Genomic DNA, 57,061 nt, shown 5'->3' with positions numbered 1-57,061 from the left:
CGGATCTGACCAGGACATCGACGCCGCGCGCGGTGAGTCTGACCAGCTTGCGCCTGCCGTCGGCGGGGTCGTCGGCCCGCTCCACGTATCCGAGGCTCTCCAGCTTGTCGACCGTCTTCCCGGCCGCCTGCTTGGAGACCCCCAGCCGCCGGCCGATCTCGCTGGCGCTCGCCCCGTCGCGGCCGACCGCCTGGAGGGCGAAGCCGTAGGCGGGGCGCATGTCCTGATGGCCCTGGGCGACCAGGTCGCGGTGGAGCGCGTCGATGACCGACCGGAAGCCCGCGAACAGCAGCAGCGGCAGCTCGAAGCCCGCCTCTCCCCCGCTGCCTCGCTCCTCACCCATTGCGCAACTCGACAACCTGGTTTACCTTTTCGTCAATCATGTTGTCGAGTTTACGCGAGGAGTTCCGCCATGTCCGCTCCGCACTTCCCCGAGCACACCCTCGACTCGGCGCCGCCCGCCGGCCGCCGCACCATGGAGGCCATGGCCGGGAGGCGGGGCGGCCGTGTGCCGTCCGCCGTGGCTCGGCTGGCCACCTCGCCGGAGACGCTCAACGGCTTCCTCGCGGCGAGCGCCGCCTTCGAGTCGAGCACCCTCGACCCGCTGTCCCGCGAGGTCGTGATCATGGCCATGGCCACCCGCAACGCATGCCACGTCTGCGTGGAGATGCACACGGAGAGACTGGTCTCGCTCGGCGCCGCACCGGAGCTCGTCACCGCGCTGCGGGCCCCCGGGGAGCAGCCCCTCCCGGACGAACGGCTGGAAGGAGTACGCCGGTTCACGCTCGTGGCCCTGGAGACATCGGGCGCGGTCGGGGACGACTCCCTGCGGGAATTCGCCGCCCTGGGCTACACCGCGCGCAATGCCCTGGAGGTCGTTCTCGGCATCGGCGCCTACACCGTCTCGACGCTGGCCAACCGGATGACGGGAGCGCCCGTGGGCACCGTGCCGGTGTGATCCGCCTCCATGGATTCTTCGGCGGTCTGAACAGGCGGGGCCCCTGGTCCGTATGGGACGTCACGCTTCTGACTCGAAGCACCGAAGCGGAGGAGTTCCCATGGGACGCACATCGCGCAGGAAACGTTCGACCACGGCCAACCGGGCGATCGCCGCCGCGGCCGCGCTGATTCTGGGAGGAGGTGGGCTGGTCGCCGTCAACGTCTACGCGAGTGCCGGCGAGGGCGGGTCCGGATCGCCTCCCTGGCAGGGCCGGAACGCGGCCCGCCAGATGTCCACCATCGACTGCCCGGACGCGGGGATCGCGCTTGAAGACGTGCCGGACCGGGCGCGGCCGGAGGTCGACCGCGAACTGGCCGCCATGGATACGCAGATCACCGACGCGTACCGGCAGTTCGCGGACCGCAGGGAGCGGATCGCCAGGGATCCGGCCCTCGCCGAGAACGCGGTGCTCGGCCCGCTGCGGAGCAAGCGGACGGCCAGCCTCGACCGGATCGGCATCGCCGTCGAACGGGTTGCGGGTGACCGGCCGGGGGACCTGGAAGGACTCGCGGGGTGCAGCATGCGCGCCGACGACGAGGACGGACAGGGCGGCGGGCAGGACGGGGACGGCTACGGGGGTGACGGCGGCCAGGATCCCACCGAAGGCGCCGACGCCGGCCAGGACGGCGGCCGGGAAGGGGACGGTCAGGGGGACGGCGACGGTCAGGGGGACGGCGGCCAGGGCCAGGAGGGCAACGGTCCCGAGGCGTCCGACTTCGTCGACATCGAGTCCGTCCAGCCGAACGTGGAGCGGCCCCGCAACCGTCGGGGCGCCTCCCGGGGCACCTTCACCACGGACTGCGGCCGCAACGAGAACGGCAAGTTCAACCCGGACAACGTCATCGCCGCTCCCGGCGTGAGCAACGGCGCCCACCACATGCACGACTACGTCGGCAACCAGGCGACCGACGCCTTCTCCAGCGACGACGATCTGGCCGGCGGCGAGTCGACCTGCCGCAATCAGGGCGACAGGTCGACGTACTACTGGCCCGTCCTGCGCCAGCAGAACGGGCAGGACGAGAACGACGTGGCGGCGGACGGCGGCGGCAAGGACCAGAACACCGGGGAGATCCAGACCCCTTCCCAGGTCACACTGAAGTTCGTCGGCTCCCCTGCCGGGAAGGTCACGGCGATGCCGCGCTTCCTGCGGATCATCACCGGGGACGCGAAGGCCTTCACCAACGGGGATGCCAACGCCAACGCGTCCTGGAGCTGCACCGGTTTCGAGGACAGGCAGCTCGCGGACAAGTACCCGATCTGCCCGGAGGGCAGCCAGGTGGTGCGGTCCTTCGCCTTCCAGAGCTGCTGGGACGGACGGAACACCGACAGCGCCAATCACCGCACCCATGTGGCGTTCGCCCAGGACGACGGCCGGTGCCCGGCCGGATTCAGGGCGATTCCGCAGCTCGTGCAGCGCATCGTCTACGACGTACCGCCGGGCCCCGGCTTCGCCGTCGACTCGTTCCCGGAGCAGCTGCACAAGCCGGTCACCGATCACGGTGACTTCATCAACGTCTTCGACGAGGCGCTGATGAAGAAGGTGGTGAGCTGCGTCAACGGTGGGCGCAAGTGCCGCTGACCCAGCGGCGCCGGCAGCTGCGCCTGCCCCTGTGAACCTGCGCGGTCAGCTCCCGTGGTGACCGGAGTGCCCTGTCTCGTTCCCCCCACCACCACTGTTCCCCGAGTGGTGCGACGAGGCGGCCTCCACCGTCCCCCCGAGCCGGCCGCGCAGTGCCGCGACCACGTCCGCGTCACCCACCGCGACCCACTTCCGGCCGACCAGGTACGAACCGCCGTAGTCGTTGGCCTCGTTGATCCACTCCCGCTGGCCGCGGTCGGTGGCGAAAGTCGCCAGCACGTAACGCCCGTCGCCGGTAGTGCAGTTGGCCTGACGGATCTCCTCGGCGTCGGTCTGCAGATTCGGCTCGCAGTCCACCTTCGACGCGAGCTGTTCCAGCGTCCCGCTCGCGGTCAGGGGCCCGGTGGGCTCCTTGTCGCCTTCCGCTCCCCCGTCGCACGCGGTGAGCACGCCGCACGCGGTGAGCAGGGCGAACCCCGTCAGCACGGCCCCCGATGCCCGGCGGGCCCGACCTCGTCGCCACTCACACCGTTCCACCATGCGGTCATCGTGCCCCGGCACCCACGGCTCGCGCCGGGAAACCGCGCAACCCGCTCCGGAGCGCGCGCCGGAGTGACCATCGCACCATTCGCTCGTTCAGCTGAACATGCCCCCACGACGAGCAGTACCGTCCGCCGGCCGCCCGTACGCGCAGTGGCCCGGGGAACGGGTCGAGGCCGCACCGGCCGAGCACTACGCCCGGCTGGTGCGGATCGCGTATCTCGTGCTGGCGCCCTCGCTCGGCCGCAACCGGCGGGTGCTGTCGGCCCACTGGATGGCTCAGCGGGCCCTTGCGGGCAGGCAGGGCGCGGACCCGGGCCGCGCCTACGCGCACGTACGCCTGCGGGTGGTGCGTTCCGCGCTGGAGGCGGGGCTGCCGCTCCTGCGGTTCGCCCGGCCCCGGCGTGCGCAGTTCCCGCCGGTGGTGCCGCAGGTGTGGGGGCTGCGGCTGTTCCCGCACTCCTGCGGGGCCGGCGAGCTGGCCCTGGAGCAGGAGCTGGCGTCGGTGTCGGGGCCCTGCCGGGCCGCCCATGTGCTGCGGGGGCTGGAAGAGCTCGACGACGCCGAGGTCTGCCGGGTCCTCGACGCGGCGGGTGTCGCCGACCCCAGGGCCGCGCTGCTGGAGGCCGGCTCCCTCACGGCGCCCCACACCCTGCTGGCCTCCCCGGAGTTCGACCCGTGTTCCCTGCAGGTCAGGCCGACCGACCCGGCCCGTCGCGGGCGGCGCACGCGCACGGTCCTGGCCGGCGTCGGCGCCCTGCTGGTCTGCGGGACATTGCTGCTGATGCCGGGGGACGGCCTGGGCGGCCCGAGCGCGTCCTCCGCGCCGCTCTACGCGCGCCACCGGACGGCTCAGCAGGCCCTGGACCCTGCCGCCCTGCACCGGGTGCCCGGGGGGCTCTGGCGAGGCTCGGCACGGCGGGACTTCACGGTCTGGCCGACGCGCGGCGACCGGACCGGGGACACCCGTCTGCTGGGACGCGCCCTCGCCGCGTGGGCCCGCCCCGGCCCCGCCGTGGTCTCCTCGGCGACGCCCGGTACGCCGGACGGTCCGCCGATGGGGCCACCGCAGCTGCTGTACGCGGGCGAGGTCGGGGAGGCGGCGGTGGTGCTGTTCCACGACGGCCTGCGTGTCGTTCGGTACGCCGAGCCGCGCAACGCCGATCCGTCCCGGGGTGCCGCGCTGGACTTCGCGAGGGTCGACGGCGCGGACGCGGTGGCGGCCAGTGCGCTGGTGGTGGAGCGCCGGGCGGGCCGGATCCGCTATCTGACCGCGCCGTGGGTGCGGGAGGCCGGCGTGCGGGACCTGCTCGCACCGCACGCCGTTGCCCGGCCGTTGTCCCGTGACCGCCACGGGGTGACGGACCCGCTGGCGGGGCCGGGGACGGAGGAGGGGGGCCGGGCGGACTGCCGTTCCTGGCGGGCCCTGGAGGTGCGGGACGGCGCCGCCGCACGGCTGATGACGGATCTCGGTGAGCTCACTCCCGTGCGCCTCACGTCCGGCACACCCTCCGCTCCCCACGACGTCACCGGCCGGGCGGAGCGGGAGAGCTGGGCGCGCACCGCCTGTCTGCTGCCGGCGGTGCGGTCCACCGGCGTCCGCTCGGTGAATTCGTGGCCGTACGCGAAGCAGCGGCTGCCGGAGGGCGGGGGCGACGCGCTGTGGTTCTGCACGAGGGCCGACACCTGGCGGGGTTCGGGCAGCAGAGTCCTGGCGCAGTTCCAGGCGCCGCCGGAGCTGTCGGGGGGCGCCGGTGCGCCGGGAGCGGTCGCGGCCCGCGCGGAGGACTCGCCGGACTGCGGGATACGCAGGCCCCGCGTGCTGGCGGGCGTGCTGTGGAAGTCGGACGGCGGGCGATGGTACGTACTGGCGGCGGGTTCAGAGCAGTTCGCGTCCCTGACCGCGACGGGCGGGGCGACGGGCCGGGTGGACGGACGGCTGCTGGCGCTGCCGACCAGCAAGGGCGACCGGCCCAGGCTGGACGGGCTGCTGGCGGACGGCAGCCGGGTGGACTCCCTGCGCTGAGCCGTGGGAAGGCCGGGGCCCTCGGCAACTGCCCGGTGGGAGTGCGGAGGAGGCCCGCCCGCCGCGCCCCGTTAGGCTGTTCGGCATGACGACCGGGGTGCGGCGCAGGATGGGCGTCGACGAGCGCAGGGCCCAGTTGATCGGTGTCGCGCTGGAGTTGTTCAGCCATCGTTCGCCGGACGAGGTGTCGATCGACGAGATCGCGGCGGCGGCCGGTATCTCGCGCCCGCTCGTCTACCACTACTTCCCGGGGAAGCGGAGCCTCTACGAGGCGGCCCTGAAGCGGGCCGCCGACGAGCTGGCCGGCCGCTTCCTGGAGGCGCACGAAGGGCCCCTGGGAGCACGGCTGACCCGGGTGATGCGCAGGTTCTTCGACTTCGTCGAGGAGCACGGTCCGGGCTTCGCCGCGCTGATGCGGGGCGGCCCCCAGAGCGGCTCGTCCACGGCCGACGCCCTGGTCGACGGGGTGCGTCAGGCCGCCTACGAGCAGATCGTCGCGCACCTCGGCGTCCCGTCCCCGCCCGCCCGGCTGGAGCTCGTCGTGCGGTCCTGGGTCTCGCTGGCCGAGTCGACGGCGCTGCTCTGGCTGGACGGGAGGCGCATCCCGCGCGCCGAGCTGGAGCTGCAGCTGGTGCACGACTTCGCGGCGCTCACCGCGGTGAGCGCCGCCTACGACCAGGAGGTGGCCGGCATCGCGCTGCGGATCTTCGCGCAGGAACCGGCGGACGGCCCGTTCGGCGACCTGCTGGCCAGGCTCTCCGCCCTGGCGCCCGCCGCACCGGCCGTTCCGCCGCAGCGCCTGTCTCAGCCCTTGCGGTAGGACGGGTCGAGGTCCCTGACCTCGGCGGAGGCGTGGACGGCGAGGCCGTCGACGGGCTTCAGGTGGCCGGCCAGAAGCTCCAGCACGGCTTCGGTGAGCTGCGCCTTGATCTCGGGGGTACGGCCCGGCAGCATCGCGATCGAGACGTTCACGATCGAGTCGCCCGTCGCGGCGTCACCGACGACGGAGTCCTCGGCCCGCCGGAAGCGGGTCTTGCAGGCGGGGATCTTGGTGGACACGGTCTCGGCGACGAGCGGGTGCAGGGCCAGCGCGAAGCCGCGGCGGTCGAAGCTGTCGTCGAGCTCGGCGGAGTAGTCGACGGTGATCTGCGGCATCAAGCGCTCCTGGTTGCGGGTCGGTGTGGTACGCATACGTGTACGACGTGCATGGACGTGTACGACGTCAGCTTCCCGTGATCGCACCGCCCGCACAAGGGAGTCCCGCCGAGCGGACCGGCCGGCCCCCCGCTCCGGCCCCGAGGAGGGCGCGGAGCCGGGGACCGGCCGTCGGGGAGAGGGACGTCAGCGCGCGGAGAACACGGCGACCGTGCGACCCGGCACGGTGAAGCTGCCCGACCTCCCTTCGTACGAGGACTTCCTGACCACGGCGTCCGCGCCCGATGCCTGGACGGGGTGCAGGGCGTACGCCTTTCCGGCCAGGCCGGGGACGACCTGGCTCTGCGTGTCCGGGGTGGCGTTCATGACGACGACCAGGCCGCCCAGGCGCATCGTGATCACCCCGGGGGTCTCGTCCTTGCCGGAGAGCGGGAAGGACAGGGCCTCCTGGACCTGCCCGGTGGTGGCCAGGCCGAAGTCCTTCTCACCGGTCCGGATGGTCAGCAGGTCCTGGTACGCGGCGGACGCGCCCGTGATCTCGGCGCACCCGGGGGTGAGTTCGGCGGAGGTCAGCAGCGGCCTTCCGTAGGACCACTTGTCCTTGTTGTCGGCGGCGGGCGGCAGCCCCCGGCCGAAGCCGTTGCCCTTGCGGCAGTCCCAGTGCAGGGCGTTGAACCAGTCGCCGCTGTCGTAGGAGTTGCGGTCCAGCGACTTGGAGCGCAGCAGGTCGGTGCCGGCCTGGGAGAGCGCCGGCCCCTGCGAGAGCACGGCGGTCGCCATCGCCACGACCTGCATACGGGCCCTCTCGGCGGCGGTGGTGTCCGCCGGGAGCTTGAAGGCGAGGGCGTCGTAGAGGGTCTCGTTGTCGTGGGCGTCTGCGTAGGCGAGCGCGTCGCCGGGTGCCGCCGCGTATCCGGCGGGGGCCCCGTTGTAGTCGACGGCCGAGCCCTTGACCGTGCGGCCCTGGCTGTCGGTGAAGGTGTAGTCGGCGAGGTTGCCGGTGAGGCCGACCTTGATCAGGTCCTGGTAGTGGAGCAGCCGGGCCTTCTGTTCGGCCGCGGTGCCGTTGGCGGGCGAGGGGTTGGGGTCGGTGTAGAGGCCGGAGGCGAAGCCCTGGACGCCGGGGTCCGTATCGAAGGGGCCGCCGCCGCGCACGGCGTCGCGGGCCCGGTCGGAGAAGGTGGCGATGCCGGTGCCGGCCATGTTCTTCTGGGTGGCCTGGACGAAACGGGCGTCGTCGGCGATCTCACCGAAGTTCCAGCCCTCGCCGTACAGGATGATCTTCTTCCCGTCGACGCCGTCCCTGGCAACGGTCAACTCGTCGAGCGCCTTGCGGACCGCCAGGATGTTCGCCTTGGGGTGGTGGCCCATGAGGTCGAAGCGGAAGCCGTCGACCTTGTACTCCTTGGCCCAGGTGACGACCGAGTCGACGACGAGCTTGCCCATCATGGTGTTCTCGGTCGCGGTGTTGGCGCAGCAGGTCGAGGTGGCGACGGTGCCGTCCTCGAGGAGCCGCTGGTAGTAGCCGGGCACGATCCTGTCGAGGACGGACCTGTCGTCCTGGCCGGAGGCGACGGTGTGGTTGTAGACGACGTCCATGACGGTCCGCAGACCGGCGTCGCCCAAACCCTGGACCATCTGCCGGAACTCGGTGGTGCGCTTCGTGCCGTCGGGGTCGGAGGCGTAGGAGCCCTCGGGGACCGTGTAGTGCAGCGGGTCGTAGCCCCAGTTGAAGGCGTCCTTCGCGGCGGCCAACGCGGTGCAGGCCTGCTGCTCCTCGGAGTCGGGGGCGTAGACGGACAGGTCGCAGGCGGGCTTCTGCTGGTCCTTCTTCTTCTCGGGGATCGTCCCGATGTCGAAGACGGGCAGCAGGTGCACGTAGCTGGTACCGGAGTCCGCGAGCTCCTTGAGGTGCTTCATCCCGTCGGAGCGGGTGTCGGTGAAGGCGAGGTACTCGCCGGGGTGCTCGGAGGTCGGGTCCGTGACCGAGAAGTCACGGACGTGCAGCTCCTGGATCTGTGCGTCCCTCAGCGGGACGGCGGTGGGCTTCTTCAGTGTGGACCAGCCGCGCGGGGCGAGCTTGGGGTCGTCGAGGTCGACGACGAGGCTGCGGGCGGAGTCGGCGGTCAGGGCGGTGGAGTAGGGGTCGGTGACCTTGTTGGTGACCATCTTCCGGACGGTGGGCGCCCAGACGTTCACGGCGTACCTGTAGGGCTTGCCGTTCCAGCTCCTCTTCCCGGTGACGGACCAGACGCCGGTGCGGTCGTCGCGGCGCATCGGGACGGTCCTGCCGTCGAGTTCGAGCGCGACGGTGCGGGCGGTGGGTGCCCAGACGGAGAGCGTGGGGCTGCCCTTGCGGAAGACCGGGCCGAGCGCGGCACCGCTCGCGGCCTTGCCGTACAGCTCGTCCAGGACACCGGCGGTCTGTACCCCGGTGGCGGCGAGCAGGGCGCCGTTCGCGGCACGCTGGGTGGCGATCAGCTGGCCGCGCAGGGACTCGCGGACCCTGTCCCGGTCGCGGGTGTCGACGGTGAAGGCCGGGTACTCCTTGAGGTGGGGGTACTTCGTCTTCTGCGCGTCGGTGAGTTGCGTGGCGCCGAGCCGGAGCCACTGCCCCTCGTCGGAGAGCGCGCCGTCGACGACGGAGATGCCGCCGTCCTTCGCGTACACGAGCTGCTGGCTGGTGGCGTCGGTGGCCTTGACCTTCCAGACGACGGTGTCCCCGTCGATCCACTGCGCCTCGGCCTTCGTGAGGTCGGGCGTGGGCACCCCGCCGGCCTGCGGCAGCAGGTAGCCCGGCTTCCCGCCGAGCATCCAGACCTCGTGCCCGTACGAGGCGATGTCGAGGGACTGGTCGCTGGGCAGATCCTTCTCGTCGCCCTTGTGGAGGATGTAGCTGAGCGAGGTGGCGCCGTCGGTGAGCGGCACCTCGAAGGTCACGCCGTAGGCGTCGGTCCTCACGGGCTCCAGGGGCTTGGCCCAGTCCGTGGGCGAGGCCGCACCGGTCCAGGTGTGCAGGCCCCAGCCGTCGTAGTCGCCGTCGGCGCGGTGGTAGTGCAGGACCGCCTTGCCGGTGTCCTGCGGCGTGGTTTCGGGAGCCTCGGTCGCCTGCTCGTCCTTGCCCTGCTCGATCCAGACCTGGCCGGTCCTCGTGAGGTCGACGGTGCGCTCGGGGCCGTCGGCAGTGCCGTCCTTCTCGACCGTGTACGGAACGGAGGAGGTGCCCTCGGCGAGGTCGATCCAGGCGAAGGCGCCGTAGGCGTCCCGGCCGATGAAGTCGGCGGTCGCGTCACCGGACTTCAGCTGCCAGCCCTCGTAGTCGCCGTCCGCGCGCCTGTAGTGGACGACGGCCTGGTCGCGGTCGACGGCGACGGGCTTCGCGGCGGGCGGCGCCTGGCCCGCGGTGGTGGAGGCGAGGGCGCTCGTGGTGCGCCCGGCGCGGTCGACGACCACGGCCTTGTAGCGCAGTGCCGTCCCGGCCTTCACCGAGCCGTCCAGGTGCTGGGTGACCTTGTACGGGGCGTGGTCGGCGGAGCCGAGGGTGGTCCACTTCCCGTTGCCGGTCTGCGCGGCGAACACGACGCGGTTCAGGCCCCCGCCGTCCACGTCGGCGCTGATCTCGACGGTGCCGGTGGCTCCGGCGGCCGGGGCCTGCAGGGCGATCGAGGGCCTGGAGGCGGGGGCGCCGAGCGGCTTGTCGGCGCGGAGCACGATGCTGGAGAGCGCGGGAACGGTCACCTTGACGGACTTGTCCGCACCGCTGCGTACGGCGCCGGCACCTCCGTACAGCGTCCGGAAGTTCATTGCGGCGGACTCGGTGGGGATCTCGACGGTCTTCGCCTCGGCGGAGTTGTTGGTGGCGACGAGGTACTCGTACGGCTTCTTCGCGTCGGTGCGCGAGAAGGCGTAGACCGAGTCCTTGGCATAGCGCTCGGTCTGCGTGCCGTCGCGCAGGGCCCGGTGCTCCCGGGTGAGCTTCGACAGCTCGGCTGTCGCCCGGTAGAGCGGGTGGGACGTGTCGTACGCGTCGGAGGCGTGCGTGCGGTCGGTGCCGATCTGGTCGTCGTCGAGGTAGTCCGCGGTCTTCGAGGCGAAGAGCGTCTGACGGGCGTCCTTGTCACCACCCGCCCCGGTGTAGCCCTGCTCGTCGCCGTAGTAGACCACCGGGTTGCCGCGGCCGAGGAACATCAGCTCGTCGGCGAGGCGGGCGCGCTTCACGAGTTCGGCGTCGGAGGCCGTCGGGTTGTCCTGCTTCAGGAAGGTGCCGATCCGGCCCATGTCGTGGTTGCCGAGGAAGGTCACCTGCTCGTAGGCGTTGGCCTTGTCGGTGGTGTAGCGGTAGTCGTCACCGTAGACGGCGGCGAGCTTCGAGGCCGGGGCGCCCTGGGAGGCGTACTGCCGGGCGGCTTCCTGGAAGGGGAAGTCGAGGGTGGCGTCGAGCCTGCCCCGCGTGACGTAGGGCGAGGTGATCGCCGTGTCGGCCGAGTAGACCTCGCCGAACATGAAGAAGTCGTCCCTGCCGTGCTTCGCCGCGTATCCGTCGAGCGCGGTCGCCCACTGGGTCCAGAAGTCCAGGTCGACGTGTTTGACGGTGTCGATGCGGAAGCCGTCGATGTCGAAGTCGCGGACCCACTTCTCGTAGATCTTCTCCATGCCGGAGACGACCTCGGGGCGTTCGGTCCACAGGTCGTCGAGGCCGGAGAAGTCGCCGTACTCGGTGGACTCGCCGGCATAGGTCGAGTCGCCCCGGTTGTGGTACATCGTGGTGTCGTTGAGCCAGGACGGGACCTTCTTGCCGGTGTTCTCGGGTGTGTACGGGAAGGAGTCGGCGTCCACCTCCGTCCTGCTCATGCCCGCCGCGTCGTAGAAGGGGCGGCCGTCCTCGTCGAGGTACGGGAAGGCGCCCTTGGGCTTGTAGCCGTACTTCTTCTCGGCGTAGTCGACGGTGTCGGCGGTGTGGTTGGTGATGACGTCGAAGAAGACCTTCATGCCCTTGCCGTGGGCCTTGTCGATCAGCTTCGTCAGGTCGGCGTTGGACCCGAAGTGGGGGTCGACCTGGGTGAAGTCGGTGATCCAGTAGCCGTGGTAGCCGGCCGAGGCATGGTCGCCGGTGCCCTGCACGGGGCGGTTCCTGAAGATCGGGGCGAGCCAGATCGCGGTGGTACCGAGGCCCTTGATGTAGTCGAGCCGCTGGGTGAGGCCCTTGAGGTCTCCGCCCTGGTAGAACCCCTTGTCCGTGGGGTCGTAGCCGGTCTCCAGCCGGGAGCCGGTCAGCCCGCCCCGGTTGTTGGAGGTGTCGCCGTCGGCGAAGCGGTCGGGCAGCACGAAGTAGAACTGCTCGCGCGTCAGGTCGTGCCTGGCCGGCTCCTTGGCGAGGGCCGCGTCCGAGGGCGGCGCGGGGGGTCTGGGCGCGGCGGACGCGGTGGCCGCCGGGACGACGGGCAGCAGCGCCGCGCACAGTGCGGCGACAGCCCCCCGCCGGAGGGTGGTTCGGGACACGGGAGGGTACTCCTCGGCTTTCGGGGATCGGGCGGGGTGGAGCGGTGCGGGCCGGGGACGCTCACCCTCGCGTCCCCGGCCCGCAGCGTGTGTGTGATCAGCTGCGCCAGACGTCGGCGGTCAGCGTGACCTTTCCGGAGGACGGCACGGTGGCGGCGCGGTTCGCGCCGCTCTCCCAGGTGACGTTGCCGCTCGCGTCCTTGCGGAGGTACTTGTACTCGAACGCCGTGCCGGCGGGCAGGCTGACGTCGAGCTTCCAGACGGGGTACGTCGCCGGGTCGAGCTTCAGCGCGCTCCCGGGGGCCCAGTTGCCGAGGGCGGCCTGGTTGCCGGTGACGTAGATGTTCTGGCCGAGCTGGGTGGTGGCGTTGACGCCGAAGGAGGCGCCGGACTGACCGGTGCCGGGGTCCGGGGTCGTGCCGCCGGTGCAAGTGCGGGCGCCCACGTGCAGGGCGAGAGCGGTGTCGGCACCGAGGGTGGCGGTGAACTGTCCGGAACCGTTGACGGTGACGCCGTTGCCGGTCTGGACGTCGCAGTAGTCGCCTGCGGGCAGCGACGTCTGGAAGGTCCGGGTCAGCGAGGAGCCCTGGTGGTTGATGGCGACGTAGGCCTTGGAGCCCCGGCCGAAGGCGATCCGGTCGCCGCCGTTGTCCCACCAGTTCGAGACGGCCTGACCTCGGGCGGCGTTGCGGAAGCCGACCATGGAGGAGATCTCGCGCCAGGCGTGCTGGCACTTCCATCCGTCGCTGTAGCAGGCGTTCACCTGGCCGCCGTTGGGCGGTCCGGCATCCTTGTCGGACCACTCGTAGCCCGAGTGGACGTCCGGGGAGCCGTAGGGGTAGGCCAGCATGAAGACGCTCGCGAGGGTGTAGTCGGCGCCGTTCTTGTAGTTCAGCGTCTCGCCGTTGCGCTCCGTGTCGTGGTTGTCGACGAAGACCGCCGACTTGCCGGACTCCATGAAGCCCCAGCCCTCGCCGAAGTTCTTGAGGTTGGCGAGGCTCTCGTCGAGGAAGGTCTGCTTGAGGCTTCGCGCGTAACGGAATTCCTGGACGTCGCCGGTGCCGAGGTACTCGGAGGGCGAGACGGCCTCGCCGGCGCCGTAGATGGCCTCCTGCTTCCAGTAGACGCCGGAGTTGCCGAGCCGGGACTTGATGTTGGCGAGGTCGCCGGCCGGCATGTGCTTGGCCGCGTCGATCCGGAAGCCGTCGACACCGAGGGAGAGCAGGTCGTTGAGGTAGCCGGCGATCTTGCCGCGTACGTACTCCTCGCCGGTGTCGAGGTCGGCGAGGCCGACCAGCTCGCAGTTCTGGACGTTGGCGCGGTCGCCGTAGTTGTTGATCTGCGACTGGCAGTCGTTCATGTCGTTGACCGAGTAGAGGCCCGGGTAGTCGTACTTGGTGTACGAGGAGCCGCCGGTGCCGGTGCCGGATCCCGCCGACATGTGGTTGATGACCGAGTCGGCGATGACCTTGACGCCGGCGCTGTGACAGGTGCCGACCATGTTCGCGAAGGCCGCACGGTCACCGAGACGGCCGGCGATCTTGTAGCTCACGGGCTGGTACGAGGTCCACCACTGGCCTCCCTGGATGTGCTCCTGGGGCGGCGAGACCTGGACGAAGCCGTAACCGGCGGGGCCGAGGCTGTCCGTACAGGCATTGGCCACGGACGCGAACTTCCACTCGAACATCACGGCGGTGACGTCCTTCTCGCCGGGCGGTGCGGCCTGGGCGGTCCCGGCGGCGCCGAGCCCCGCGGGGACGGCGAGGACAGCGGCGCCCAAGGTGAGGGCGAGCGCGCCGGACAACGGTCTGCGGGCCATGACGTTCCTCCTGCGGGGGGGGAAGTGCGGGGATGGCGGAGCAGCCTCACCGGGCAACGCGCCGTGCCGTCAAGGCTCCTGAAGGTTCTTGCAGCAAGAATGCAAAACCTGGGGTGCAGCAGACCGTACGAGTCGCACCTGCCCCGGTCAACCCTCTGGACACGACGCGATCACACCCGGCTCACATCGACGAAATCTCGGAGATTTCTTCCTGCAAGGACTTACGCAAAATATTGCGGTCCTGTTAAGTTCGTCCCGACTCCGGCCCGGTCGGCCGGGGGGCCGGTACACGGACCCCACGCGCCCGGCCGGCCGGGCCGGTCACGCCGAGGAGAGGCCCCGAGGTCGCTTCCCCGCCGGCCCATCCCGGGCCGACTTCGGGGCCTCTCCTGCGCGTTGCCCGCTAGAATCACCGTCCCATGAGCACCGGACGGCCACTGCGCACCCGCGAACGGGTGATCGTCGGCCTGGGCATCGCCTTCGCCCTGCTCGTCACCCTCGGCGGCGGACTGGGCCTGGCGGCGGAGGGATTCGAGGGCCGCACCGCACTACGGGAGGGCCCCGTGGGGACGCTGGCCCCTACCGATCGGCAGTGCGGCAAGGAGTCCTGCGACTGGATCGGCACGTTCACCAGCACCGACGGCACGGTCACTGCGCGGGACATCGAGCTGCGGGACGAGATCAAGGTCCGCCGCGACGATCCCATGCCAGGCGCGATCGACGGCGTACGGCTCGCGGAGGACGCCGGAACCGCCTACACCTCCGACTACGGCTGGCGCGCACCGGTCGCGAAGGGCGCGGCCCTCGGCGTCGTGGGGCTGGCGGTCGCGACCGGGCTCGGCCTGATGCTGCGCCGCCGACGGGGCGCCGGCGAGTCCCTTTGAGCCCGGAGAGAACGGCGGCCCGGTGTCGGGCCGCCTGCACGGTATGAGGCCGCGTCAGGCCGCCGGTCCCCTTCACGCACATCACGGGGTCACACACCCCTTCGGCCGGCGCCGTGCGGGGGTGCCGGATCAGTGGCGTCCCCCGCACGGCGTGGACCTCGTCGGTGAAGATCAGGTGGCCCACTTGCTGCAGTTGCCGGCGCTCACCCAGCGGTGCGAGCTGATGGCGTTGCTGACCCGGGAGCCGCTGGTGAAGTAGTCGTTCGTGAGGTCGGAGGCGTAACCCTCGTTGCGGGACAGGCAGATGTAGCCCCCGGTCCACCCGGTCCCGGTTCCGTTGTAGAACTTCACTTCGTAGCTGTTGCCCTTGTTGAGGATGGACGTCGCCTTGTTGGTGTCGCCACCCTGGAAGCTACCGCCGCTGTCACCCCAGTTGGAGTCGTCGCCTGCGGCCCTGCCGAGGTATCCGTCGCAGTAGGCGTAGTTGTAGGCGTACATGTAGCCGGAGGCGGCGCCCGAGTAGTTGTCGGAGCAGGTCGAGGCCGCATGTGCGGCGGAGGCGGGGACTGCGGTTCCGAGGGTGGCGAGCGCCAGGACCGTCAGCGCAGCGGGCAGTTTCCTCATGGACAGGACTCCTTGATCGTCGTTCGATGGGAAGGCTCCGTGGCCGATACGCCACGGACGTCTGCGGTGGGGCACGTGCCCGGCTTCAGAGCTTCATGGCCCGGGACAGGGCGGACTTTCTCATCTGCTGGTACGTGGTGAATTCTTCGGCGTAGCGGCGCAGGACTCTTTCTCGATATTCCTTCTCGAGTGAGTGCGCAGTCTTTCCGAGAGATGCCTCCTGGGCGCACTCGGCCTCGGCCACAGCCAATGCGACTTCGGCCGCCTGAGCTCGTGACTCACTCATTCCCTTGATCAGGCCGTCCCGCTGCTCACGTATCGCGTCGGGGCTTTCGAACGGCTTTCCCGACTCCTTCATGCAGCGCGCCCACACCGTCACCGCTGCGGTGAGTCGCTCATCCTGAAGGATCTGCGGAACGTACAGGGGCGTCAGCGAGGTCACGGTCCGGTTGACACGGAACCAGGTCGGGTAGTCGCCGTAGAGCCGCCCCCTCGCTTCGGCGTAACAGCCCGTTCGGGGGGTGCTGACCGTGCCGCCGGACGGCAGTTCGACGGTGAGAGTGTCATCGAAGTCCCCGTCGAGCGCATGTGAGTAGCGGATGCGCTCCTGCTCAGAGAGGGCATTGGCGTAGGTGATGTTGGGGTGGCTGCGGCGCGCCTCCTCGGCTGCGATGTCGAAGGGCCGCCCATAGCCGTACCGGCGTGCCCAGTCGACGTCGTCCACGACATACCCGCCGGCCCTGCGCTCGGCGACGCCCGCCACGGGGCCCGGCCAGTAGCGGAAGCCTTGGTTCTGCATGCACCGCCGGACGAGGACGTCCTCCGCACGGTCGATCTCGACTTCCTCCGCGGGGGTCAGGTCCTTGATCCGGGCGCCAGGCACGGAGGCCACCTTTTCCTTCTGCGGCCGGGCCGTTTCCGTCGGCCCTTCATCTTCGGTTCCGCAGCCGGCTGTCAGGCAAGCGATGAAAGCGACCAAAAACAGGAAGGACACCCTCCTCGACATTCGAAACATCCCCGCCCCCTGAGGTGAACGCATGGCTCCAGGCCCTTCGCTCCGAAGAGTCGGCCGCCTTCCAGGAAGTCGGCTCCGTCAATGCAGGAGATTAGAGGGTGATGGAGACCGGTTCTTTGCCGTGCGTGCGCGGATCTTTGTCAGTTGTGCGGTCAGGTCACCGGCCGCCGCCCCGTCCCTTGCGCGGCCGGAAGGACCGGCCACAGAATCTCTGCGAGGGAGCAGGAACCACACACGGGGGAGGGGCAGCTTGTGGGGGTAACGGATCGCCGCGCCGTCACGTCAGCGCCGGAGCGGGCACACCAGGGGGCCGGTCCGGGGTACGCGGCACTCGACACGTCAGCAGTACCACCGCGGGAGCGGGAGGACACGATCCGGCACGCCCTGTGGCAGTCCTTCTCCCGGGTCGACATCGATCACCACTCCCCCGAGGAGATCGGGGCGCACATGAGAGTCGGCGCCCTGGGGACCCTCAAGGTCTGCACAGCGCGGGCGACTCCGGTGACCTTGCGCCGTTCGGAGCGGCTGGCCCGGGAGGACGAGGAGCCGGCGGTGTTTCTCGGTCTTCAGATGACGGGGACCAACGTCGTCGGACAACACGGTCGCCAGACCGTGGTCGGGCCGGGAAGTCTCGTGATCTTCGAATCGACCGCCCCGTACACGCTGCACTTCGGCAAGGGTGTCGACTATCTCTCCCTGCGTATCCCGCGGGAGGCGCTCGCGATGCCGGAGCGGGTACTGCGTAATGCGTCCGCCACCACGCTGGGCCCCGGAAATCCCACGGCCCGCCTCGCCTTCAGCTACTTCACCCGGCTGGCAGCGAGCGAGGAGTTACGCGACGGGACGTACGCCGAAGCGATCATGGAACCCAGCGTGGAACTCCTGCGTGCCGTCGTGACCTCCCAGCTCGGTAATGCCGGCCCCGGCCGGGCGGGGCCGACGGAGGTGCCGATCAGTCTGCGGATCACCCAGTACATCCGGGTCCACCTGGCTGATCCTGCTCTGTCGGCCGCGCGGATAGCCGCCGCACACGGCATCTCGGTCCGCCACCTCTACACCGTGCTGTCGCGGTCCGGCATCAGCCTGGGAGACTGGATCCGCACACACCGTCTGGACGAGTGCAGGCGGGAGTTGGCCGGCCCGAGGGGCCGGGTACGCACCATCGCGGGGATCGGCCGGAGCTGGGGCTTCGTGGACGCGACCCACTTCAGCAAGGTGTTCAAGCAGGCCTACGGAGTCTCACCCCGGGCCTGGCGGGAACAGCACCACCCCGCCCCTTCACGCAGGAGAGCTGTCCGGACCGTCGTGCCCGGCGACATGTCCTGACCTGACCAGGGCATCAGCGATGTGGTCGAGGGTGGGGTCGTGGGCGTCGCGGATGAGGGCGGCAATGACCGCTCAACCGGCAGCAGTCTCCTCCTCGGAGTTTCCGGCGAAGATCTCTTCGGCGGTGGTGGCATGGACGGCACGCACCAACCACTGGCGTCGAAGCTCGGGGTCTCCGCAGGTGATGATCTTCTCGCGGGTGGCGTGGGTGACATCGATTCCACGTGCGCCGAGGATGATCAGGATGCTCTCGGCGCGGCCTTCGAGACGGCCTTGGGCGCGGCCTTCGAGACGACCTTGGGCGCGGCCTTCTTCCCGGATCTCCTCGGAGAGGGGCGAGACGTAGAAGGAGAGATCGGCCACCGGATTCCTCCACTTGTCGTGCGGGCGAAGCCGTTGCGGGAGTGCAAGCGCACCGCAACAGCCCTACCGGTCGGCGGGCGTCTCCTCGTCAAAGATTTCGTCGGAGGTGGTGACGAACGCTGCGCGCATCAGCCATCGGCGGAGTACTTCCGGGTCACCGCAGGTGGTGACCTTCTCGCGGGTGGCCTGGGTGATATCGATGCCGCGTGCACCCAAGATGACCAGGACGGCCTCGGCGTGCCCCTGCGCGAGACCCTCGGCCCGGCCCTCGACGCGACCTTCGACGCGGCCCTCGACGCGGCCTTCGACGCGGCCCTCGACGCGGCCCTCGTCCCGGATCTCTTCGGAGAGCGGCGAGGTGTAGAAGGAGAGATCCACGGCCACCAGGTTCCTCCACTGTTGGGCGGCAGGGCGGTTGCCCAGGCCTTGTGCGATGAGTTCGACGAGGGGTTCGGCAAGTGCTTCCGGTGTCTCGCGCAGTGCGAGTGACATCGTCTTCAGTATCGCATCGACGTCCGGATTGTCAGCGTGTGTGATCGCCGCGAGCGTGGCGAGCGCGAGGTCCTTCCGGGCCTCGGCCACGTTCGTGATGGCGGGCATGTTGTGAGGCCCTGCCACCAGGGGGCGGGTGGTCACGGTCGGCCACCGGGGTAAGCCGATGGTGATGGGCCGGGCGGCCCATGCGGCGGTCGCGTGGTCCTGGCAGATCACCAGGAGCAGGACGGGGAGCCGGTACTTGTTGTTGAGGTACGTGACGTAGTACGGCCAGCTGGTTGTCTTGCCGGGGTCCTTCTTCCCCTGTGCTTCGACGACGAGAAGGAAGGGGCCGTCGTTCTGCGTCTCGATGCGCAGGAGGGTGTCGACGCGCCGTTCCAGTGGCTCGGTCTCGGTGAGATCGACGGTCACGGACTCCGCGGACGCGAGGGGTGGCAGGTCGACCCCGAGGACCTCGGAGAGCCGGGAGAAGAGGTCCGGGTGTTCCTGGAAGATGCGGTGCATCGCTTCGTGCGGTGCGCTGACCATGGGTTTCCGTTCGGGATCAGGCGACTGTGGGCAGGTCGGTGCGGCAGTCACGGCAGTGGCCGGAGTGACGTGAGCGGAAGGCCCGGTCGCAGCGGTCGCAGTTCTGCAGCGGGATGACGATCGTGCGTGGGCGTACGGCCTCCAGTTCGCGCGCGCCGGGCAGCGGGGGCGGCAGGAGCGCGGTGATCCGGTGCCGCAGGAGCTTGGCGGGGTGTCTCAGCGGTACGGGCAGGTCAGTGGTGAGAGCGTGTCGGAGGGCGTCCGGATGCGTATCGCGTTCGAGCCAGGCAGCGACGCCGGGCGTGAGGGTGCTGATGTCCGCCTCGGACAGGCTGAGTTGGGGTGCGTGGCGGCGCAGGTCGGCGAGGATCGCGGCGGCGGCGCGCTGGAGTTCGGGGGTGAGCGCCTGGGGCTGCGGCAAGGGCGGAGGTGGTGCCGTACGGGCTGTGGGCGCCGGTACGAGGACTGCGGTGGGCTGCGGGACGGGCGTCGGTTGCGGAGGTGGCGGTGACAGTGGCGGCGGGCATTCCCTTGACGGAGGCAGCGGTGCGGGGCGATGGGGGCCTGGCCGTGGCGCGCGCGGGCCGAGGTGGCGGTGGGGTAGCAGTGGCGGCGTCCACGCCCGGCTGGTTGTACGACACCGTGCGCGTGACGATCCGGCCGCCGGCGAGGCGTACGCGGCTCCGGTGCAGGTAACCGGACGCCTCCAACTCCCGCAGGGCGGACGCGATACGGGTCTCGCTCTCCGGGAAGCGTTCGGCGAGGCGCTTGATGCCGATCTTCGCCCCGGCGGGCAGCGACTGGATGTGCACGGCCAGGCCGACCGCGACGAGGGAGAGACCCCGGTGCTGGGCCAGGTGGTTGCCGATGACGGTGAAGCCTGCGGTGTGCCGGACGTTGACGTGGATCACGCCGGAACCAGCGGGCTGGGCGCACGGGGGCGCGGTAATCTGCTGGGTACCCATCAGGAAGCGCTCTTCTTCCTCGGTGGTCAGGCCCTCGATCGGGATGCCAGTCCCGTCGGGGGCCGTCGCATGTCTGCGGTGGTCGTGGCGAGCATATGCCCGACAACACCTGCAAAATCCAGCCCAGTTGCGTTATGTCACCCGGGCGAGTGACGGTCCGCGCATGGAGGGAGGATTGGGTGGGGAAGGGTTTCTTCCCGAGTTCTTTCACAGCATTGAGCGACGTGGGCCACCGCGTCGCGGCTCACCGGGTCGTGGATACCCGCGACCCGGTACCGGCGATCACGGTGCAAGATCGAGTTCGGCCCAGTCCGTCTTGCGCGGGGCGGGTCCGACCTCGACACCCCAGCGGTCCGCGAGCGCCCCGACGATCAGGAGACCTCGCCCCGACTCCGCGTCACCGGCGGGCAGGTCGACCGCTCCGGGCACAGGGGGAAGCCGTTCGGCCCGGGTGTCGGTGACCTCGATGCGGAGAAGCGCCTCCTGATGGATTGCGAGGCCCAGCCGGAAGTCGCGCCCCGGTACACGGCCGTGCACGACGGCATTCGCGGCCAGCTCCGCCACGATGTGCGCGGCCGGCTCGGCGGGCAGCCCCCAGTCCCCCAGGTGCGCCGTCGCGAGCAGGCGGGCGAGCCGGGCGCCCCGGCGGGTGGGAGAGAGCAGCACGGTGAACTGCCGTGTGGGAGCGGAATGTTCGGTTCGGGTGATTTCTTGGGTCACGTCACTCAGCGTGGCCCTTTTTGCTTACCGTGAAGAGGGACAAGCCGGTTACGTACGGTGATTGTCCAGTCCTTGTCCAGCGCTGTCCCGGCTGTCCGGGGTGCCCCGCCGGGGACGACAGAGGTTGATGCAGGAACGGCAGGCGCGTCGGAAGTGGGGCACGGATGAGCGTGGACGAGGCCGGCACGGTGCGCGGGCACGACGGTGCGGACGAGCCCGGCTGGGAGGTCGATCCGGACGACGAGTCGGGCGTCGCCATGGCCGCCACGGTGGGGCGGCAGATCAAGGCCTGGCGGGAGGCGGCAGGCATGCGGGCCGGTGAGTTCGGAGCCGCCATCGGGTACGGGGAGGACCTGGTCTACAAGGTGGAAGGCGGTCGTCGCATCCCCCGGCCGGAGTTCCTGGACAGGGCGGACGAGGTCCTCGGGGCGGGCGGCAAGATCGCGCTGCTGAAACGGGAGTTGGCGGAGGTCCGGTACCCGAAGAAGGTGCGGGAGCTGGCAAAGCTGGAGGCCCAGGCTGTCGAACTCCTGGCCTACGGAGACCACCACTTGCACGGACTGCTTCAGACCGCCGAGTACGCGCGTGCGCTCTTCGAAATGCGACTGCCCGCGTACGAACCGGATGCCATCGAGCAGGCCGTCTGCGCACGGGTGGCCAGGCAGACGATCTTCGAACGAAGCCCATCCCCTGCGCTCAGTTTCGTGCAGGAGGAAGCAACGCTCAGGCGCCCGCTCGGGGGCACAATGGTTCTGCGTCGCCAGCTCGAACACCTGCTGTCGCTCAGCCGATTGCGACAGGTTTCCATCCAGGTCATGCCGATTGCCTGCGAGGAGCACGCCGGAATGCAGGGAGAGACCCAGGTGCTGAAGTTCAAGGACGGAACGGCTCTGGGACGCTCGGAGGGGGCGTTCAACGGAAGAGCGGTGTCCGATCCGAAACAGCTTCGAATCCTTGAGCTGCGGTATGGCATGATCCGGGCCCAGGCTCTCACCCCTCGGGAGTCGCTGGCCTTCATCGAGCAACTTCTTGGAGAGACATGATCAGCGAGCTGCACGCCGGGGGCGTTCACGGACTGAAGTGGTTCAAGAGCAACTACAGCAGCAATAGCAGCGAGGCCGACTGCCTTGAGGTGGCCACCGCGGCTGACGCGATCCACGTCCGCGACTCCAAGGACCTCCCCGGACCGCGCCTCCACTTCAACCCCACTGCGTGGGAAGCCTTCGTGACGTACGCCTCCGGGAGCTGACCCGGCGCACGCCCCCCAAGGTGGCTAATGAGACGCCGCCTGCTCGCGGAGCGCCTCGATCAACGTCGTGACGTGCGGGTGGTCGCGACGCCCGAGCGTAGCGACGCCGATGTGGCGGGTCGGAGCAGGCGGCTCGATCGGGACGGCGTGCAGACCCGGCACAGACGGGACGAGTGCGATGGAAGGGATCAGGGAGATTCCTATGCCCGCGGCGACGAGCGAGCGGGCGAAGAAGTAGTCGGTGGTGGTCCCGCGCACCTCCGGTTCGAAGCCCGCGCGCTCGGCGTAGCGGCGCAGGTACGCCTCGGTCTTCAGGCAGCCGAGCACCCAGGGCTCCGCTGCCAGCTCGGCGATCTCCAGCGTCCGGCGGCCGGCGAGCCGATGTCCCTCCGGCATGACGACGTGCAGGGGGTCCTCCAGGATGGGCGTCCACCGCAGGCCGGAGCCGGGCACCGGCCTGGCGGGCAGCGGACCGTCGAAGTGGTAGGCGAGGGCGAGGTCCACGGCGCCCTGGCGGACGAGGGGCAAGGTGTCCTCGGGCTCGCCCTCCCTGACGTGGAGCACCGTGCTCGGATGGGCCGCCGTGAGCCGGGGGAGAGCGCCGGGCAGCAGGTGCCTGCCGCCGCTGGTGAAGGTGGCGACGGTGAGCTGTACGCGGCCGGTGCTGAGCAGCTCGACCTGCTGCTTCGCCTGTTCGAGCTCGGCCGCGACGGACTCGGCGGCCCCGACCATGATCTGACCGGCCTGGGTGAGGGTCACCCCGCGCGTGCTGCGCGTCACGACCTGGGCACCGAGGCTGCGCTCCAACGCCGCCACGTGCTGGGAGACGGCGGAAGGGGTGAGGCGGAGAGCTCCGGCGGCCCTGCTGAAACTGCCGTGGTCCGCCACCGCCCGCAGGACGCGGAGCCGCTGCACATCGATCAACAGTTTTCCTTACGCCGCCGCCAGTAAGTCAGCACTTCTGCTGATGACGATAGGTCTCCAGGATGGGGGCATGCAAAGGATCTGCGTCATCGGCGGAAGCCGGTACTTCGGAAAGCTCCTGGTCGACCTCCTGCGGGCTGCCGGTCATCAGGTCACGGTCATCAATCGCGGTTCCGCCCGGCCGCCCGCCGGTGTCGAACACCTCATCGCCGACCGGGACGACGAGGCCGCGCTCGTCGCCGCGCTCGGGTCCCGCACCTTCGACGCGGTCGTCGACCAGGTCTGCTACACCCCGGTGCAGGCCGCGATCGCCGCTCGCGCCTTCGCCGGCCGTACCCGGCGCTACGTCATGACGTCCACGATCGAGGTCTACGACCCCGGGACCGCCGCACTGCCGGCCGTGCCGACGGGTACGCCGGTGTCGGAGGAGAACGTGGACCCCCGCACCTGGCAGGTGGCCACGGACCTGCCCTGGCACGACGAGGCGTACCTGGAGGCGCACTACGCCGAGGGCAAGCGCCAGGCGGAGGCCGTCCTCACCCGGGACGGCAGCTTCACATACGCCTCCGTGCGCAGCGCGCATGTGCTCGGCGGCGGCGCGCAGGAGTTCACCGGCCGGCTGGCGCACTACACCGAGCGCATCGGCCGGGGCGAAGAGATCACCGTGCACGCGAAGACGCTGCCGACGGTGTTCATCCACTACGAGGAGCTGGCGGACCTGCTGGTGTGGGCGACCACCGCCACCGACTTCACCGGTCCGGTCAACGCCTGCTCCGACGGCCTGCTCGACGTGCGTGAACTGACCGCGGTCGTCGCCGCGCAGACCGGCCGCACACCCGTCCACCGGACCGTCGCGGCGGGAGGAGCGGCTTCGCCGTTCTCCTTCGACCGCCACTACGCCATGAGCAACACCCGGGCGAAGGAGCTGGGCTTCGCCTTCTCCCACGTCGACGACTGGCTCCCCGGGGCCGTCGCCGAGACCGCCGCAGCCACGGCATGAGGAGCCTGACCGCCATGGAGTACCGCAGCATCGCCGGCACCGCCGTCAGCGCCATCGGCCTGGGTGCCATGCCCCTGTCCATCGAGAACCGCCCGGACGAGGCTCGGGCCGTCGCCACCGTCCACGCCGCCCTCGACGCCGGTGTCACGCTCATCGACACCGCCGACAGCTATCACTGGCACGCCGGCGAGGTGGGCCACAACGAGCTGCTGATCGCCCGGGCCCTGGCCCGCTACGGCGGCGACACCTCCGGTGTGCTGATCGCCACCAAGGGCGGCCGCGGCCGGCCCGGAGACGGCAGCTGGACCGTCACCGCCACCCCGGCCCACCTCAAGCGGGCAGCGGAAGCCTCCGCCAAGCGCCTGGGGGTCGAGGCCATCGGCCTGTACCAGTTGCACAAGCCCGACCCGGCCGTGCCCTGGGCGGAGTCCGTCGGCGCGCTGCGTGACCTGCTCGATGCCGGCACGATCCGCGCCGCCGGCATCTCGAACGTGACCACCGGTCAGATCCGCCAGGCGCACCGGCTCCTCGGCGACGGGCTCGTCTCGGTACAGAACCGGTACTCGCCTGCCGTCCGCGACAGCGAGCCCGAATTACGGCTGAGCACAGAGCTGGGCCTGGCGTTCCTGCCCTGGAGCCCCCTCGGCGGCATCTCCCGCAGCTCCCTCGACGGCCCCTCCGGCCCGACCTCCACCGGGACCGCCTTCCAGCGCGTCGCGGCGGGGCGGGGCGTGAGCCCGCAGCGGATCGCCCTGGCCTGGCTGCTGAGCCGCTCTCCCGCGGTGATCCCGGTGCCGGGCGCCAGTCGGCCGGCATCCGTCCGGGACTCGGCGCGGGCCGCCGAGCTGGAGCTGAGCCCCGTGGAGCTGACCCAGCTCGACGAGGAGGCGCTGCCGGTCTGAAGCCGTCCCGCGGCCGGCATGCGAAACGGGGTCGGTATCCGAAGCGGGGTCGGTATCCGAAAGGGGGCCCGAAACGGGGTCGGTACGCGAAACGGGGCCGGGTCCCCCCTCCGGACCCGGCCCCGCTCACCCCCTCACGCACCCGTTCAGATGCCGCGCACCGCCGCGGTCGACCCGCGTACCACCAGCTCCGGCTGGAACACGTACTCCGTGCGCTGCACCGGGCTTCCCGCGATCTCCTCCAGCAGCGCACCCACCGCCGCGGAGGCCATCGCCTGGACCGGCTGGCGCACCGTCGTGAGGGGCGGGTCGGTGAAGGCGATGAGCTGCGAGTCGTCGAAGCCGACGACCGAGACGTCGCGCGGGACGTCCAGGCCTCTTCCCCGGGCCGCACGGACGACGCCGAGCGCCATCAGGTCGCTCCCGCAGACGATGCCGGTGCAGCCCGCGTCCAGCAGCGCGCCAGCCGCGACCTGGCCGCCCTCGACGCTGAACAGCGTGGAGCAGACGAGCAGTTCGGCTTCCTCGCGGTCCATGTCCAGCAGCGAGACAGCCGCGTCGACGAAGCCGTCGCGCTTGCGCCGGGAGGGCACGTAACGCTGCGGGCCTATCGCCAGGCCGATCCGCCGGTGGCCGAGCTCCGCGAGGTGGCTGACGGCCATGCGTACGGCGGCCTGGTCGTCGGGCGAGACGAACGGGGCGCTGATGCGCTCGTTGTAGCCGTTGATCAGGACGAACGGCACGCCGCGCTCGGTGAGCGCGGCGTAGCGCGCCGGGTCGGCCGAGGTGTCGGCGTGCAGCCCGGACAGGAAGACGATGCCGCCGACGCCGCGCTCGACGAGCTGTTCGACGAGCTCGTCCTCGGTGGCGCCACCGGGCAGCTGGGTGCAGAGCACGGGTGTGTAGCCGTGCCCGGCGAGGACCTGCTCCACGGACTGCGCGAACGCCGGGAAGATCGGGTTGGTGAGCTCGGGAGTCACCAGTCCGATCAGTCCGGCGCTGCGCTGCCGCAGCCGTACGGGACGCTCGTAGCCGAGGATGTCGAGCGCCGCGAGCACCCGCTGGCGTGTGGTGTCCGCGACGCCCGGCTTCCCGTTGAGGACCCGGCTGACGGTGGCCTCGCTGACCACGGCCTGACCGGCGATGTCGGAGAGCCGCAGCGCCGGTCCGGTCCTCGGTGCCGGGACGGTCACACCGTCCACCACACCGTGGTGTCGGCGGGCAGCTCGACGGTGTCGCCGTCGACGGTCACCGGGCCGCCGGCGAGCAGCAGGGCGCCGGGGGCGGCGATCCGGACCGGTGCGCCCGTCGTGTTGACGGTGCAGACGAAGCCGGGGCGGCCGAGGGCCAGGACGCCCTCGGGGGCGTCCAGCCACTGGACGTCGCTGCCGGCGCCGAGGCCGGGGTGCTCGCGCCGGGCGGCGATCGCTGCGCGGTACAGCTCCAGGGTGGAGCCCTCCGCACCGGTCTGCGCCTCGACGGAGAGCGCGCCCCAGCTGGCGGGCTGCGGCAGCCAGCTGCCGCCGTCGCCGAAGCCGTACGAGGAGCCCTCGCGGGTCCACGGGATCGGGACGCGGCAGCCGTCGCGGAAGCCGTCCTGGCCCTCCGCGCGGAAGAACGACGGGTCCTGGCGGGCCTCGTCGGGCAGGTCGGTGACGTCGGGCAGGCCGAGCTCCTCGCCCTGGTAGACGTAGGCGGAGCCGGGCAGGGCCAGCATCAGCAGGGTGGCCGCGCGGGCCCTGCGCAGACCGAGCTCGCGGTCGCCGGGGGTACGGATCTGGGTGCCCAGGCCCGGCGGGTTGGCGAAGCGGGTGGTGTGCCGGGTGACGTCGTGGTTGGAGAGCACCCAGGTGGTCGGGGCGCCCACCGGACGCATGGCGTCGAGCGAGGAGTCGATGACCGTACGCAGCTCGGCGGCGTCCCAGGCGGTCGACAGGTACTGGAAGTTGAAGGCTTGGTGCATCTCGTCGGGGCGCACGTAGTGGGCGGTGCGCTCGACGGTCGGGGTCCACGCCTCGGCGACGAGAATCCGGTCGCCGGGGTACTCGTCGAGGATGGTGCGCCAGCTGCGGTAGATCTCGTGCACACCGTCCTGGTCGAAGAACGGCATGACGTCATTGCCGAGCAGCTTCAGCTGGTCGTGGGAGCCGAGGTCCGGCAGGCCCTCGGCCTTGACGAGGCCGTGGGCGACGTCGACCCGGAAGCCGTCGACGCCCATGTCGAGCCAGAAGCGCAGGATGGAGCGGAACTCGTCGGCGACGGCCGGGTGTTCCCAGTTGAAGTCGGGCTGCTCGGGCGCGAAGAGGTGCAGGTACCACTCGCCGGGGGTGCCGTCCGGGTCGGTGGTCCGGGTCCAGGCGGGGCCGCCGAAGATGGACTCCCAGTCGTTGGGCGGGAGTGCGCCGTCGGTGCCCTTGCCGGGGCGGAAGTGGTAGCGCTCGCGCAGGGCGGATCCGGGGCCCTCGGCGAGGGCCCGCTTGAACCACTCGTGCTGGTCGGAGGAGTGGTTGGGCACCAGGTCGACGATGATGCGCAGACCCAGGCCGTGGGCCTCGCGGATCAGCTGGTCGGCGTCGAGGAGTGTCCCGAACATGGGGTCGATCGCCCGGTAGTCGGCGACGTCGTAGCCGGCGTCGGCCTGCGGGGATGCGTAGAAGGGGCTGAGCCAGACGGCGTCGACGCCGAGGTCCCTGAGGTACGGGAGCCGGGCGGTGACGCCCGCGAGGTCGCCCATGCCGTCGCCGTCGGCGTCGGCGAAGCTCCGCGGATAGACCTGGTAGATCACCGCGTCCTGCCACCAGCCGGTGCGGTGGCCCGGGGCGCCGTCGGACGTGCCGGTGGAGGGGGCAGCGAGGTGCTGGGTCATGTCGTCCCTGGGGTGTCTGGGAGGGAGCGGCGCCGGGACCGGGTCGGGGTTTCCGGCGCCGCCGTGATGGTGCGTGCGGGCGTGCGGGTGAGGTGGGGTCAGCCCTTGACGGCTCCGGCGGACATGCCGGTGACCAGGTGCTTCTGCGCGAAGAGGAAGACCAGCGCGGCGGGGATCGCGATGAGCACGGACGCCGCGGTCATCGGGCCCCACTGGGCGCCGTACTGGTTGACGAACTTCTGCAGTCCGCCGGCGAGCGTGAGGTTCTCGTCGCCGACCATGAAGGCGGAGGCGTAGGCCACCTCGCCCCAGGCGGTGATGAAGGAGTAGAAGGCGGTGACGGCCAGGCCCGGCTTGGCGAGGGGGAGGATGAGCCGCCAGAACGTGCCGAACGGGGTCAGCCCGTCGACCTGGCCCGACTCGTCGATCTCGTGCGGGATGGTGTCGAAGAAGCCCTTCATCATCCAGGCGCAGAACGGCACCGAGATGGTGAGGTAGGTGATGACGAGACCGGCCGGCTGGTTGAGCAGCCCGATGGTCGACATGATGTTGTAGATCGGCACGATGAGGACGGCGACCGGGAACATCTGGGTGATCAGCAGCGTCCACATCAACCCGCGCTTGCCGGGGAAGCGGAAGCGGCTGACGGCGTAGCCGGTGGTGGCGGAGACGAAGACACCGATGACGGTGGAGAGTCCGGCGACGACCACGGAGTTGCCGAACCAGCTCAGGAACTCGGTGTCCTTGATGAGGTTGGTGTAGTTCTCGAACGTCGTCTCTTTGAAGAAGTCCGTCGTCGTCGCGAACTGGGCGGGCTTCAGCGAGGTCAGCAGGACCCAGAGCACCGGGAAGACCGCGATCACCGACGCGATGATCAGGGTGAGGTGCAGGGCCGTGGAGGCGAGCGGCGAGCGGTCGCCGCGCCTGCGGACCTTGGCGGCGCCGTGCCGGGCGGGGGTTGCGGTGGCTGTGGTCACCAGTTGTCTCCCTGCGTGCGGAGCACTCGCCTGTAGACCATGGCGAAGAGCATCAGGAGTACGAGGATCAGCACGCCCCAGGTGGAGGACTGCGCGAAGTCGCGCGGGCTGATCTCGAAGGAGAATTTGTACGCCTGGGTGACCAGGATCTGGGTGGCCTCGCCGGGTCCGCCGCGGGTCAGCAGGAAGATCACCGGGAACATGTTGAAGGTCCAGATGGTGGAGAGCAGGACCACCGTGGTGGAGACCGGGCGCAGTCCGGGGAGCGTGATGTGGCGGAAGCGCTGCCAGGCGGTGGCGCCGTCCATCTCCGCGGCCTCGTACTGCTCGGAGGGGATCGACTGCAGGCCGCCGAGCAGGGCGACCATCATGAACGGGACGCCGAGCCAGACGTTGACGGCGATGACGGAGAACTTGGCCCAGGTGGGGTCGTTCAGCCAGGGTATGCCGTCGATCCCGGCACCGCCGAGGATCTTGTTGAGCAGCCCGCGGTCCTCGTTGTAGAGGAAGCGCCAGGCGAAGACCGAGACGAAGCCGGGGATGGCCCAGGGCAGGATCAGGGCCATGCGGTAGGCGGAGCGTCCGGCGATGCGGCGGTTGAGAATGTTGGCCAGCCCCATGCCCAGGCAGAACGTGATGCCCACGCAGGAGACCGTCCACACCAGCGTCCAGCCGAGCGTGCCGAGGAACTGGGTACCCGTCAGCGCGTCGACGTAGTTGTCGACGCCCACGAACTCGTAGGTGGCGGGGAGTTCGTTGACACCGATGGACCGGGCGACGTTGCGCTCGTTGGCGTCGGTCAGCGAGAGGTAGATGCCGCGGACCAGCGGATACCCGATGATCACGCCGATCACGATCACGACGGGGGCGACCATGGTCCAGGCGTACCAGTGGACCGACATGGCCCGCCGGAGCTTGCTCGGTGGTGCGGATCTACCAGTACCGCGGCTCCGGCCGCGGGCGACGTCGTCGCCCGCGGCCTTCGCCACCGACTGGCTGGTGTGGACAGCCATCAGCCGGCCTGCCTTCCTGGGTTACTTCCAGCCCTCGAGGAGCTTGCGGTAGGAGTCGCCGGTCGCCTTCGCGGCCTTCTCCGGCGTGGTCTGGTCGGTGAGAACCTTGGTGTACTCGGTGACCAGCGGCGCGAAGAGGCTGCCGGTCTCCGGGATCCAGGGGCGCTCGACGGCGGTCTCGACGACGGGCTTGAAGAACTGCACGATCTCGCTGTCCGCGGCCTCCTGCTTGGCGTAGGCCGAGGTACGGGTCGGGAGCAGGTTCAGCTCACCGGCGGTCTGCGCCTGGGTCTCCACCGAGGTCATGTACTCGACGAAGGCGTACGAGGCGTCCAGGTTCTTGGAGCCCGCGTAGACGGCGAGGTTGTGGCCGCCCTGCGGGGCGCCCTGTCCGGCCGTGCCGGCCGGCACCGGGGAGATGCCGAGGTTCGCCTTGTCGGTGAACTCCTTGCCGGTCAGGGTGTCGGCGACGGCCCACGGGCCGTTGATCATCATCGCGACCTTGCCGTCCTTGAACGACGACTGCATGTTCTCCCAGCCGTCGGTGGCGTCGGTCTTGGCGGCACCCGAGTCGACGAGGTCCTTGACCGTCTTGAAGGCCTTGACGCCCTCGGGGTTGTTCACCGTGACGGTCTTCGACTTGGCGTCGACCAGGTCGCCGCCCTCGCCGTAGAGGAAGGAGAGGAACCAGTACGCGTCGTCGCCGCGGAGGTAGAGGCCGGTCTTGCCGGTCTTGTCCTTGATCGTCTTGGAGACGGTCTTCAGGTCGGCGATGTTCTCGGGGACCTCGACACCGGCCTCCTTGAAGATCTTCTTGTTGTAGAAGATGCCCATGGAGTCGATGACCTGCGGAACCGCGTAGGTCTTGTCCTTGTACTTGGTGGACGCGGCGGCCTGCTCCAGGAAGTCGCCCTCGTCCTTCAGCGCCGCGGTGCCGTCCAGCGGCGCGAGGTAGCCGAGGTCGGCGAACTCGGGGGTCCAGGCGACCTCGGAACGGATGACGTCCGGGGCGCCGCCACCGGCCTGCGCGGCGTTCTTGAACTTGTTCTGTGCCTCACCGAAGGGGACGTTGACGTACTTGACGTCGACCTTCGGGTGCTCCTTCTCGAAACCTTCGGCGATCTTCTTGAAGACCTTGTCCTCGCTGCCGACGGTCGAGGTGTCCCACCAGGTCACCGTGCCGGAGAGCTCGCCCGAGCTCTTGCTGCCGCCGGACTCGTCATCGCTTCCGCAGGCGGTCGCCGCGAGCGCCAGGGTCGCGACCAGGGCGGTGGCCGTTATGCCACGTCGCATCTGAACTCCTTCAACTGCCGTACCGCTCCGTCGCGGCGCCGGGTCGACGTGAACGTAACAAGGATGAAAGACGACCGAAAGACCTTGCGGAATTTTTCTGCAAGCGCCGCTGATCGTTACATTGGCGTGTCCTCAAGGTTGCCGTCAAGCCTCTTGACGGAACCCCCCTCGACCCTGTTCACGCCTGACCAGGACCCGTATGCAGGCAGTACGACGATCCGACCGCAGGCACCTGGCGGGATCCGCAAGGTCTTGCAAGATGTTGCTGCACGCAGCCGGGCGGACGGTGGCAGCCGGGGCGGACTGCCCGAATCCCGTGCATGGTGGGCAATCCGACACGCGCCCGGTACAGTCCAGTGCCATGACCGCACGGCTTGCCGATATCGCAACTCAGGCGGGGGTCAGCGAAGCGACGGTCAGCCGCGTACTGAACGGCAAGCCCGGTGTCGCAGCGGCCACCCGTGAATCCGTCCTCGCGGCGCTCGACGTGCTCGGCTACGAACGCCCCGTGCGGCTGCGCCGGCGCAGCGCCGGACTCGTCGGCCTGATCACGCCCGAGCTGGAGAACCCGATCTTCCCCGCGCTCGCCCAGGTCATCGGCCAGGCACTCACCCGGCAGGGGTACACGCCGGTGCTGGCCACGCAGACACCGGGCGGCTCCACCGAGGACGAGCTCACCGAGATGCTCGTCGACCGCGGGGTCTCGGGAATCATCTTCGTGTCCGGCCTGCACGCCGACACCTCGGCCGACATGCAGCGGTACGGACAACTGCGTGCGCAGGGTGTCCCCTTCGTCCTGGTGAACGGTTTCTCCCCCAAGGTGCAGGCCCCTTTCATCTCGCCCGACGACCGCGCGGCGATGCGCCTCGCGGTGACACACCTGGTGGCGCTCGGCCACCAGCGCATCGGCCTGGCGGTCGGGCCGAAGCGCTTCGTCCCGGTGCTCCGCAAGATCGAGGGATTCCACGCCACCATGCAGGAGCGGCTGGATCTCTCCGCGGACGCGGTGGAGGAACTGATCCAGCACTCCCTGTACACGCTGGAGGGCGGCCAGGCCGCCGCCTCGGCGCTGATGGAACGCGGCTGCACCGCCGTGGTCTGCGCGAGCGACATGATGGCGCTCGGCGCGATCCGGGCGGCCCGCCGGCTGTCGATGGACGTGCCGCGCGACGTCTCGGTGGTCGGATACGACGACTCGCCCCTCATAGCGTTCACCGATCCCCCGCTGACCACGATCCGGCAGCCGGTGACGGCGATGGGCCAGGCCGCGGTGCGCACCCTGCTGGAGGAGATCGGCGGCACGCCCGCTCCGCACAGCGAGTTCGTGTTCATGCCCGAACTGGTCGTACGCGGTTCAACCGCTTCGGGCCCGGGCCCCTCCCCCGCGGCCCGTTCCCGTCGGTAGAGCGCAGAATGTGCGACCGGAACCCGACCGGAGGATCATCGGGCGGAGGGGGACGTATCTGGCAGACTCTGCGCCTATGGGTGAATCGCACGTGACCACAGAGGAAGACCGCACGGCGGCCACCCCGTCACCCGTCACGGACGGATCGACGGCGTCCGGTTCGAGGAGAGCGAACGCCTTGTCACGCATGCGCACCCACCGCTTCTCCCTCCGGTCCCTGCGCTCGCCGCGCCGGCCGCGCCTCTGGTTCGAAATCCTGCTGATCGCGGTCAGTTACTGGCTCTACTCGCTGGTGCGCAACGCCGTACCCGAGCAGAAGGCAGCGGCCCTGCGCAACGCCGACTGGATCTGGTCCCTCGAGCACACCGTGGGGCTCGCTTTCGAGGAAACGGTCAACCGGGCCGTCAATTCGGTCACATGGCTGATCGTGTCGATGAACTACTACTACGCGACGCTGCACTTCATCGTGACCATCAGTGTGCTGATCTGGCTGTTCCGCCGTCATCCGGGCCGATACGCGGCCACCCGCCTGGTCCTCTTCGCCACCACGGCGGTGGCCCTGCTCGGCTATTACCTCTTCCCCCTGGCGCCGCCCCGTCTGATGAACGGCGGCGCCTTCGTCGACACGGTGATGCTGCACCAGACGTGGGGGTCGATGGCCTCGGGCAACTTCAAGCACATGTCGAACCAGTACGCGGCGATGCCGTCCATGCACATCGGCTGGTCGCTGTGGTGCGGTCTGACCATCTGCGCCCTGGCCTCCGCCCCGTGGGCGCGGATCCTGGGGGCGCTGTACCCCGTGGCGACGCTGGTCGTGATCGTGGCGACGGCGAACCACTTCTGGCTGGACGCGGTGGGCGGGATGGCCTGCCTGACGTTCGGCGTGGCCGTCTCCTACGCCTGGTACGGGTCGCTGCCGCACCGCCTGCCGAAGCGGGTGCAGCTCCCCGGAGTGAGCCGCCTGCGCGCCCTGCGACGGCCCCCCGCGAAGGCGCCCGCGGTGACGGCCCGGGCGGGCGGCGCGAGCGCGTCCGGCGAGTGAGGGCGCGGGCCTGCAAGAGCTGCAAGGTGAGAGCGGGCCCGTTCCTCACAGTCCCTGTCAGCCCCTGCCGTCCTTACGGCCGCCGTGCCGTCCTTACGGCCGCCTTCACCCGGCCGCCCCGTAGAACCGCTCGTCCACGACCGCCCGGGCCCGCCGGGTGATCCGCCGGTAGTCGTCCAGCATGTCCCCCACGTGCCCCGGTTCGTAGCCCAGATACCGCCCCACGGCCGTCAGCTCACGCGGGTTCGAGGGGAACGTGTCGCCGGGGCGCCCCCGCACCAGCATCACCGCGTTGCGGACCCGTGAGGCGAGCACCCACGCCTCGTCCAGCGTCCGGGCCTCCTCCATGGGGATCAGCCCCGCCGCGGCGGCAGCCGCCAGCGCCTCCCTCGTACGCGGGGTCCGCAGCCCCGGTTCGGCCCAGGCGTGCTGCATCTGTATCAGCTGTACCGTCCACTCGACATCGCTCAGGCCGCCACGCCCCAGCTTGGTGTGGAGCGTCGGGTCGGCCCCGCGCGGCATGCGCTCGGACTCCATGCGTGCCTTGAGCCGCCGGATCTCCCGGACCGCGTCGTCCCCCAGTCCCTCCGCGGGGTAGCGCAGCGGGTCGATCAGCTCGACGAAGGCACGGCCCAGCTCCTCGTCCCCGGCCATCGGCGCGGCGCGCAGCAGCGCCTGGCTCTCCCAGACCAGCGACCAGCGGCGGTAGTACGCCTCGTACGACTTCAGGGTGCGCACCAGGGGCCCGGTCTTGCCCTCCGGCCGCAGGTCGACGTCGACGATCAGGGGCGGATCCGCCGTCGGCAGCTCCAGCAGTCTGCGCATCTCCGTGACGACGGTGTTGGCGGCCCGGGCCGCCTCCTCGTCGCTGACGCCCTCGCGGGGCTCGTGCACGAACAGGACATCGGCGTCGGAGCCGTAGCCCAGCTCGTGCCCGCCGAAGCGGCCCATGCCGATGACGGCGAACCGGGTGGGCAGCGTGGTGCCCCACCGTTCGCGGACGGCGGCGCGCAGCGCCCCGGAGAGCGTCGCGGCGTTGAGGTCGGTGACCGCGGAGCCGACGCGGTCGACGAGGGCTCCGGGGTCGGGTTCCGCCGGGTTCTCCTCGGTGCCGTAGGAGCCGATGAGGTCGGCCGCCGTCGTACGGAACAGCTCTCGCCGCCGCACCCCGCGCGCCACGGCGACCGCCGCCTCGGCGCCCTGGGCCCTGCCGACCGCGGCCAGCACCTCCTGCTCCAGGTGGTCCCGGCTGCGCGGCTTCAGCCCTTCCGGGTCGCCGAGGATGGCGACGGCCTCGGGGGCCCGCATCAGCAGGTCGGGGGCGAGGCGTCCGGCGGACAGGACCCGGGCGAGGTTCTCGGCCGCGGCGCCCTCGTCGCGCAGGAGGCGCAGATACCACGGGGTCTTGCCGAGCGCGTCGGACACCTGGCGGAAGCCGAGGAGCCCGGCGTCCGGATCGGCGGAGTCGGCGAACCAGCCGAGGAGGACCGGCAGGAGTGTGCGCTGGATCGCGGCCTTGCGGGAGACCCCCGACGACAGGGCCTCCAGGTGCCGCAGCGCGGCGGCGGGATCCGCGTAGCCGAGGGCCTCCAGCCGGACGACGGCGGCCTTGGGGCTGAGCCTGCTCTCGCCGGACGCGAGCTGGGCGACGGCGTCCAGGAGAGGCCGGTAGAAGAGCTTCTCATGCAGCCGCCGCACCACGGAGGCATGCCGCCGCCAGGCCCTGTTGAGCTCCGCCACCGGGTCCGTGCGCAGCCCCAGGGACCGGCCGAGCCGGCGCAGGTCGGCCTCCTCCTCGGGCACCAGATGGGTGCGGCGCAGCCGGTAGAGCTGGATGCGGTGCTCCATGGAGCGCAGGAAGCGGTAGGCCTCGTCCAGTTGCGCGGCGTCCGCCCGCCCGACGTACCCGCCATCGGCCAAGGCCCGCAGGGCCTCCAGCGTGGAGCCGGAGTGCAGGGTGCTGTCGCTGCGGCCGTGGACGAGCTGGAGCAGCTGGACGGCGAATTCGACGTCCCGCAGGCCGCCGGGGCCGAGCTTGAGCTCGCGGTCGACGCGGTCGACGGGGATGTTGTCCACGACCCGGCGGCGCATCTTCTGCACGTCGCCGACGAAGTTCTCCCGGTCGGCGGCCTGCCACACCAGCGGGGACAGGGCCTCGACGTACTCCGCACCGAGCGCGGGGTCACCGGCGACCGGCCGCGCCTTGAGCAGTGCCTGGAACTCCCAGGTCTTGGCCCAGCGCTGGTAGTAGGCGAGGTGCGAGGACAGGGTCCGCACCAGCGGCCCGTTGCGGCCCTCGGGGCGGAGATTGGCGTCGACGGGCCAGATGGTGCCCTCGACGGTGGTGTCGGAGCAGATCCTCATCATGTGGGCGGCGAGCCGGGTGGCGGCCTGCATCGCACCGCTCTCCTCGGCCCCGTCGACGGGCTCGCCCACGAAGATCACGTCGACGTCGGAGACGTAGTTCAGCTCGTGCCCGCCGCACTTGCCCATCGCGATGACGGCGAGGCGGCACTGTGCGGCGTCGGAGGGGGCGTCGGCGCGGGCCATGGCGAGCGCCGCCCGCAGGGTGGCCGTCGCCAGGTCGGCCAGTTCCGCGGCGACCTGGGCGACGTCGGTCGTGCCGCACACGTCGCGGGCCGCTATCGACAGCAGCGACCTGCGGTAGGCGACGCGCAGGGAGTCGGGATCGACGGCGTCGCAGAGCATGTGTTCGAATTCGAGAACCCCGGGATGCAGGTCGGTCGCCTCGTAGGTGACCAGTGCCTGCCAGTCGCGCGGATGCCGGGCCAGATGGTCCCCGAGGGCCTCGGAGGCGCCGAGGGCGCCGAGGAGCCGGTCCCGCAGCGGTTTGGCGGTGACGAGCGTGTCCAGCAGGATCTGCCGCTCCTCCACCTCCTCCGCCTCGACCAGCCGCACGAGGCTGTGGAGGGCCAGATCGGGGTCCGCGGTCGCGCCGAGGGCGTCGAAGAGGACGGGATCGGCCCGTACGGAGGAGAGCTCGGGCAGATCCAGCAGCCTCTCGGCAGCGGACGGATCGGTGAAACCGTGCCGCAGCAGTCTCGTGAACGTACTGCTCCTGCGTCCCGGCACCGTCGTCATCCCGTGTCTCCTGCCCGCCGATCGCACATGTCCGCCCCTCGAGCCTAGCCCCGTACCGATGAATCCGGGGCGGGAGCGAAGTCCACCCTGCAGAGACACGAACGAGCACATGACCATGGACACCGCCATACCGCCCGAGGAGACCCGTCATGCCGGCCGAGAGCGCAGCCCCCGCCCCGGAGACCGCCCTGGACCCGCACTACAGCAGCGACGACGCGACCGCCCGCCCCTGGGCGGAGGCGGTCGCCCTGCTGGAGGGCGCCGAGCTGTACTGGCTCTCCACGGTCCGCCCCGACGGCCGCCCGCACGTCACCCCGCTGATCGGCCTCTGGTCGGACGGAGCGCTGCACTTCTGCACGGGGCCTTCGGAACGCAAGGCGCGCAATCCGGCCGCCAACCCGGAGGTCGCGCTGACCACCGGCGCCAACACGCTGAACGAGGGGTTCGACGTCGTGGTCGAGGGCCTGGCGGCCCGGGTGACCCAGGAGCAGCGGCTGATCGCGCTGGCCGAGGCGTGGGAGTCGAAGTACGGCGGCGACTGGCACTTCGGCGTCACGGACGGGATGTTCACCAACGGCGCGGGGGGCCGTGCGGAGGTCTTCGCGGTGGCCCCCCGCACGGTCTTCGGCTTCGCCAAGGGCGATCCGTTCGGCCAGACCCGCTGGCGCTTCGCCTGATCGGGGCCGCGTCCACGGCTACCGGGGCGGCCTGGTCCCGATGACGACGGTGGCGTACAGCTCCTCGGAGACGGCGACGCGCGCGGTCAGTCCGCCGCTCCCCACCACCTCTTCGGCGCGTGCGGCCTGCCGCTCGCTCGTCTCGACGAGCAGACTGCCGCCCGGTAGCAGCCAGTCGGCCGCCTCGGCGGCGACGCGGCGCATCACGTCGAGCCCGTCGCCGCCGCCGTCGAGCGCGACGCGCGGCTCGTGGACGCGCGCCTCTGCGGGCAGCAGCCCGACGTCCCCGGTCGGGACGTACGGCACGTTGGCGAGCAGGACGTCGACCCGTCCGCGCAGGGAGCGGGGCAGGGGCGCGAAGAGGTCGCCCTGGTAGACCGTTCCTCGATCCCCGACGTTGCGCCGGGCGCAGCGCACCGCGGCGGGCTCGACGTCGGCGGCGTGCAGTTCGGCCTCCCGCAGCGACGAGGCCAGCACCGTGCCGAGCGCCCCGGTGCCGCAGCAGAGGTCGACCACGACCGCCCGGTCGGGCGCGAGCGCGGCTGCCTGGCGGACGAGGAACTCGGTACGCCGCCGGGGCACGAAGACCCCGGGGTCCACGGAGATGCGCCGCCCGCAGAACTCGGCCCAGCCGAGCACGTGTTCCAGCGGCAGGCCGGCGACGCGGCGTTCGAGCATGGCGGCGAGTCCGGCGGGGTCCGGCGCTGTGGAGAGGAGGAGTTCCGCCTCGTCCTCGGCGAAGACACAGCCGGCGGCACGGAGCGCGGTGACGAGGGCGGCGGAGGTGAGCGAGGGAGCGAATTCCTGCATGGTGCGGAGCCTTTCGGGAAAACCGATGGGCGCTCCGCGATCGCTCAGGCCCGGTGGGCCACGCGACGGCGAGGGGTGAGCGCCCAGCCTGCTGAAGCGGTAATGGGTCTCACCTCCTGGGTCGGTCCCGGTCTCGGGACGCGTCACACTACCGGAACCGCGCCGGGCGCGGCACCGCCGACGGGGGCGGGACCCGCCGGCGGCACGGTGTGCGGTGGGCGTCGGCCCGTTCCCGCCGCGCCCTGCCCCGGGCCGTCAGCTCGCCGACCACGCGGCGCTGGAGCGGGACCTGGCGGACGCGATAGCCGCACGCCCGGGCCCCGGGAGCGGGGCGGTGCGCCCCGTGGTGCTGGCCGCCGCGTTCCTCTCCTCACTGCGGATCGCGATGCGCATGTGGATGGAGGAGGACCTGGCCCGGTCGCCGGGCGAGGTGATCGACGAGGTCCTCGACGAGATGGGGCGCGGCTTCGGCTGAGCGGCGCCCCTGCCACCCGCCGCACGCACCGGGCACCCCCGCCCACAGGCGACGCGGCCGGGCAGGGACGGCCGTCGGTTCAGACCACGACCCGGTAGTGGGTGGTGAGCCTGCCGTCGTCGTCCAGGACGTGGAAGGCGAGGCTGGTCGCGGTCGGCTGGACGGTCGCCCTCCCAGGGCATACGCAGGGTCCAGGTGACCGCCGGCCCCGCGACGAGCGGCCGTCCGGCGAAGACGGAGGCCGCCGCGGTGTGGGGGTGTCCCGTGAGGACGGCGGCGACCCGCGGGTGAGCCTCGATCACGTCGGCCAGATCAGCGGGGCGTTGGAGCATGCAGGAGTCCGGCAGCGGGTGGTGGAGTGCCACGGGCGGCTGGTGAAAGGCGATCAGTGCCCGGGCCTCGGGCCCGCCACTACGACCGCCACCACCGGACGTCTGACGGGGCGGAGGCCTCGCCCTGAAACAGGCCGGGGCCGTGCGGCTACGATCCCCGCATGGCAGCGAACATGAGGGACGGCACACCACGGCCGGCGGGCCCGGGCGGGCTGTGGGGCGTCTCCTTCGCCGCGTCGACCGTCTTCCTGGCGAGCTGGGCCCTGTGCTGGCTCCGGGCGTACGGCCTCAACGACGACCTCCCCAACGCCTGCGACGACGTGCGCAGGCAGGTCTTCCCGGCGGAGGTGGCCTGCGTGTCCATGGACGGCACGGTCACCGGAGGGACCCCCGGATGGCTGGTGGTCCTCTTCTTCGCCTCGCTCGTGGTGGCCGTCCTGTCGGGAACCATGGCGCTGGCGGTCACCGCCGCCGTACGCGGGAGGTGACTCAGCCGCGCCGGGCGGCGCCCCCGGGCCAGATGACGTCCACCGGCACACCCGCGCACCGGGCCTCCAGGACCAGGTCGGCCGTCCCACCGCCCCGTCCGTACGGCGGAGATCCCTCCCCTACGGCGTTCCCGGCGCCCACGGTGCACGAGTACGGCTGCCCCCATCGCACCTCCGCCCGCGCGGGAACAGCTTCGGGCCGACGGCCCGAACACCGTCGGCCCGAAGCCTCGTCCAAGCACCCCGAAGGCGCTGACCTGCCGTTACAGCACCGGCAGCAGGTTCTTCAGCTCGAAGGCGGAGACCTCGCTGCGGTACTCCTCCCACTCCTGCTTCTTGTTGCGCAGGAAGAAGTCGAAGACGTGCTCGCCCAGCGTCTCGGCGACCAGTTCGCTCTTCTCCATCAGCGCGATCGCCTCGCCCAGGTTCTGCGGCAGCGGCTCGATGCCCATCGCGCGGCGCTCCGAGTCGGAGAGGGCCCAGACGTCGTCGTCGGCGCCGGCCGGGAGTTCGTAGCCCTCCTCGATGCCCTTGAGGCCCGCGGCGAGCAGCACCGCGTACGTCAGGTACGGGTTGGCGCCGGAGTCGATGGAGCGGACCTCGACGCGGGCCGAACCGGTCTTGCCAGGCTTGTACATGGGGACGCGGATCAGCGCGGAGCGGTTGTTGTGGCCCCAGCAGATGTACGAGGGGGCCTCGCCGCCGGCGCCCGCCGAGCGGCTGGAGCCGCCCCAGATGCGCTTGTAGGAGTTGACCCACTGGTTCGTCACGGCGGAGATCTCCGCGGCGTGCCTGAGCAGGCCCGCGATGAAGGAGCGTCCGACCTTGGACAGCTGGTACTCGGCGCCCGACTCGTAGAAGGCGTTACGGTCGCCCTCGAAGAGGGAGAGGTGGGTGTGCATGCCCGAGCCCGGGTACTCCGAGAACGGCTTCGGCATGAAGGTGGCCTGCACACCCTGCTCCAGCGCGACCTGCTTCATGACCAGGCGGAAGGTCATGATGTTGTCGGCGGTGGAGAGCGCGTCGGCGTAGCGGAGGTCGATCTCCTGCTGGCCGGGGGCGCCCTCGTGGTGGCTGAACTCGACCGAGATACCCATCGATTCGAGCATGGTGATCGCCTGGCGGCGGAAGTCCATGCCGACGTTCTGCGGGGTGTGGTCGAAGTAGCCGGAGCTGTCGGCCGGGGTGGGCCGGCTGCCGTCGACCGGCTTGTTCTTCAGCAGGAAGAACTCGATCTCCGGGTGGGTGTAGAAGGTGAACCCGAGGTCGGAGGTCTTCGCGAGGATGCGCTTGAGGACGAAGCGCGGGTCGGCGAAGGAGGGCGAGCCGTCCGGCATCAGGATGTCGCAGAACATCCGCGCCGTGCCGGGGGCCTCCGCACGCCAGGGAAGGATCTGGAAGGTGCCGGGGTCCGGCTTGGCGATCATGTCCGATTCGTATACACGGGCGAAGCCCTCGATCGCGGAACCGTCGAAGCCGATGCCCTCGTCAAAGGCCTGCTCGAGCTCTGCCGGGGCCACGGCGACGGACTTGAGGTAACCGAGAACATCGGTGAACCACAGCCGTACGAAGCGGATGTCGCGCTCCTCAAGGGTCCTGAGGACGAATTCCTGCTGCTTGTCCATAGCCACATCCTTGCAGTTCAGACGGCCCGTGCACCACCGCCCGGAGTAGGGGAGACACCTCAGTATCACGACCCGGGATTTCACCCACATTACGCACACGGTGTGAGAGAGAGCACGCGGCCACCCACTACGATCGGCGCCCATGGTGTGCAAGGTCCGCGGGCGCTCCGTCAGGGCCCTGTGCGCACGGCTTTTTCCCGCTCCGCTCCCGTCCCTCCCGACCCTTTGGCAGAAGGACCCGACGTCATGAGCTTCGACCGCAGGACCCGCATGGAGCAGATGCGCAGCGACGACCGCTCCCGCGACCGCCGCACCCGGGTCGTCGCCATAGGTCTGAGTGCCGTCGTGGTCGCCGGCCTGCTGGGATTCGGCTCCTACATGCTCCTGGAGAAGTCCGAGGCGAAGGAGAAGACCGAGGAGAGCCGGGCCCAGGACTCCAAGCAGACGGAGGAGGACAGGGCGAAGCTCGCGGCGGAGCCGATCGAGGACGAGAAGACGTGGGACGCGGAGAAGCTGACCCGCGACCACGTCACCACCGAGGTGACCTACCCGATGAAGCCGCCCGTCGGCGGGAACCACAATCCGGCCTGGCTGAACTGCGACGGCGTCGTATACGAAAAGGCCGTCCCGGACGTCAACGCCGTGCACGCCCTGGAGCACGGCGCGGTCTGGGTGACGTACAACGGCAAGGCCTCGGAGTCCGACGTCGGCACGCTCGCGTCCAGGGTGAGGAGTACCCCGTTCTCCCTGATGTCCCCGTACGAGGGCCAGGCGGGGGCCATCATGCTGAGCGCCTGGGGCAAGCAGCTCACGGTGGACGGCGCGGACGACCCGCGGGTGGCGCGGTTCTTCGCCACGTACGTCCAGGGCGCGCAGACGCCCGAGCCGGGCGCGCCCTGCACCGGCGGGGTCGACGGATGAGCGCGGCGCTCGACCGGCGTACGCGGTGGGTGGCGGGCTCCGCCGTGGCACTCGCCCTGCTGTTCGCGGGGGCGGCGACGGTCGCCTCCGCCCGGGGTGGCGGGGCCGCACCGGCGCCCCGTACGCCCACCGCGGAGTCCGCGGACGCGGGCTTCGCGCGGGACATGGCCGTCCACCATCAGCAGGCCGTGGAGATGTCGTTCCTCGTACGGGACGTGACCCGCGACGAGGACGTACGGCGTCTCGCCTACGACATCGCCAACACGCAGGCCAATCAGCGGGGCATGCTGCTCGGCTGGCTGGACCTGTGGGAGCTGCCGAAGACCGCGCCCGACGGGCAGGGCCCGATGGCGTGGATGGCGGACGACGGCGCCCACAGCGGCCACGGCGTGGAAGGCATGCAGGACGTGCAGGGCATGGAGGGCATGGATCACGACGGGGCCCTCATGCCGGGCATGGCGACCAGGGCCGAGCTCGGCCGGCTCCGCGACGCCCGCGGCGAGAAGGCCGAGATCCTCTTCCTGCAGCTGATGACCGACCACCACGAGGGCGGTGTCGCGATGGCCCGCGGCTGCGCCTCGCGGTGCACCGTACCGGCGGAGAAGCGTCTGGCCGAGGGCATGGTCGTGGCTCAGCGGTCCGAGCTGGACCTGATGGCGGACATGCTGGCGGCGCGCGGCGCCTCGCCCCGCCCCTGACGCGCGGAACCGGCCCGGCATACGCCCGAACGGGTGACAGCGGTCGCGTACGCCGGGCAGGGCCCCGACGATGGAAGGACTCGGGGCCGTACAGCAGTGCCCACCGGCACGCAGGAGGCAACCCATGACCACGGCCAAGGACATCATGCACACCGGGGCCCAGTGGATCCCCGCCCACGAGACGCTCGACCGCGCCGCCCAGATGATGCGGGACCACGAGGTGGGGGCGCTCCCGGTCTCCGCCGAGGGTGGGCAGGACCGGATGGTCGGCATCATCACCGACCGCGACATCGTCGTCGAGTGCGTGGCGTCGGGGCACGATCCGTCGAAGGTGACGGCGGGCGAGCTCTGCCACGGCACTCCGCGCTGGATCGAGTCGACGGCGGGTGTCGACGCGGTGCTGGAGGAGATGCAGAGCCACCGGATCCGCCGGCTCCCGGTGATCGAGGACAAGAAGCTGATCGGCATGATCAGCGAGGCGGATCTGGCCATGCACCTCTCGGACGAGCAGGTCGCCGGCTGGGCGGAGAAGGTCTACTCCCGCGCCTGAGCGTCCGCCGTCCGAGCAACCGCGGACCCACGCCGGATCCCGCGCCTGAGCGTCCGCCGTCCGAGCAACCGCAGCACCGCGGACCCGCGCCGGACCGCGGCTGCTGCCCGCGCCCCGCTCCCCTGGCACCCGGGCACCGCGGCCCGCCGATCCTCGTGCCCGCGAGCGCGCCGGGCTGCCGGGTGTCGGGGCCGCGTGCGTATACCTCCCCGGGATACGGTGCGCGATATGTCTGAAATGCCCACTCGTCGCACCGTGCTCGGCGCCGGTATCGCCCTGGCGGGAACAGCGGGACTCGCCTCCCCGGCCCGCGCCTCGGCCCCCCGCGCCCCCTCCCCCGCACGAGCCGCCGACCAGTACGTCGCCCCCGACGGGCCGGAGGTCGTGGAAGCCGAGGCCCGACGGGGCACCGGCCCCGTCCGGAAGGTCCCGCTCACCGCCACCGCGTCCAGCCTCGAACTCGGCGACGGCCTGACCGTCCCCACCTGGTCCTACGGGAAGCGTCTGCCCGGCGAGGCGATCCGGGTCACGGCGGGCGACACCCTCGAACTCGCCCTGACCAACGACCTGCCCCAGGCCACCACGATGCACTGGCACGGCCTCTCGCTGCGCAACGACATGGACGGCGTACCGGGGCTGACGCAGCAGGCGATCGCGCCCGGAGCCGCGTTCACCTACCGCTTCGCGGTCTCGCACCCGGGCACGTACTGGATCCACCCGCACTCGGGCGTCCAGCTCGACCGGGGGCTGTACGCGCCGCTGATCGTCGACGACCCGAAGGAACCGCTCTCGTACGACAAGGAGTGGGTCGTGGTCCTCGACGACTGGCTCGACGGGGTGGACGGCTCCACCCCCGACGCGGTCCTCGACGAGCTGACCAAGGGGCGCGGCAGCAGCCACGACGCATCAGGGCACAAGGCGGCCCGCCGCCGTGCGGCCCCGGCCGACGGCGACGCCCCCTCACGTCTCCTGGTGGGCGCCAGCAGCGATCTGCTCGGTGGGCACGCCGGCGACGTCGCCTACCCGCACTACCTGGTCAACGGCCGCCGGGCGACGGACCCTTCGGTCTTCGAGGCCAGTCCGGGTGACCGCATCAGGCTGCGCGTCATCAACGCCGGCGGCGACACCGCCTTCCGGCTCGCCCTCGGCGGCCACCGCATGACCGTGACGCACACGGACGGCTTCCCGGTGCGGCACACGGAGACGGACACGCTGCTCCTGGCCATGGGCGAGCGGTACGACGTGATGGTGACGGCCGGGGACGGCGTGTTCCCGCTGACCGCGCTCGCCGAGGGCAAGGACGCCTCGGCGATGGCCGTCCTGCGGACGGCGCCGGGAGCGCTGCCGCCCGCCACCGCGCGCCCCACCGAGCTGGACGGCGAGCTGGTCACGGCCGACCGGATCGCCCCCGACGAGTCGGTGGCGCTGACGGAGCGCGAGCCCGACCGGACCGTGCGGATGACGCTCACGGGCTCCATGGACGCGTACGACTGGGCCTTCGACGGCAAGCAGTACGACCCTGCGGTACGGCAGCCGGTCAGGGCCGGGGAGCGGGTGCGCCTGGCCTTCACCAACCGCACCTCGATGTGGCACCCGATCCATCTGCACGGCCACACGTTCGCGCTGGCCGGCACGGCACTCGGCGCACGCAAGGACACCGCGGCGGTCCTGCCGGGGCGCTCGCTGACGATCGATCTGGACGCGGACAACCCCGGCCTGTGGATGCTGCACTGTCACAACGTCTACCACGCGGAGTCGGGCATGATGACGGTGCTCGGCTACCTCCGCTGAGCGGTGCGCGGCAGGGCCCCGGCGGCGCGCGGGGGCCCGGAGCGCGGGAGGACGGCGGACGCCAGGACATCGCGTCAGTCAGACGATTACACTGGTCCCGTGCCTCAACTACGTCTCGCACTCAATCAGATCGACGCGACCGTCGGAGACCTCGCCGGCAACTCCGAGTCGATCGTCCACTGGACCCGGCACGCCGCCGAGCAGGGGGCCCACCTGGTGGCGTTCCCCGAGATGGTGCTGACCGGGTACCCCGTCGAGGACCTGGCCCTGCGGTCGTCGTTCGTCGAGGCCTCGCGGGCGGCACTGCGCGCCCTCGCCACCCGTCTCGCCGACGAGGGCTTCGGTGAACTACCGGTCGTCGTCGGCTACCTCGACCGCTCCGAGCACGCGGCGGCACGCTACGGACAGCCCGCGGGGTCCCCGCGCAACGCCGCCGCGGTGCTGCACCGGGGCGGCGTCGCGCTGAACTTCGCCAAGCACCACCTGCCCAACTACGGCGTCTTCGACGAGTTCCGGTACTTCGTGCCGGGCGACTCGATGCCCGTCGTGCGGGTGCACGGCATCGACGTGGCCCTCGCGATCTGCGAGGACCTCTGGCAGGACGGCGGACGCGTCCCGGCCGCACGTGCCGCCGGGGCCGGGCTGCTGCTGTCCATCAACGCCTCCCCCTACGAGCGCGACAAGGACGACACCCGGCTGGAGCTGGTCCGCAAGCGGGCGCAGGAGGCCGGCTGCACGACCGCCTACCTGGCGATGATCGGCGGCCAGGACGAGCTGGTCTTCGACGGGGACTCCATCGTCGTCGACAGGGCCGGCGACGTCATCGCCCGCGCACCGCAGTTCGCCGAGGGCAGCGTGATCCTGGACCTGGACCTGCCGGCCGCCGCTGCCGCGGCACCGTCGGGCGTCGTCAGCGACGGGCTGCGGGTCGACCATGTCGTCCTGAGCGAGGAGCCGCTCCCCGCCTACGACCCGGAGCTCGCCGGAGGGTACGCGGAGCGACTCGACGACGACGAGGAGCTGTACTCGGCACTGGTCGTGGGCCTGCGCGCGTACGCCGCGAAGAACGGTTTCAGCAGCGTGCTGATCGGCCTCTCCGGCGGCATCGACTCGGCGCTCGTCGCCGCCATCGCCTGCGACGCGCTGGGCGCCCGGCACGTCCACGGCGTCTCGATGCCGTCGAAGTACTCCTCGGACCACTCCAAGGGCGACGCGGCCGAACTGGCCCGGCGCACGGGGCTGAACTTCCGCACCGTACCGATCGAGCCGATGTTCGACGCGTACATGGGGTCGCTGGGGCTCACCGGGCTGGCCGAGGAGAACCTCCAGTCGCGGCTGCGCGGCACGATGCTGATGGCCCTCTCCAACCAGGAGGGCCAGATCGTGCTCGCGCCGGGCAACAAGTCCGAGCTGGCGGTGGGTTACTCCACGCTGTACGGCGACTCCGTCGGCGCGTACGGGCCGATCAAGGACGTGTACAAGACGTCGGTCTTCCGTCTCGCGAGGTGGCGCAACCGTGCCGCCGAGGAGCGCGGGCAGACCCCGCCGATCCCGGAGGCGTCCATCACCAAGCCGCCGAGCGCCGAACTCCGCCCGGACCAGGTGGACACTGACTCGCTGCCCGACTACGACGTGCTGGACCGGATCCTGGAGATGTACGTCGACCGGGACCAGGGCCGGGACGCCATCGTGGCGGCGGGGTTCGACGACGCCCTGGTGACGAGGACGCTGCGCATGGTGGACACGGCCGAGTACAAGCGGCGGCAGTACCCGCCGGGCACGAAGATCTCGCCGAAGGGCTTCGGCAAGGACCGCCGGCTGCCGGTCACGAACCACTGGCGCGAGTCGAGCTGACCCGGCTCGACGGAGCCGGTCCGCCGAGCCACGGGCGGACCGGCTTCCGCGCGCCGCCCCCCGTCCCGGGAATCAGGCGTCCTGCGGGCCGCCCTCCACGACCGGCCACGGCGGCCTGGCCGGCCTCGGTGCGGCCGGAGCCGCACGAAGCCGGGCCGGCAGGGAGCGTGACGCCCCCACCGGCCCGGCCCGGCCCGGTAGATCCTCGGCCCGTGTTACGAGCGGGCCTCCGCGTGCTCCCGGGTCCCGGCGCGGGCGCCGGACGCCACGACGCGCGAGGTGCCCGGGGCCCGGTCCAGCACACCGGCGGTGACCGCCACGGCGAGACCCGCCACGGCGAGCACGGCGCCGACCAGCGCCGGGGAGGTCCAGCCCCAGCCCGCCGAGATGGCGACCCCGCCGAGCCAGGCCCCTCCCGCGTTGGCGAGGTTGAAGGCGGAGTGGTTGGAGGCGGACGCGAGGGTGGGGGCGTCCTTGGCCTTGTTCATCACGAGCATCTGCAGCGGCGTGGTGGTCATGAAGCCGATGCCGCCGAGGAGCACCACCATGACCAGGGCGGCCCACTGCACGTGGACGGCGAAGGGGAAGACGACCAGGACGACGGCCAGGGCCCCCAGCGAGCCGTAGAGCGTGGGCCGCAGGGCGCGGTCGGTCAGCGGCCCTGCCGCCAGCGCGCCGAGCGTCATCCCGATGCCGAAGAGCGCGAGGACGAGCGTCACCGAGGACTCGCCGAAGCCCATCGCCTCGGTGGTCATGGAGGAGAGGTAGGAGTAGACGGCGAAGACGCCCGCGAAGCCGAGGACGGCGGTGAGCAGTCCGAGCACCACCTGGCGGCTGCCGAGCGCGCTGAGCTCACGGCGGACGTTCTGGTGCGCCTCGACGGGGATCTGCGGGACGAGACGGGCGAGCGCGGCCATCGCGCCCAGGCCGATCACGGCGACCACCATGAACGTGGCGCGCCAGCCGAGGTGCTGTCCCAGGAGGGTGGCCGCGGGGACGCCGACGATGTTGGCCACGGTCAGGCCGAGGAACATCGTGGCGACCGCACGGGCCTGGCGGCCCTCCGGCACGAGGCGGGCGGCGACGACGGCGCCGACGCCGAAGAAGGCCCCGTGCGGCAGTCCGGCCAGGAACCGGCCGGCCAGCAACCAGCCGAAGTCGGGAGCGAAGGCGGAGGCGAGGTTGCCGACCGTGAAGACGGCCATCAGGAGCAGGAGCATCCGCTTGCGCGGGATCCTGGAGCCGAGGCCGGTGAGCAGCGGGGCACCGAGGACGACGCCGATCGCGTACGCCGAGACGAGGTAACCGGCGGTGGGTACGGACGTTCCCAGATCGTCCGCGACGTTGGGCAGCAGCCCCATCATCACGAACTCGGTGGTGCCGATGCCGAAGGCGCTCACAGCGAGGGCGAGCAGGGCCAGGGGCATGGAAGTGACCTTTCGGGCAGGGGCCGCCCGGACGGTGACGTCCGGGTGGCGGCGGTGTGTGCGGGAGCGTCGGCGTCGTTGCCGGGACGGGTTATGTACCCCGTCGGAACAAAGTCTCTCAGACGTTTTATGCCCGGACGTGAACAAGCCGTTGCGGCGGGGTGTGATGTGGGCGTCACTCGCCGGGTGCACCCCTTCCCGGCCCCCTGATCATGGCTCATGGCCCGGCCGGGCCCGCCGGCCGGGCCCTCGTCCTCATCGCTCCGGCACCGGACGCCTCCGGGCGGTGAGCGGCCGCCCGGCCGTGCCGGACGACACGGCCAGGGCCCCCGCGCCCGCGAGGGCCCCGCACATCAGCAGGGCGCTCACCCAGAGGGGGGAGCGGAGGCCGAGCCCCGCACCGAGGGCCAGACCACCCAGCCAGGGACCGGCCGCGGCACCCACGTTGAAGGCGGCCGTCGCGAACGAGCCCGCCATCGTCGGGGCGTCGGGTGCCTGGTGGAAGACCCGCGTGATCAGTGTCGTGCCCGTGCCGAAGGCGAGCGCCCCCAGGAGCAGGACGAGGGCGAGCACCGCCACCGGGTGGGCGGCTGTCAGGGCCAGAACGGCCCAGCCCGCGGCCAGCGCGGTCGTTCCGACCCCGATGACCGCGTCCGGGCGGGCGTCGGCCAGGCGTCCGGCGAGGGTGACGCCCGCGAAGGAGCCGACGCCGAACAGTGCGAGCACCAGCGGCACCCCGCCCGCACCGAATCCGGTGATCCGGGTGACGAGCGGTTCCAGATAGGAGAACGCGCAGAAGGTCGCCCCCTGCACGAGCGCCATCACCAGCAGGGTCAGCAGCAGCCGGGGACGGGCCAGGGCCCGCAGTTCGCTCCTCGCGCTCCCCGGCGGCGCGTCATCGGGCCGGCCTGCCGGCACCGCCGCCCACAGTGCGAGGGCGGCGGGCAGGGAGACGAGGGCCACGGCCCAGAACGCCGAGCGCCAACCCAGGAGTCCACCCAGGGCGGCCCCCGCCGGCACGCCCACCACACACGCGACGGTGACCCCGCCGACGACCACGGCGGTGGCACGGGCCCGCTGGTGCGGGCCCACCAGGGACAGCGCGGTGACCAGCGCCACCGCCCAGAAACCGGCATTGGCCAGCGCCCCGGCGAACCGGGTCGCGAGCAGCACCGCGTAGCTGGACGTCAGCGCGCCGACGACATGGACGGCGACGAAGACGCCGAGGAAGAACAGCAGGGCCCGGCGCCGGGGCCAGGTGCGGCCGGCCAGGGCGGTGAGCGGTGCGCCGACCACCATCCCGATCGCGAAGGCCGAGGTCAGCAGCCCGGCTGCGCCGAGCGAGACGTTCAGGTCGCCGGCGATGCCCGAGAGCAGGCCGGACAGCATGAACTCCGATGTGCCCTGGGCGAAGACCGCCAGGCCGAGCACGTACACAGCGAATGGCATGAGGAGGAACCCCTTGTACGGAACCGTCGGAGGAGACGAGCGGTGTGCAGGGGGTGCGGGCCGCGCCCGTCGTCACGCGCCGGAGCACGGGGACGGCAACGCGGTGGAATGTCGGGCGTCATGCCGGACAGGAAAGTGGGCCCACACCGCCGCGGACGGTCCGGCGGTGGCCGACGGCAGGACGGGGAAGCCCGGTGACCGCTGGGGTCAGAGGCTTTCGGCGTCGGTGACCGGCCACCGGCGAACCGGCGGCCGGAGTCTGTCGGACTCGGGGCTGGGCATGGGTGGGAGCGTAGCGCGTCGGCCGGAACCCGCGCTCACAGTTCCACGCGGGCCGCGATCGGGAGGTGGTCGCTGTCCGTGGCGGGCAGGGTCCAGGAGGCGAGGGGCTCGACGCCCCGGACCATGATCTGGTCGATCCGCGCCATCGGGAACGCCGCCGGCCAGCTGAAGCCGAAGCCGTCGCCCGCCGCGCCCTGGGTGGAGCGCATCTGGGCGGTGACGGCGTTCAGGGAGCGGTCGTTCATGGTGCCGTTGAGGTCGCCGAGCAGGACCACCCGCTCGATCGGCTCGTCGGCGATGGCCTCGCCCAGGGCGTCCGCACTGTCGTCGCGCTGGTTGGCGGTGAAGCCGGCGTTCAGCTTGACCCGCACGGACGGGAGGTGGGCGACGTACACCTTGACCCGGCCCTCGGGCGTGGTGACGGTGGCGCGCATCGCGCGGGTCCAGCCCAGCTTGATGTCCACGGGGCTGGAGTCCGTCACCGGGTACTTGCTCCACAGGCCGACGGTGCCCTGGACGGAGTGGTGCGGATAGGCGTCGGCGAGGGCGTCCTCGTACGCCGCGACCTTGCCGCCGGGCAGTTCCTGCAGGGCCACGATGTCCGCGCCGGAGCTCGCGACCTGCTGGGCGGTGCCCGTCGGGTCGGGGTTTCCCGCGTTGACGTTGTGCGTGGCGACGGTGAGGCCACCGCCGCTGCCCGACTTGTCGGAGAAGAGCAGACCGCCGAAGAGGTTGAGCCAGACCGCGACCGGCAGGATCAGGGCGATGACCGCGGTCGCCGAACGCCGGACCAGGCCGAGGACCAGCAGGACGGGCACGAGGAGGCCGAACCAGGGCAGGAACGTCTCGATGAGACTGCCCAGGTTGCCGATGGCGTTCGGGATGTCCGCGTGGAGGACCATGACGACGGTAAGGAGGACCGAGCAGAGCGCCAGGAGGATGCCGCGCCGCCAGATGCCCCGGTCCGAGGCCAGTCTGTGACGCAGAGCCCCGAGACGGGAGCCGTGCCCGGGACCCGCGCCGGCGCCCTCGGTGTCCGTCCTGTACGCCTGCACCATCGCGCTCGTCCTCACTGCCTTGCCGTGCACATCACCGCGCCTCCCGACCCTAGGCGATGGGTGACGCCGTTCCCGCCGTCGACGACGGCCGTACTGCCATCAGGACGACGGATGCGGTCCGACGGGTTCCGGTGGCGGTGGCCGTTTCGCGGCTTGTGACAGAACGATCACACAGGAGAGGCCGTCGGTTCCACGGTTGTGACCTGCGAGGTCGCCGAGCGTGGCGCGAGACCCTGGAGAAGGGTCCGGATGACGCGGTCGGCCAGATCCTCCGGCAGGGGGGCGTCGGGACGATGGACGGTGCGGACGAGCATGGGTCCCAGAAAGAGGTCGTCCATGAGCTCCACGTCGAGGTCGTCGCGGAGTTCCCCCGCGTCCACGGCCCGCTGCACGGCGGCCAGCATCGCGACGCGACGCGGCGCGATGACGGTGCTCTGGTACTCGGTCCAGAGCCTGGGGTGCTTCTTCATCTGCACGAACACGTTGTGCAGGAGCGCGGAGGAGCGCTGGGCGAGACCGCGCGTACGCATGGACTCCAGCAGCATCCGCAGATCGGCCAGACCCGCGGTGCCGGAGACGGCGGGATCGGCGGGCTCGATGTCGCGCAGGACATCGACGAAGAGCTCCTCCTTGCCGCTCCAGCGACGGTAGATGGTGGCCTTGCCGACACCCGCGGTGCGGGCGATGCGCTCGATGGAGAGCCCGTCCAGGGTCTCCCCCGACTCCAGCAGCTGCACGACGGCGTCGAGGATCGCCCGCTCGACGGCCGCGCTCCTGGGACGGCCCCTGCGTGGCTCCGGCTCCTGGCAGGGCGGGAGGGACGGACCCTCGGCCGGGTCCTGTTCCGGGTTCTGTGCCGCCTGCCGCACTGGGCCGCCTCTCGCTGCGCCGTCCGCCGCTCGCTGTTCGCCGTACGTCCCCGATTCTCGCCGACCGGCCGGGAGCGGGACGGCTCCCGGCCGGTCGCGGCGGATCAGGACCTCCGCGCGGGCTCCCTGACCTGCCCCTGGCCCTCCTGGACCACGGGCGGCCGGCCGGGCAGGAACGCGGCCACGACCGCCGCGCCGATCAGCGCGACCGCCGCCGAGCCGAGCGCGGTGACGTGCATCGCGCCGATGAACGCGTCGTTCGCCGCCGCGATCAGCGGCTTGCCTGCCGGGCCCATCCTCTCCGCGACCCCGAGGGTGGCCTCGATGGACTCGCCCGCGACGTCCCGCGCGGCGGCCGGGACCCCGGTCAGGTGACCCTCGATGTCGCCCCGGTAGACCGTGGAGAGCACCGAGCCGAGCACGGCGATGCCGAGCGCCCCGCCGACCTGGCGGAACGTGTTGTTGATGGCGGAGCCCGAGCCGGCCCGCTCGCGCGGCAGGGCCTGCATCACGGCCACGGTGACCGGCGGCATGATGTGCGCCATGCCGGTGCCCTGGACGAAGAAGACCAGGCACAGCACCCAGAGCGGGGTGTCCGCGTCGAACAGCGCGAAGGCCGCGAGGCCGCCGGCGACGAGCAGCATGCCCGCCGTGCAGACCGCACGGGCCCCGAAGCGGTCGACGACCAGGCGGGCGCGCGGCGCGAAGATCATCTGGGCGGCGGCGAGCGGGAGGATCAGCAGCCCCGACTCCAGCGCGGTGTAGCCGCGCACGCTCTGCAGGTAGAAGGCGGAGAAGAACGTGACGCCCATCAGCGCGAAGAAGACCAGCGCGATGGCCGCGACGGCTGCGGAGAAGGCGGGCTTGCGGAAGTAGGAGATGTCGATCGAGGGGTGGCTGCTGCGCTTCTCGTGCCAGACGAACGCCGCGAGGACCAGCAGACCGCCGATCAGCGGTGCGAGGACGGTGACGTCGGTGAAGGAGGCGAGCTCCCCGCCGCGGATGATGCCGTAGACCAGCAGGACCAGCCCGATGATGGACAGGACGACCCCGAGCGGGTCGACGCGGCCGGGGGCGGGGTCACGCGAGTCGGGCACGAGGACGGCCATGGCGACCAGCGCGACGATCACGACGGGCACGTTGACCAGGAAGATCGAGCCCCACCAGAAGTGCTCCAGGAGCAGACCGCCGGTGATCGGGCCGATCGCGATGCCGAGGCCGACGCTGCCGGCCCAGATGCCGATGGCCTTGGGCTGCTCGTCGCGCTCGAAGACGTTCATCAGCACCGCGAGTGTGGCGGGCATCACGAAGGCCGCACCGAAGCCCATGAGCGCGCGCCAGGTGATGAGTTCGCCGGGCGTGGAGGAGAGGGCGGCCAGGGCGGAGCCCACGCCGAAGACCAGGATGCCGGCCAGCAGGACCTTCTTGCGGCCGATGCGGTCACCCAGCAGTCCGGCGGTGAAGAGCAGCCCGGCGAAGACGAGCGTGTAGGAGTTGATCGCCCACTCGAGCTCGCTCTGGGTGGCGCCGATACCGGTCGGCGCGGGGCTGGCGATGGTCTTGACGGCGACGTTCAGGATCGAGTTGTCCAGAACGACGATGAGCAGGCTGAACATGAGGACGCCGAGGATGGCCCAGCGGCGGCGGTGGACCGCCTCCGGGACACGGGGCGCGACGGCAGGGGCGCCGGACGGTATGGACATGCCGAAGACCCTAACGGGCTTTCGATACGAGACCGTCTCGTATTGGAAAGACTTTACCCGGTTGCCGCACACCGTTCACCGGGCGCGGTGGGCCCACTTCCCGGGAACGGCCGGAGGATGCCACCATGGAAGGGATCCGGGGACGCCGTCAGGGCGCCTCGAGATGACGAAGGAGCCGTTGGCCATGTCGCTTCAGGCTGCGCAGAACCAGTCCGCCACTCCCCCCGCGGGCCCCACCCCCGGTGCCGGCAAGGCCCTGTACGGGGGCAAGCACACCCGCCGCATCACCGTCCACGACATCGCCGCCGCCAGTGAGCGCGGCGAGAAGTGGCCCATGCTCACCGCCTACGACGCGATGACCGCGTCCGTCTTCGACGAGGCGGGCATCCCCGTCATGCTCGTCGGCGACTCGATGGGCAACTGCCACCTCGGCTACGAGACCACCGTGCCCGTCACGATGGACGAGATGACGATCCTCTCGGCCGCCGTCGTACGGGGCACCGAGCGCGCCCTCATCGTGGCCGATCTGCCCTTCGGGGCGTACCAGGAGGGCCCGGTCCAGGCCCTGCGCAACGCCACCCGGCTGATCAAGGACGCCGGCGTCGGCGCGGTCAAGCTGGAGGGCGGCGAGCGCTCCCACGAGCAGATCCGGCTCCTGGTCGAGGCGGGGATCCCGGTCATGGGCCACATCGGCCTGACCCCGCAGTCCGTCAACTCCATGGGCTACCGCGTCCAGGGCCGCGGCGAGGAAGCCGCCCAGCAGCTGCTGCGGGACGCGAAGGCGGTGCAGGACGCGGGCGCGTTCGCCGTCGTCCTGGAGCTCGTGCCGGCCGAGCTGGCCGCCGAGGTCACCCGCACCCTGCACATCCCGACGGTCGGCATCGGCGCCGGGCCCGACACGGACGCGCAGGTGCTGGTCTACACCGACATGGTCGGCCTGACCGGCGGCAAGGTGCCGCGCTTCACCAAGCAGTACGCGAACCTGCGCCAGGTGCTGGGCGACGCGGCCAAGGCGTACGCCGAAGAGGTCGTCGGCGGCACCTTCCCGGCCGCGGAGCACACCTTCCACTGACGCCCCGGGGCCGCTGCCCCACCGAGACCACTGCCGCACCACCGACAGCCCGCCGACTTCCCCCATCGGCGGGCTGTCGCCCGTTCCCGGCCCTTGCCGGCACACTGTCGTTCGGCTGTCACCGACATGTCGGTGACTTGTCGGTGACGGCTGGTCTGATGGTGCCCATGACGCGAAACGACAAGAACCTCAAGGGCGGCAGGAACGCCGTCGAGGTACGGGGGCTGGTCAAGCACTACGGCACGACCAAGGCACTCGACGGTGTGGACCTCGATGTGCGCGAGGGCACCGTCCTCGGTGTGCTCGGTCCCAACGGTGCCGGCAAGACCACCCTCGTACGCTGCCTGTCCACCCTGATCCTGCCCGACGCCGGTCACGCGGTCGTGGCGGGCTACGACGTGGTGAAGCAGCCCCGGCAGCTCCGCCGCACCATAGGCCTGACCGGGCAGTACGCCTCGGTCGACGAGAAGCTCTCCGGCTGGGAGAACCTCTACATGATCGGGCGGCTGCTCGACCTGCCGCGCAAGAAGGCACGGTCCCGCGCCGACGAACTGCTGGAGCGCTTCTCGCTCACCGACGCGGCGAAGAAGGCCGCCATGGAGTACTCCGGCGGCATGCGGCGCCGACTGGACCTGGCCGCCTCCATGATCGGAAGCCCGGCCGTCCTCTACCTCGACGAGCCGACGACGGGGCTCGACCCCCGCACCCGCAACGAGGTCTGGGACGAGGTGCAGCGGATGGTCGCGGAGGGGGCGACCGTGCTGCTCACCACCCAGTACATGGAAGAGGCCGAACAGCTCGCCGACGAACTCACCGTCATCGACCACGGAAAGATCATCGCCCGGGGCGGAGTCGACGAACTCAAGGCCAAGGTCGGCGGCCGCACCCTCCAGATCCGGCCCTCCGACCCCGCCGAGCTGGCCGCCATGGCGCAGGCCCTGCGCGAGACCGGTCTCGACGGCGTCGCCGGCGCCCAGGCGGTCCCGGACGAGGGACTGCTCCACGTACCGATCCTCAGCGACGAGCAGCTGACCGCCGTGATCGGGCTGCTCGGTACCCGGGGCTTCTCGCTCGCCCACGTCTCCACCGCGCTGCCCAGCCTGGACGAGGTGTTCCTGGCCATCACGGGCGACAGGGCCGCCCCCGTCACCGACACGATCCCCCAGGAGGTCGCGGCATGAGTTTCCTGAGTCAACCTCTATGCCGCCAAGGCAGTGTCGGTGGTCGTGTTGATCTTGCCGTTGGCCTGGTGGATGGCGGGGTCGTAGCAGGTGCCGTCGCGCCAGCAGGCCCACATCACGCGAAGCCAGGCGCGGGCCAGGATGCGGATGGCGTGGGGGTGTCGTTTCTGGCGGGCTCGGGCGTCGTTGTAGATTTTCGCGGCCCAGTCGCTGCCGTGCCGGCTGTTGTCGGCGAAGGCGGTCAGGGCGACGCGGGCTCTGCGGTTGGTCGCGAAGCGGAAGGCGACGGTGCGGGACTTGCCCGACGCTCGGGTCACGGGGACGACCCCGGCCTCGGCGATGAGCTGCTCGCTGGTGCGGGCGCGTTCCAGGAGCGGGCCGATCTCACCGATGATCTGGCCGAGGCTGACCCTGCCGATGCGCGGCATCGTCGCGAACAGCGGCGCGTAGGTGTGGGTTTCGACCGCCTCGGCGATGGTCTTGTCCAGCGTGCGGATGGTCGTGCGGATGCCCTTCACCAGCTGGACCTGGACCTGGACCAGCTGCTCGACGACTGCCTCGCTGAGGCGGGAGGCCGCCTTCGGGGCCGTCCGCAGGCGTTCGATCAGGACACCTCCGGGCTTCCTGCCGGAGTAGCCGTGGCGCTTGCACCAGGCTTCGAGGCGTCCGGCGGTAAGCCTCGCGGCGGAGGCCGGGGTGGGGTAGCGCTCCAGGAAGGCCATGGCGATGTCGCTGTCGAGGTTGGCGAACACGGCCTTGCCTCCGGGCCAGTGCATGTCCAGCAGCGCGGCAAGCTGGTTGACCGCCGCGATGCGGGCCTCGACGTGGTCGGCGCGGGTCCGGGTGAGGGCCTGCAGATCGAGGGTGGCCTGCTCGGTGGGCTCCAGCCGGGGCAGCAAGTGGCCGTCGGTGCGCAGGTAGTCGGCGAGTTTCATGCTGTCGCCCGCGTCGGTCTTGGCCTTGCTGGCGCCCCAGCGCGGGCGCATGGCGTGGAAGGCGTTGGGATGCACGGGCACCACCGGGTGGCCGGCAACCAGCAGCCGGTCCACGGCCAGGCCGCGGCTGGTCTCGATCATCACGGGCAGATCCGCCGGGGCTCCGTGCTTCCCCAGCCGGGCCAGGGTCCTGGCGAATCCCTCTTCGGTGTGGGCGAACTCCCACCGGTCCACGCGTTTTCCGGCGTCGTCCATGACGGTGACGTCATGGGTCTCGGTCGCCCAGTCCCATCCGATGAACACGAAAGAAGTACTCCTGTGACGTCGACGGAGCACCTGCCCGGTGGTGGTGAGGTCGTCTGCCGGGAGCTCATTAATCGGCCCTCTGCGGGGCGTGTCCCTGAAGCCGATCAGACGGCCTCGGCCCGGCGGGGCTGGCGGAACTCATGCTGGCCGTCGAACGGCTCGCACTACTGGCCATGCACCCACCGGGACCGAGAGGTCACAACCCTACCGAAGAGGGCTGCAGAAGGGATGGTCCTCTAATGAGCAC

46 protein-coding genes and 3 pseudogenes (1 of these 49 cut by a window edge) are annotated in these 57,061 nt (G+C 71.0%); 22 read left to right on the top strand and 27 right to left on the bottom strand.

Features of this window, described 5'->3' with window-relative positions; all coding sequences use genetic code 11:
• Positions 1-343: the 5' portion of a MarR family transcriptional regulator gene (locus tag B9S57_RS23880; RefSeq protein WP_103517657.1), read on the bottom strand. The gene continues 140 nt to the left of window position 1, outside the view; the window shows 343 of its 483 coding nt (coding positions 1-343); the start codon lies at positions 341-343; its stop codon lies beyond the left edge, outside the window.
• 69 nt (positions 344-412) lie between these two features.
• Here B9S57_RS23880 and B9S57_RS23875 point away from each other — a divergent pair, with 69 nt between their 5' ends.
• Together B9S57_RS23875 and B9S57_RS23870 are read left to right on the top strand one after the other, a co-directional pair.
• Positions 413-958, top strand: a complete 546-nt coding sequence (locus B9S57_RS23875) for a carboxymuconolactone decarboxylase family protein (RefSeq protein ID WP_103517656.1) — start codon at positions 413-415, stop codon at positions 956-958.
• A gap of 100 nt (positions 959-1,058) precedes the next feature.
• On the top strand, positions 1,059-2,579 hold the full coding sequence (locus tag B9S57_RS23870; RefSeq protein ID WP_103517655.1) for a DUF1996 domain-containing protein: 1,521 nt from the start codon (positions 1,059-1,061) through the stop codon (positions 2,577-2,579).
• 45 nt (positions 2,580-2,624) lie between these two features.
• Here the strand turns inward: B9S57_RS23870 and B9S57_RS23865 are convergent, their stop codons facing one another.
• Entirely contained in the window at positions 2,625-3,119 is a 495-nt protein-coding gene (locus B9S57_RS23865) for a hypothetical protein (RefSeq protein ID WP_181011447.1), read from the bottom strand.
• 106 nt (positions 3,120-3,225) lie between these two features.
• Between B9S57_RS23865 and B9S57_RS23860 the strand changes: the two genes are divergently transcribed.
• Positions 3,226-5,145, top strand: a complete 1,920-nt coding sequence (locus B9S57_RS23860) for a hypothetical protein (RefSeq protein WP_103517653.1) — start codon at positions 3,226-3,228, stop codon at positions 5,143-5,145.
• Positions 5,146-5,230: 85 nt separating this feature from the next.
• Positions 5,231-5,965, top strand: a complete 735-nt coding sequence (locus B9S57_RS23855; protein WP_103517652.1) for a TetR/AcrR family transcriptional regulator — start codon at positions 5,231-5,233, stop codon at positions 5,963-5,965.
• Here the strand turns inward: B9S57_RS23855 and B9S57_RS23850 are convergent.
• The 3 genes from B9S57_RS23850 to B9S57_RS23840 form a co-directional block, all read right to left on the bottom strand.
• Positions 5,950-6,300 (bottom strand): 5-carboxymethyl-2-hydroxymuconate Delta-isomerase, encoded by a 351-nt coding sequence (locus B9S57_RS23850; RefSeq protein WP_103517651.1) that lies wholly within the window; start codon positions 6,298-6,300, stop codon positions 5,950-5,952. The genes B9S57_RS23855 and B9S57_RS23850 overlap by 16 nt on opposite strands.
• 186 nt (positions 6,301-6,486) lie before the next feature.
• On the bottom strand, positions 6,487-11,799 hold the full coding sequence (gene pulA / locus B9S57_RS23845; RefSeq protein ID WP_103517650.1) for a pullulanase-type alpha-1,6-glucosidase: 5,313 nt from the start codon (positions 11,797-11,799) through the stop codon (positions 6,487-6,489).
• Positions 11,800-11,896: 97 nt separating this feature from the next.
• Complete coding sequence (locus B9S57_RS23840) at positions 11,897-13,618, bottom strand: carbohydrate-binding module family 20 domain-containing protein (RefSeq protein WP_103517649.1); 1,722 nt, start codon at positions 13,616-13,618, stop codon at positions 11,897-11,899.
• Positions 13,619-14,037: 419 nt separating this feature from the next.
• On the opposite strand from B9S57_RS23840, the gene B9S57_RS23835 reads away from it, so the two are divergent.
• Positions 14,038-14,502, top strand: coding sequence for a hypothetical protein (locus tag B9S57_RS23835; RefSeq protein ID WP_103517648.1), 465 nt, complete (start codon positions 14,038-14,040; stop codon positions 14,500-14,502).
• A gap of 171 nt (positions 14,503-14,673) precedes the next feature.
• On the opposite strand, the gene B9S57_RS23830 is transcribed toward B9S57_RS23835, so the two are convergent.
• Together B9S57_RS23830 and B9S57_RS23825 are read right to left on the bottom strand one after the other, a co-directional pair.
• Positions 14,674-15,126, bottom strand: coding sequence for a hypothetical protein (locus B9S57_RS23830; protein ID WP_103517647.1), 453 nt, complete (start codon positions 15,124-15,126; stop codon positions 14,674-14,676).
• Positions 15,127-15,211: 85 nt separating this feature from the next.
• Positions 15,212-16,120 (bottom strand): hypothetical protein, encoded by a 909-nt coding sequence (locus tag B9S57_RS23825; RefSeq protein WP_146057801.1) that lies wholly within the window; start codon positions 16,118-16,120, stop codon positions 15,212-15,214.
• A gap of 273 nt (positions 16,121-16,393) precedes the next feature.
• Between B9S57_RS23825 and B9S57_RS23820 the strand changes: the two genes are divergently transcribed.
• Positions 16,394-17,467, top strand: coding sequence for a helix-turn-helix domain-containing protein (locus B9S57_RS23820; protein ID WP_103517645.1), 1,074 nt, complete (start codon positions 16,394-16,396; stop codon positions 17,465-17,467).
• A gap of 72 nt (positions 17,468-17,539) precedes the next feature.
• Here B9S57_RS23820 and B9S57_RS23815 read toward each other — a convergent pair whose 3' ends face one another.
• The 4 genes and pseudogenes from B9S57_RS23815 to B9S57_RS23800 form a co-directional block, all read right to left on the bottom strand.
• Positions 17,540-17,830, bottom strand: a complete 291-nt coding sequence (locus B9S57_RS23815; RefSeq protein WP_103517644.1) for a hypothetical protein — start codon at positions 17,828-17,830, stop codon at positions 17,540-17,542.
• 63 nt (positions 17,831-17,893) lie between these two features.
• Entirely contained in the window at positions 17,894-18,853 is a 960-nt protein-coding gene (locus tag B9S57_RS23810) for a hypothetical protein (protein WP_103517643.1), read from the bottom strand.
• A gap of 16 nt (positions 18,854-18,869) precedes the next feature.
• Positions 18,870-19,818, bottom strand: a pseudogene (locus tag B9S57_RS23805) (helix-turn-helix domain-containing protein).
• Positions 19,819-20,100: 282 nt separating this feature from the next.
• Entirely contained in the window at positions 20,101-20,538 is a 438-nt protein-coding gene (locus B9S57_RS23800; protein WP_103517642.1) for an ATP-binding protein, read from the bottom strand.
• A gap of 164 nt (positions 20,539-20,702) precedes the next feature.
• Here B9S57_RS23800 and B9S57_RS23795 point away from each other — a divergent pair, with 164 nt between their 5' ends.
• The gene (locus B9S57_RS23795; protein WP_103517641.1) at positions 20,703-21,581 is read left to right on the top strand and encodes a helix-turn-helix transcriptional regulator; all 879 of its coding nucleotides are present in this window, start codon (positions 20,703-20,705) and stop codon (positions 21,579-21,581) included.
• Positions 21,578-21,787 (top strand): DUF397 domain-containing protein, encoded by a 210-nt coding sequence (locus tag B9S57_RS23790; RefSeq protein WP_103517640.1) that lies wholly within the window; start codon positions 21,578-21,580, stop codon positions 21,785-21,787. The genes B9S57_RS23795 and B9S57_RS23790 overlap by 4 nt, the downstream gene beginning before the upstream one ends.
• Positions 21,788-21,811: 24 nt before the next feature.
• Here the strand turns inward: B9S57_RS23790 and B9S57_RS23785 are convergent, their stop codons facing one another.
• Complete coding sequence (locus B9S57_RS23785) at positions 21,812-22,711, bottom strand: LysR family transcriptional regulator (protein WP_103517639.1); 900 nt, start codon at positions 22,709-22,711, stop codon at positions 21,812-21,814.
• Positions 22,712-22,781: 70 nt separating this feature from the next.
• Between B9S57_RS23785 and B9S57_RS23780 the strand changes: the two genes are divergently transcribed.
• Together B9S57_RS23780 and B9S57_RS23775 are read left to right on the top strand one after the other, a co-directional pair.
• Positions 22,782-23,711, top strand: a complete 930-nt coding sequence (locus tag B9S57_RS23780) for an NAD-dependent epimerase/dehydratase family protein (protein WP_103517638.1) — start codon at positions 22,782-22,784, stop codon at positions 23,709-23,711.
• 14 nt (positions 23,712-23,725) lie between these two features.
• Positions 23,726-24,613, top strand: coding sequence for an aldo/keto reductase (locus B9S57_RS23775; RefSeq protein ID WP_103517637.1), 888 nt, complete (start codon positions 23,726-23,728; stop codon positions 24,611-24,613).
• 146 nt (positions 24,614-24,759) lie between these two features.
• Here the strand turns inward: B9S57_RS23775 and B9S57_RS23770 are convergent, their stop codons facing one another.
• The 5 genes from B9S57_RS23770 to B9S57_RS23750 form a co-directional block, all read right to left on the bottom strand.
• Positions 24,760-25,818, bottom strand: coding sequence for a LacI family DNA-binding transcriptional regulator (locus B9S57_RS23770; protein ID WP_103517636.1), 1,059 nt, complete (start codon positions 25,816-25,818; stop codon positions 24,760-24,762).
• Positions 25,803-27,479, bottom strand: coding sequence for a glycoside hydrolase family 13 protein (locus B9S57_RS23765; RefSeq protein WP_103517635.1), 1,677 nt, complete (start codon positions 27,477-27,479; stop codon positions 25,803-25,805). The genes B9S57_RS23770 and B9S57_RS23765 overlap by 16 nt, the downstream gene beginning before the upstream one ends.
• A 98-nt stretch (positions 27,480-27,577) precedes the next feature.
• A complete protein-coding gene (locus tag B9S57_RS23760; RefSeq protein ID WP_103517634.1) occupies positions 27,578-28,456 on the bottom strand; it encodes a sugar ABC transporter permease in 879 nt (292 codons plus the stop codon).
• Positions 28,453-29,469 carry a carbohydrate ABC transporter permease gene (locus B9S57_RS23755; protein WP_103517633.1) on the bottom strand — a complete coding sequence of 339 codons (1,017 nt, stop codon included), beginning with the start codon at positions 29,467-29,469 and terminating at the stop codon, positions 28,453-28,455. Before B9S57_RS23755 ends, B9S57_RS23760 begins: the two co-directional genes overlap by 4 nt.
• A 21-nt stretch (positions 29,470-29,490) precedes the next feature.
• Positions 29,491-30,762: an extracellular solute-binding protein gene (locus B9S57_RS23750; protein ID WP_103517632.1), complete on the bottom strand. Its 1,272-nt coding sequence runs from the start codon at positions 30,760-30,762 to the stop codon at positions 29,491-29,493.
• A 361-nt stretch (positions 30,763-31,123) separates the two neighbouring features.
• Between B9S57_RS23750 and B9S57_RS23745 the strand changes: the two genes are divergently transcribed.
• Positions 31,124-32,167 (top strand): LacI family DNA-binding transcriptional regulator, encoded by a 1,044-nt coding sequence (locus tag B9S57_RS23745; RefSeq protein ID WP_103517631.1) that lies wholly within the window; start codon positions 31,124-31,126, stop codon positions 32,165-32,167.
• A 187-nt stretch (positions 32,168-32,354) separates the two neighbouring features.
• Positions 32,355-33,209, top strand: a complete 855-nt coding sequence (locus B9S57_RS23740) for a phosphatase PAP2 family protein (RefSeq protein WP_374935979.1) — start codon at positions 32,355-32,357, stop codon at positions 33,207-33,209.
• A gap of 105 nt (positions 33,210-33,314) precedes the next feature.
• Here B9S57_RS23740 and B9S57_RS23735 read toward each other — a convergent pair whose 3' ends face one another.
• On the bottom strand, positions 33,315-36,311 hold the full coding sequence (locus B9S57_RS23735; RefSeq protein WP_103517629.1) for a bifunctional [glutamine synthetase] adenylyltransferase/[glutamine synthetase]-adenylyl-L-tyrosine phosphorylase: 2,997 nt from the start codon (positions 36,309-36,311) through the stop codon (positions 33,315-33,317).
• A 149-nt stretch (positions 36,312-36,460) separates the two neighbouring features.
• Here B9S57_RS23735 and B9S57_RS23730 point away from each other — a divergent pair, with 149 nt between their 5' ends.
• Positions 36,461-36,988 (top strand): pyridoxamine 5'-phosphate oxidase family protein, encoded by a 528-nt coding sequence (locus tag B9S57_RS23730; protein ID WP_103517628.1) that lies wholly within the window; start codon positions 36,461-36,463, stop codon positions 36,986-36,988.
• Positions 36,989-37,006: 18 nt separating this feature from the next.
• On the opposite strand, the gene B9S57_RS23725 is transcribed toward B9S57_RS23730, so the two are convergent.
• On the bottom strand, positions 37,007-37,798 hold the full coding sequence (locus B9S57_RS23725; protein ID WP_103517627.1) for a putative protein N(5)-glutamine methyltransferase: 792 nt from the start codon (positions 37,796-37,798) through the stop codon (positions 37,007-37,009).
• Positions 37,799-38,051: 253 nt separating this feature from the next.
• On the opposite strand from B9S57_RS23725, the pseudogene B9S57_RS23720 reads away from it, so the two are divergent.
• Positions 38,052-38,273: pseudogene (locus tag B9S57_RS23720) on the top strand (TetR family transcriptional regulator); the annotation flags it as partial.
• Positions 38,274-38,352: 79 nt separating this feature from the next.
• On the opposite strand, the pseudogene B9S57_RS35715 reads toward B9S57_RS23720, so the two are convergent.
• Positions 38,353-38,665: pseudogene (locus B9S57_RS35715) on the bottom strand (phosphodiesterase); the annotation flags it as partial.
• A 101-nt stretch (positions 38,666-38,766) separates the two neighbouring features.
• Between B9S57_RS35715 and B9S57_RS34240 the strand changes: the two are divergent.
• Positions 38,767-39,093 carry a hypothetical protein gene (locus B9S57_RS34240; protein ID WP_146057800.1) on the top strand — a complete coding sequence of 109 codons (327 nt, stop codon included), beginning with the start codon at positions 38,767-38,769 and terminating at the stop codon, positions 39,091-39,093.
• 263 nt (positions 39,094-39,356) lie between these two features.
• On the opposite strand, the gene glnA is transcribed toward B9S57_RS34240, so the two are convergent.
• Positions 39,357-40,718: a type I glutamate--ammonia ligase gene (gene glnA / locus B9S57_RS23705; RefSeq protein ID WP_103517625.1), complete on the bottom strand. Its 1,362-nt coding sequence runs from the start codon at positions 40,716-40,718 to the stop codon at positions 39,357-39,359.
• Between the two features lie 246 nt (positions 40,719-40,964).
• Here glnA and B9S57_RS23700 point away from each other — a divergent pair, with 246 nt between their 5' ends.
• The 5 genes from B9S57_RS23700 to B9S57_RS23680 all read left to right on the top strand — a co-directional run bounded on the left by B9S57_RS23700 (position 40,965) and on the right by B9S57_RS23680 (position 46,532).
• Positions 40,965-41,639: a DUF3105 domain-containing protein gene (locus B9S57_RS23700; protein WP_103517624.1), complete on the top strand. Its 675-nt coding sequence runs from the start codon at positions 40,965-40,967 to the stop codon at positions 41,637-41,639.
• Positions 41,636-42,337, top strand: a complete 702-nt coding sequence (locus tag B9S57_RS23695) for a DUF305 domain-containing protein (RefSeq protein ID WP_103517623.1) — start codon at positions 41,636-41,638, stop codon at positions 42,335-42,337. Before B9S57_RS23700 ends, B9S57_RS23695 begins: the two co-directional genes overlap by 4 nt.
• Positions 42,338-42,461: 124 nt before the next feature.
• Positions 42,462-42,887 (top strand): CBS domain-containing protein, encoded by a 426-nt coding sequence (locus tag B9S57_RS23690; RefSeq protein ID WP_103517622.1) that lies wholly within the window; start codon positions 42,462-42,464, stop codon positions 42,885-42,887.
• Positions 42,888-43,115: 228 nt separating this feature from the next.
• Complete coding sequence (locus tag B9S57_RS23685) at positions 43,116-44,678, top strand: multicopper oxidase family protein (protein ID WP_103517621.1); 1,563 nt, start codon at positions 43,116-43,118, stop codon at positions 44,676-44,678.
• A 99-nt stretch (positions 44,679-44,777) separates the two neighbouring features.
• Positions 44,778-46,532 (top strand): NAD+ synthase, encoded by a 1,755-nt coding sequence (locus B9S57_RS23680; protein WP_103517620.1) that lies wholly within the window; start codon positions 44,778-44,780, stop codon positions 46,530-46,532.
• Positions 46,533-46,747: 215 nt separating this feature from the next.
• On the opposite strand, the gene B9S57_RS23675 is transcribed toward B9S57_RS23680, so the two are convergent.
• The 5 genes from B9S57_RS23675 to B9S57_RS23655 form a co-directional block, all read right to left on the bottom strand.
• Entirely contained in the window at positions 46,748-47,959 is a 1,212-nt protein-coding gene (locus B9S57_RS23675; RefSeq protein ID WP_103517619.1) for an MFS transporter, read from the bottom strand.
• A gap of 255 nt (positions 47,960-48,214) precedes the next feature.
• Positions 48,215-49,408: a Cmx/CmrA family chloramphenicol efflux MFS transporter gene (locus B9S57_RS23670; RefSeq protein WP_103517618.1), complete on the bottom strand. Its 1,194-nt coding sequence runs from the start codon at positions 49,406-49,408 to the stop codon at positions 48,215-48,217.
• A gap of 317 nt (positions 49,409-49,725) precedes the next feature.
• A complete protein-coding gene (locus B9S57_RS23665; RefSeq protein WP_103517617.1) occupies positions 49,726-50,748 on the bottom strand; it encodes an endonuclease/exonuclease/phosphatase family protein in 1,023 nt (340 codons plus the stop codon).
• Positions 50,749-50,915: 167 nt separating this feature from the next.
• Positions 50,916-51,617 carry a TetR/AcrR family transcriptional regulator gene (locus tag B9S57_RS23660; RefSeq protein WP_103517616.1) on the bottom strand — a complete coding sequence of 234 codons (702 nt, stop codon included), beginning with the start codon at positions 51,615-51,617 and terminating at the stop codon, positions 50,916-50,918.
• A gap of 104 nt (positions 51,618-51,721) precedes the next feature.
• Positions 51,722-53,320 (bottom strand): DHA2 family efflux MFS transporter permease subunit, encoded by a 1,599-nt coding sequence (locus B9S57_RS23655; RefSeq protein WP_103517615.1) that lies wholly within the window; start codon positions 53,318-53,320, stop codon positions 51,722-51,724.
• A 184-nt stretch (positions 53,321-53,504) separates the two neighbouring features.
• Here B9S57_RS23655 and panB point away from each other — a divergent pair, with 184 nt between their 5' ends.
• Together panB and B9S57_RS23645 are read left to right on the top strand one after the other, a co-directional pair.
• A complete protein-coding gene (gene panB / locus B9S57_RS23650) occupies positions 53,505-54,392 on the top strand; it encodes a 3-methyl-2-oxobutanoate hydroxymethyltransferase (protein WP_103517614.1) in 888 nt (295 codons plus the stop codon).
• 158 nt (positions 54,393-54,550) lie between these two features.
• A complete protein-coding gene (locus B9S57_RS23645; protein WP_103517613.1) occupies positions 54,551-55,573 on the top strand; it encodes an ATP-binding cassette domain-containing protein in 1,023 nt (340 codons plus the stop codon).
• 17 nt (positions 55,574-55,590) lie between these two features.
• On the opposite strand, the gene B9S57_RS23640 is transcribed toward B9S57_RS23645, so the two are convergent.
• Positions 55,591-56,811 (bottom strand): IS110 family transposase, encoded by a 1,221-nt coding sequence (locus B9S57_RS23640; RefSeq protein ID WP_103515515.1) that lies wholly within the window; start codon positions 56,809-56,811, stop codon positions 55,591-55,593.
• Positions 56,812-57,061 lie beyond the last annotated feature (250 nt).

It is taken from the genome of Streptomyces sp. SM10 (assembly GCF_002910915.1).
Lineage (GTDB): Bacteria > Actinomycetota > Actinomycetes > Streptomycetales > Streptomycetaceae > Streptomyces.
Note: the sequence above shows the minus strand (reverse complement) of the source record. Positions and strands in the feature narration are given on the sequence as shown.

Excerpts from the sequence above, each read along its gene's own strand:
- B9S57_RS23875 (WP_103517656.1), top strand. The coding sequence starts at position 413 with ATGTCCGCTCCGCACTTCCCCGAGCACACCCTCGACTCGGCGCCGCCC.
- B9S57_RS23870 (WP_103517655.1), top strand. The coding sequence starts at position 1,059 with ATGGGACGCACATCGCGCAGGAAACGTTCGACCACGGCCAACCGGGCG.
- B9S57_RS23865 (WP_181011447.1), bottom strand. The coding sequence starts at position 3,119 with ATGGTGGAACGGTGTGAGTGGCGACGAGGTCGGGCCCGCCGGGCATCG.
- B9S57_RS23860 (WP_103517653.1), top strand. The coding sequence starts at position 3,226 with ATGCCCCCACGACGAGCAGTACCGTCCGCCGGCCGCCCGTACGCGCAG.
- B9S57_RS23855 (WP_103517652.1), top strand. The coding sequence starts at position 5,231 with ATGACGACCGGGGTGCGGCGCAGGATGGGCGTCGACGAGCGCAGGGCC.
- B9S57_RS23850 (WP_103517651.1), bottom strand. The coding sequence starts at position 6,300 with ATGCCGCAGATCACCGTCGACTACTCCGCCGAGCTCGACGACAGCTTC.
- B9S57_RS23840 (WP_103517649.1), bottom strand. The coding sequence starts at position 13,618 with ATGGCCCGCAGACCGTTGTCCGGCGCGCTCGCCCTCACCTTGGGCGCC.
- B9S57_RS23835 (WP_103517648.1), top strand. The coding sequence starts at position 14,038 with ATGAGCACCGGACGGCCACTGCGCACCCGCGAACGGGTGATCGTCGGC.
- B9S57_RS23830 (WP_103517647.1), bottom strand. The coding sequence starts at position 15,126 with ATGAGGAAACTGCCCGCTGCGCTGACGGTCCTGGCGCTCGCCACCCTC.
- B9S57_RS23810 (WP_103517643.1), bottom strand. The coding sequence starts at position 18,853 with ATGGTCAGCGCACCGCACGAAGCGATGCACCGCATCTTCCAGGAACAC.
- B9S57_RS23795 (WP_103517641.1), top strand. The coding sequence starts at position 20,703 with ATGAGCGTGGACGAGGCCGGCACGGTGCGCGGGCACGACGGTGCGGAC.
- B9S57_RS23790 (WP_103517640.1), top strand. The coding sequence starts at position 21,578 with ATGATCAGCGAGCTGCACGCCGGGGGCGTTCACGGACTGAAGTGGTTC.
- B9S57_RS23780 (WP_103517638.1), top strand. The coding sequence starts at position 22,782 with ATGCAAAGGATCTGCGTCATCGGCGGAAGCCGGTACTTCGGAAAGCTC.
- B9S57_RS23775 (WP_103517637.1), top strand. The coding sequence starts at position 23,726 with ATGGAGTACCGCAGCATCGCCGGCACCGCCGTCAGCGCCATCGGCCTG.
- B9S57_RS23765 (WP_103517635.1), bottom strand. The coding sequence starts at position 27,479 with ATGACCCAGCACCTCGCTGCCCCCTCCACCGGCACGTCCGACGGCGCC.
- B9S57_RS23755 (WP_103517633.1), bottom strand. The coding sequence starts at position 29,469 with ATGGCTGTCCACACCAGCCAGTCGGTGGCGAAGGCCGCGGGCGACGAC.
- B9S57_RS23750 (WP_103517632.1), bottom strand. The coding sequence starts at position 30,762 with ATGCGACGTGGCATAACGGCCACCGCCCTGGTCGCGACCCTGGCGCTC.
- B9S57_RS23745 (WP_103517631.1), top strand. The coding sequence starts at position 31,124 with ATGACCGCACGGCTTGCCGATATCGCAACTCAGGCGGGGGTCAGCGAA.
- B9S57_RS23740 (WP_374935979.1), top strand. The coding sequence starts at position 32,355 with ATGCGCACCCACCGCTTCTCCCTCCGGTCCCTGCGCTCGCCGCGCCGG.
- B9S57_RS23735 (WP_103517629.1), bottom strand. The coding sequence starts at position 36,311 with ATGACGACGGTGCCGGGACGCAGGAGCAGTACGTTCACGAGACTGCTG.
- B9S57_RS23730 (WP_103517628.1), top strand. The coding sequence starts at position 36,461 with ATGCCGGCCGAGAGCGCAGCCCCCGCCCCGGAGACCGCCCTGGACCCG.
- B9S57_RS23725 (WP_103517627.1), bottom strand. The coding sequence starts at position 37,798 with ATGCAGGAATTCGCTCCCTCGCTCACCTCCGCCGCCCTCGTCACCGCG.
- B9S57_RS34240 (WP_146057800.1), top strand. The coding sequence starts at position 38,767 with ATGGCAGCGAACATGAGGGACGGCACACCACGGCCGGCGGGCCCGGGC.
- glnA (WP_103517625.1), bottom strand. The coding sequence starts at position 40,718 with ATGGACAAGCAGCAGGAATTCGTCCTCAGGACCCTTGAGGAGCGCGAC.
- B9S57_RS23700 (WP_103517624.1), top strand. The coding sequence starts at position 40,965 with ATGAGCTTCGACCGCAGGACCCGCATGGAGCAGATGCGCAGCGACGAC.
- B9S57_RS23695 (WP_103517623.1), top strand. The coding sequence starts at position 41,636 with ATGAGCGCGGCGCTCGACCGGCGTACGCGGTGGGTGGCGGGCTCCGCC.
- B9S57_RS23690 (WP_103517622.1), top strand. The coding sequence starts at position 42,462 with ATGACCACGGCCAAGGACATCATGCACACCGGGGCCCAGTGGATCCCC.
- B9S57_RS23685 (WP_103517621.1), top strand. The coding sequence starts at position 43,116 with ATGTCTGAAATGCCCACTCGTCGCACCGTGCTCGGCGCCGGTATCGCC.
- B9S57_RS23675 (WP_103517619.1), bottom strand. The coding sequence starts at position 47,959 with ATGCCCCTGGCCCTGCTCGCCCTCGCTGTGAGCGCCTTCGGCATCGGC.
- B9S57_RS23670 (WP_103517618.1), bottom strand. The coding sequence starts at position 49,408 with ATGCCATTCGCTGTGTACGTGCTCGGCCTGGCGGTCTTCGCCCAGGGC.
- B9S57_RS23665 (WP_103517617.1), bottom strand. The coding sequence starts at position 50,748 with ATGGTGCAGGCGTACAGGACGGACACCGAGGGCGCCGGCGCGGGTCCC.
- B9S57_RS23655 (WP_103517615.1), bottom strand. The coding sequence starts at position 53,320 with ATGTCCATACCGTCCGGCGCCCCTGCCGTCGCGCCCCGTGTCCCGGAG.
- panB (WP_103517614.1), top strand. The coding sequence starts at position 53,505 with ATGTCGCTTCAGGCTGCGCAGAACCAGTCCGCCACTCCCCCCGCGGGC.
- B9S57_RS23645 (WP_103517613.1), top strand. The coding sequence starts at position 54,551 with ATGGTGCCCATGACGCGAAACGACAAGAACCTCAAGGGCGGCAGGAAC.